We start from the raw sequence: 56179 nt of genomic DNA on the forward strand, positions 1-56179 counted from the left end.
CCGCGAAACACGATCGAAAGGCGGCGCCCGTGCGATTGCGCATCCCCCTCGCCCTGACCGGGGCGGCACTCCTGGTGTTCGTGGGGCCGCCGCTGCTCACCACGGGCAGCGGCTCCGACACCGGCACCCAGATCCCCGGCCTGCGCTTCATGGTCCCCAACACCCCCGGCGGCGGGTACGACATCACCGCGCGCACCGCCGCCAAGAACGCCGAGGAGGCCGCTCTCACCAGCGGCATCGAGGTGTTCAACCTGCCCGGCGCGGGCGGCACCGTCGGCCTCGCCCGGCTCGCCGCCGACCACGGCAACGGCAAGGTCGCCATGTCCATGGGCCTCGGTGTCGTCGGCGCCGTCCACACCAACAAGGCCCCCAAGACCCTCGCCGACACCACCCCCATCGCCCGGCTCACCGAGGAGCAGGACATCGTGGTGGTCGGCAAGGACTCCCCGTACAAGAACATCAACGACCTCGTCGCCGCGTGGAAGGCGAACCCCGCGAAGGTCCCCGTCGGCGGCGGTTCCGCGCCGGGCGGCCCCGACCACCTCGCACCGATGCTGATGGCGCGCGCCGCCGGGATCAAGCCGAAGGACGTCAACTATGTCCCGTTCGACGGCGGCGGCGAACTCCTCGCCTCCATCCTCGGAAACAAGGTCGCCTTCGGCGTCTCCGGAGTCGGCGAGTACCTGGACCAGATCAAGGCCGGCGAGCTCCGGCTCCTCGCCGTCACCGGCCCCGAGCGGGTCCCAGGACTCGACGCCCCCACCCTCCGCGAGTCCGGCCTCGACACCGAGTTCACCAACTGGCGAGGAGTCGTCGCCCCGCCGGGAATCACCGACGCCGAACGCACCAAGCTCGTCCAGCTCTTCGAGAAGCTGCACGCCTCGAAGGAGTGGAAGGACTCGATGAAGAAGAACGGCTGGGACGACGCCTTCCTCACGGGGGAGAAGTTCGGTGACTTCCTCGACCGTGAGGACAAGCGTGTGGACTCCGTCCTGAAGGAGCTCGGGCTTTGAATCCTCCCCCGGCCGGAACAGAGGGATTTCTGGCTCACGCCGCCTGCGGGGTCAGCGACCCGACAGGACTTCCACGATCAACGCCAGCCGGGTTGACACCAGCCCGGTTTGATACAGCAACGCTTGGAGGTGCACGTGCTGTCTTGGCTCTCGACCAGCACGGTGTACGCGCTTGGTTCTCGCGACGCACAGCGGGCAGCCTACTGGTCTCTCGGGGGGTCCGGTGAATAGTCCGGCGGTCCCCGAAAGTAAGTCCGAACGAATGGCCTGGCTGCGCGAGCACTCCGAACTCGGCGTCAGCGTCCTGCTGTTCGTGATCGGCCTCCTCGTCCTCACCGACGCCCTCACCATGCACGTCGAGATCGCCCAGCGCGGCCCGGTCGGCCCGACCACCGTGCCGATCGTCGTCGGCGGCGCGCTGCTGCTCGTCGCCGTACTCCTCGCCGTGGACGTCCTGCGCGGCGGACGCGGCGAGGCCGAGGGCGGTGAGGACGTCGACCTGTCCGAGCCCAGCGACTGGCGCACGGTCCTCCTCCTCGCCGGAGTCTTCCTCGGCAACGCCGTCCTGATCGGTCCGATCGGCTTCCCGGTATCCGGCGCCCTGCTCTTCTGGGGCTCCGCGTACGCACTCGGCAGCCGCCACTACGCCCGGGACCCGCTGATCGCGGCCGGCCTCTCCCTCTTCACCTACTTCGTCTTCAACAACCTGCTGGGCGTCCCGCTCCCCGGCGGCCCCCTGATGGGAGTGCTGTAACCACCATGGACTCCCTGAACTCCTTGATGGACGGTTTCGGAACCGCCCTCACCCCGATCAACCTCCTCTGGGCCGCCATCGGCGTCCTCCTCGGCACCGCCATCGGCGTCCTCCCCGGCATCGGCCCCGCCATGGCCGTCGCGCTGCTGCTGCCCGTGACGTACGGGCTGCAGCCGACCGGCGCGTTCATCATGTTCGCGGGCATCTACTACGGGGCGATGTTCGGCGGCTCGACGACCTCGATCCTGCTCAACACCCCCGGCGAGAGCGCCGCCGTGGTCGCCGCGATGGAAGGCCACCCGATGGCGAAGGCGGGACGCGGTGCGCAGGCACTCGCCGCCGCGGCCATCGGCCACTTCGCGGGCGGCATGATCGGCACGATCCTGCTGGTCGTCCTCGCCCCGGCCGTCGCCGCGCTCGCCGTCGACATCGGCGCACCCGACTACTTCGCCATCATGGTGCTCGCCTTCATCGCGGTCACCTCCGTCCTCGGCTCCTCCCGCATCCGGGGCCTCGCCTCGCTCCTCATCGGCCTCACCATCGGGCTCGTCGGCCTCGACCAGATGACCGGCCAGTCCCGGCTCACCTTCGGCTCGCTCGAACTCGCCGACGGCGTGGACGTCGTGATCGTCGCGGTCGGCCTCTTCGCGATCGGCGAAGCCCTGTGGGTCGCCGCCCACCTCCGCAGGGGCGGTGCGGAGGCCATCCCGGTCGGCCGCCCGTGGCTCGGCAAGGCAGACGTCAGGCGCACCTGGAAGTCCTGGCTGCGTGGCCCGCTCATCGGCTTCCCGTTCGGCGCGATCCCGGCCGGCGGCGCGGAGATCCCCACGTTCCTCTCGTACGTGACGGAGAAGCGGCTCTCGAAGCACAAGGACGAGTTCGGCAAGGGCGCCATCGAGGGCGTCGCGGGCCCGGAGTCCGCCGCCTCCGCCTCGGCCGCCGGAACCCTCGTCTCGATGCTCACCCTCGGACTGCCCACCACTGCCGTCGCCGCCGTCATGCTGGCCGCCTTCCAGCAGTACGGAATCCAGCCGGGCCCGCTCCTGTTCGAGCGCGAACCCGAGCTGGTCTGGGGCCTCATCGCGTCCCTCTTCGTCGGCATGGTGCTGCTCCTCGCGCTCAACCTCCCGCTCGCCCCGCTCTGGGCGAAGCTGCTGCGCATCCCGCGCCCGTACCTCTACGCGGGCATCCTCTTCTTCGCCTCCGTCGGCGCGTACGCGGTCGGCGGCGAGGCACTGGACCTGGTGGTGCTGCTGATCATCGGCCTGCTCGGCTTCGGGATGCGGCGCTACGGTCTGCCCGTGCTGCCCGCGGTGATCGGAGTGATCCTCGGCCCGGCCGCCGAACAGCAGCTGCGGCGCGCCCTGCAGATCAGCGACGGCAGCGTGAGCGGCCTGGTCAACACGCCCTTCTCGATCGCCGTGTACGCGATCGTCGTGCTGCTCCTGACGTGGCCGCTGCTGCGTCCACTGCTGCGGAAGCTGCCCTTTCTGCGGCGCGGAGCGGCGTCGTAACGTACGGGAATGAACGAGACGAACACCATCCGTCCCGCCGCCGCGGACGACGTCCCCGCCGTGAAAGCCGTGACCGACGCGGCGTACCAGCACTACATCGAACGGATCGGCCTCGCGCCCGCCCCGATGCTGGCCGACCACGGGGAGAACGTCGCGGCGGGGCGGGTGTTCGTCGTCGGCGAGCCGGTGCACGGCGTGCTGGTGCTCGTCCCCGAGCCCGACCACCTCTTCCTCGACTCGATCGCGGTCCACCCGGACATGGCGGGGAAGGGGGTCGGCCGGGAACTGCTCGCCTACGTCGACGCGTACGCACGGGAGCTGGGTCTCCCCGAGATCAGGCTCTACACGAACGCGATGATGTGGGAGAACCAGAAGATCTACCCCCGCTACGGCTACGAGCTGGTCGAACGGCGCCTCGACGAGGGAATCTACGACCGCTTCCACTACCGCAAGAGTATTGAACAGGTCGGTCCATAACCTGTGTTACGGTCGTGCGTATGGCGCGACCGAGAATGTTCGACGAGGGGCGGGCCCTGGAAGCGGCGATGCATGCCTTCTGGGCCAAGGGGTACGAGGCGACGTCGACCCAGGACCTGTGCGAGGCCACCGGTCTGGGGCGGAGCAGCATCTACAACACCTTCGCGAGCAAGCGCGACCTCTTCCGGCGGGCGCTCGGACGGTACGCCGCCATGATGACCGACCGGCAGGAAACCCTGCTGGCGGACGCCTCGATGTCGGGGGCCGACCGCATCAGGGCGCTGTTCGCCCTGGTCGTCGACGGAGAGTTCGAGGTCAGGGGGAACGGCCGCAGTATCGGCTGTCTGACCGTCAACACCACGGTGGAGCTGGCGCGTTACGACGAACCCGAGGTGGCCGCACTCCTCGCACGCGACCTCGCCCGCCGGCTGGGCGCCCTGCGGGCCGCCCTGGAGGCGGGGCGCAGGGACGGGTCCATCACCTCCGAACGGGGCGCGGACTCGCTCGCCCGCTTCCTCAACGCCGTCATCGGCGGCATGCGGGTCTCCGCCCAGGGCGGCGCGGACCGGGCGACGCTGGAGGCGGTCGCGGAGACGGCCCTGGATGCGCTGACGCGCTGATTCCTGCGCGGCCGGCAGCGCTCTGCTTACGTCTTCCGTGCCGTGCCGTGCCGTGCCGTGCCGTGTACGGCGCTTTCTTCTGCCTTCATTCTGTACTGATCTATCCAAAACAAGTCCGAGAAGGGCAACCTGCTGTGCCACTCGCCATATACGTCCTCGCCATGGGCATCTTCGCCATGGTGACCAGTGAGTTCGTCGTCGCCGGGCTGATGCCGCAGATGGCGGACGGCCTGGATGTCACCATTCCGCAGATCGGCTATCTCATCACCGCGTTCGCGGTGGCCATGGCGGTCGGCGGGCCCGTCCTGACCATGACCGTCGTCAAACTGCCGCAGAAGAAGGCGCTGATGGTGCTCTTCGCCGTCTTCCTCGTGGGCAACGTCGCCGCCGCCACCGCCGTCGACTACGCCGTCATGCTCGCCGCCCGCCTCGTCACCGGCACCGCGTCCGCCGCCTTCTTCGGCGTCTCCCTCTCGCTGTGCGCACAGCTCGCCCGCCCCGAACTGCGGGCCCGCGCCACCGCCATGGCCCTCAACGGGCTGATGCTCGGCACCCTGCTCGGACTGCCGCTGTCCACGCTGGTCGGCGAGCGGCTGGGCTGGCGGGCGGCCTTCTGGACCATCACCGGCCTGACCGTGCTGGCCGCGGGCGCCACCGCCGTCGGCGTGCCGAAGCTGGGGCGGGCCGAGGACGGCGGCGACATCCGCCAGGAACTCCGGGTGTTCCGGGACCGCCGCTTCTGGCTGGTGCTCTCCACCAGCACCCTCATCATCGGTGCGACGTTCTCCGCCTTCAGCTACTTCAACCCGATCCTCACCGAGGTCACCGGCTTCTCCGCCGGCACGGTCCCGCTGCTGCTCGTCGCGTACGGAGCCGCCACCGTCGTCGGCAACCACATCGTCGGCCGCCTCGCCGACCGGTACGCACTGCCGGTCCTGGCCACCGGCCTCGCCCTGAACCTCCTCTTCCTCACCGGCTTCGCGCTCCTGGCCGAACTGCCGCTCCCCGCCGTGGTGTTCATGCTGGGCATCGGGCTGGTCGGGGTCACCATGAACCCCGCGATGATCACCCGCGTGCAACGCACCGCGAACGCCCGCCCGTTCGTGAACACCGTCCACTCGTCCTTCATCACGCTCGGCATCATCATCGGCTCCTCCGTCGGAGGTCTGACGATCGGCGCCTGGGGACTGCGCTCGCCCTTGTGGCTGGGAGCGGTGCTGGCGGCCCTCGGACTGCTGACGCTCGTTCCTGAACTGGTGGTGTGTAAGAAGCGGCAGGAAATGCCTGGTGAGCGGCCGTTGTCAGTGGCGGATGCCACCATCGGGGCATGAAGCTCGAAAACCGGCATTCCGCGCCCCCGTCCCGGCACACCGAGGTGGTCGACGTCCACCTGATCCTGCGCCGGGGCGCGGACGTGCTGCTCGCCCGCCGCGTCAACACGGGTTATGCGGACGGCCTGTTGAACGGCCCGTCCGGGCACGTGGAGGACGGCGAGGACGTGCGGTCGGCGATGATCCGCGAAGCTGCGGAGGAAATCGGCATCACGCTCAACCCCGAGGACCTGTCCGTGGCCCTGGTCATGCAGCACCGCGGCTCCGGCGGGCAGCCACGCACGGGCTGGTTCTTCGAAGCGCGGTACGACCCGGCCGACCCGCCCGCCAACCGCGAGCCCGACAAGTGCTCAGGACTGTCCTGGCACCCCCTGTCCGCGCTGCCGGACGACATGGTGGCGTACTGCCGGGCGGGCCTGGAGGCATACCGGGCGGGGGAGCGGTTCGTCCTGCACTGGCACGAGGACGGCGATCCGGTCGCGTACGAGGAAGGCGCACGCGACCGGAAGGTGGCGCTCCGCGAGTCCGGGACCTCAGGCTCGGTGCACCACATCGAGCTGTGGGTGCCGGACCTGGTCGCCGCGCAGGGGAGCTGGGGCTGGCTGCTCGGCGCACTGGGGTACGCCCCGTACCAGCACTGGGCCGACGGCAGGAGCTGGCGCCTCGGCCGTACGTACGTGGTGCTGGAGCAGTCCCCCGCCCTGATCGGCGCCGCGCACGAACGCCGGGCTCCCGGCCTCAACCACCTAGCCCTCCGGGCCCGCGACCGGGCGGCCCTGGACGCACTGGTGGAGTCGGCCCCGGAGCACGGCTGGACCCTGCTCTTCGCGGACCGCCATCCGTACGCGGGCGGGAAGGGTCACCCTGCGGCATACCTGGAGGATCGAAACGGATACGAGGTCGAGATCGTGGCGGAAGGGCCCGAGGCGGGGAACGGGGGTGCGGTTGGATGGGCTCCATGAGACATGGGGTGCGGAGGATGTCCGCGGTGCTGCTGCTTCCGCTGCTGCTGGCCGGGTGCGGGACGGAAACGTTCGGCGCGTCCAAGGACATCGACCAGAGCGGGCTGAAGAAGCGCGCGGGGGAGTCCGCGCTGGAGCACGTCTACGTCACCGAGATACCCGGGTTCACGCTGGCCGCGCAGTCGGTGGGCGTCATCGGTGACGACGGCTTCTCCGGTACGTACGTCTCCTCCTCCGGCGGCGGGCAGATCCAGCTCTCCGTGGACCGCGGCACACTGCCCGCCGATGGCTGCGCCGGCTGCACCAAGGAGGGCGACAACTGGTACAGCTCCGCCGGTGGCGAGAGCGCCTACCAGCGCGCCGAGGGCGGGCACGTGGTGCGGCTCACCGGCTCCGGGGGCGCGGACCGGGCGACGGTCAAGGCGGCCGCCGAGAAGGCCCACCACGCGAGCCCGGAGGAGATGGACGCCGTGCTGCCGGAAGCGAGGTCGGAGGGCGGCGCGGTCGTCGAGCGGGGCGATCAGCCTGCCGGCCGGAGCGGCCCGCCCGTCGAGCGGGGCGACCTGCCGCCGGTCGGCGACGGGGCGCCACGCAACGACGTGGGTGCTAGCGGCTGACCAGGAGGTCGGTGAACTCGCCCGTGCGGGCGGCGAGTTCGAGTGCGTCCAGGGTGCGGACGGCCTCGGCCGCCGCCTCGGGGTCGCGGTCCGCGAGGCCGCTCTCGGTGAACTCGTCCTCGTCCAGCCGCAGTACGCTCGCCCCGTCGGCCGACCGCCACAGGTCGAGGTCCAGGTCCTCGACCTCCACGGTCGTCACCGGTCCTTCCGTGCGCACTACGGCGGGGCGGGCCACGTCGCAGTACCAGCCCTTGAGGGTGCCGTCCGCCGAGCGGACCTCCTTGACCGCGTACCACCGGTCCCGCCAGTAGTGCTCGACGAAGACGTCGCCCGGCGCGAACTGCACGAACCCGAAGTCCTTCACCGTCTCCCGCGCCCAGTCGGCCCGCACGGTGAGGTGGGTGCCGTCGTCAAAGAGCAGGGTCGCGGGGTAGCGGATCTTGAGGCTGCCCGCCTTGGTGAGGGTGATTTCCGCGGTCGCGACCGAATCCGCTGTCGCCGCCGCTGTCGCCGCCGTCGCCGCCGGGTTCGGCGTTTCAGCCGAGGGTGCGGACATATTCGACCTCCGTGTTGCCGTGCTCGTAACCGAACCACTTGTTGATGGCCAGCATCGGCGCGTTGACGTCGTCGTTGCTGGTGAACGCCTCGCGGTAGCCCGCCGCGCGGGCCCGGCTCAGCGAGTCGTGCTTGGCGGCCTTCGCCAGGCCGAGACCCCGGAAGTCCCGGCGGGTGCCGGTCATGCCGGAGCTGTAGCGCGTTTCACCGTCCGTCTCGGCGAGGGTGAAGGCGGCGACCGTGCCGTCGTCGGTCACGGCCAGGGTGGTGAGTTCGCGGTCCAGCAGAGGCCTGTTCCAGACGCTCACCAGCCACTCCTCGTACGGCTCCAAGGCCACCGGCACCGAGTTCGGCTCGTCCTGCGTGGCCTCGGCGTCCGCGCCGTACAGCGGGCGCGGGTCGTCCCCGAGCCGGGCGGCGCTGATCAGCGTCAACCCGGCGGGCAGCGGCGGCGGTTGTGGCAGCGCGCGGCCCACGAGGTCGAGGCGCTGATAGTGCATGGAGTGCGCCGGGGCGTAGCCGAGCTTCTCCGCGTAGGCGGCGGACCGGGCGTCCAGCGCCCAGGCGTGCAGGGTGGTCGCTCCGTGCGCGCTCACGTGCTCCTCGCCCGCCCGCCTCAGTGCGGAACCGATGCCCTGTCCGCGGCGGCCGGGGAGGACGACGGGGATGCAGGAGGCGTGGCCGGGCTCGGAGCTCAGGTGGTGCAGCCGGGCCTGCAACGCGCCCACGATCTCGCCGGTCGCGGAGTCCTCCGCCACCAGGAAGCAGTTCTTCGCCTCGGCGGGAGCGGACGCCACGTTGGCCGCGACGCTCGCGGCGGTGGTCAGGTTGTAGGGGAGGGTCGCCCGCCGCAGCTGCACCATGGAAGCGATGTCGGAGGGCTCGGGCCGGAAGTCACGAATGATCACTGTCATCGGTGGCGACGGTACGCAAGGGGGCGGTGTGGGCGCCTCTTCTTTTTCGGCGGTGGGGGACAATCCTTCGCGTGACCGTGACTCTGAAGATCGTCGTGGACTTCGACGACGCCATCGCCCCGTACGAGCAACTCCGCGCACAGGTCTCGGAGCAGGCCCGCTCCGGGGCGTTGCCGGTGGGCTACAAACTGCCGACGGTCCGGGGCCTGGCCGCCGACCTGGGCCTCGCGGCGAACACGGTCGCCAAGGCGTACCGGGCGCTGGAGGCGGACGGAGTGATCGAGACGCGGGGGCGGAACGGGACGTTCGTGGCGGCGGCGGGGGACGCGGCGGAGAGGGAGGCGGCGGTGGCGGCGCGCGACTATGCCGAACGCGCTCGACGGCTTGGGCTGAGCCGGGCGGCGGCGGTGGAGGCGGTGGAAGAGGCGCTCCGGGCTGCGTATGCAGACTGAGCGGGGCGGGTGTGGGGCGCGTGCGGTCGGAGGACGGGGCTCCGCGTGGGGGCCGCCCCCTTGCCCACCCGTCCCGCCCCCGGGGGGCGGCCCCGCTGCCCAAGGAGGCTAGGGGGTAAGGGGCAGGCATTTAGGGGCGCGGGGCTGTGTTGATATGCGGCTCCGCCGCGCGGGCGCGATCAGCCACGACGCACCCGCACGATGCAACCGGCCCCGCCCCGGGGGTCCGCCGCCCAAAGGGGCTGGGGGCCAGGCAGCCGCCCCGCCCGCTCACAGGTACAGGCCCGCGTCCGCGTCTCCCGTTCGGGCCCCCGGTACGGACGTGGGGGAGACTCCCCGGCGCAGGGCGTACAGCTCTGCCAAGGTGGCGCCTTCCCGGCCGACCCCTTCCTCCGTGCCGAGCCACCCCACCGCCTCGCGCCGCGAGAGCGACCCCACCTCGATCCGCGCCAGGCACCGCCCCGGCCGCACCACCGCCGGATGCAACCGCTCCAGGTCCTCGTTCGTGGTGACGCCCACCAGGACGTTCCGCCCCTGCCCGAGCAGGCCGTCGGTCAGGTTCAGCAGCCGGGAGAGCGCCTGGCCCGCCGTGTGCTTCGCCTCGCCGCGGATCAGTTCGTCGCAGTCCTCCAGCAGGAGCAGCCGCCACCGGGACTTGCCGGCGGTCCCCTCGTCCTCGCCGATCGCGATGTCCATCAGATAGCCGACGTCGTTGAAGAGCCGCTCCGGATCGAGTACGCAGTCCACCTGGCACCAGTCCCGCCACGACCTCGCCAGTGTCCGCAGCGCGGACGTCTTCCCCGTCCCCGGCGGCCCGTGCAGCAACAGCAGCCGGCCCGCGATGTCGTCCGGCGTCACCTTCATCAGCCGGTCCATCGCATCCGCCACCGGGGCGGTGTAGTTGCCGCGCACCTCCTCCCACGTCCCGGCCGAGATCTGCCGGGTCGTACGGTGCGGGCCGCGCCTCGGGGACACGTACCAGAAGCCCATCGTGACCGCTTCCGGCTGCGGCTCCGGCTCGTCCTGCGCGCCGTCGGTCGCCTCGCCCAGTACCTTCTCGGCCAGTTCGGGCGAGGTGGCCGTCACGGTCACGTCCGCGCCCCGGTTCCAGCGCGACACCAGCAGCGTCCAGCCGTCGCCCTCGGCGAGCATCGCGCTGCGGTCGTCGTCCCTGGCCGCGCGCAGCACCGTCGCGCCGGGCGGCAGCAGCTCGGCCCCCGACCGCACCCGGTCGATGGACGAGCTGTGCGAGTACGGCTGCTCGCCCGTCGCGAACCGGCCCAGGAACAACGCGTCCACCACGTCCGACGGAGAGTCGGAGTCGTCGACGTTCAGACGAATGGGAAGGGCAGACTCCGGACGCAGGGAGCCCACCGGTTCCGGACGCACGGGGCCCTCCGGTTCCGGGCGTACGGAATCCACGTACACAGACGCAGCACTCGCGGACTCGCGGTTCGCAGACATGCCGCACATGATCCGGCACCCGGCCGCCCCGCGCAGGGATTTCGCCCGCTGTGAGCCAATGCTGGAGACCCCCCTCCCTCCCCGTCCCGGCCAGATCCAGACAAGCCCACCGGAATCCCCACCACCGCCGTTACTCTGAAAAATGATGGGACGTCATGGGTGGGACTCGGGGGCGCGGCGGTGGCGGTTCACCGCGCTGATCGGCGTGGGCATGGCCGCACTCGCGCTCGTACTGACCATGTGCACCGCCTGGCCGGGCGACGACGGCAGAGGCGACAGCGCGGGCACTTCCACGGACGGCGCCAAGGTGCACGGCACCCCGCCGCCCCTCCCCGACAAGCCGAAGCCGGAGCTCGGCTGGGGCTTCACGCACACCCAGTTCAGTGCCGACGCGGGTGACGCGGGCGCCCGTGCCAGGGCCGAGAAGGTCCTCGCCGCCCAGCCGCTTCCGCAGATCCAGCACCTGATGGGCTGGGGCTCCAACAACCCCGAACCCTCCCCGGGCCGCTACCAGTTCGGTGAGATGGACAGCCGCATCGACCTGATCCGCAGGACGGGCGGCACCCCCGTGGTCACCCTGTGCTGCGCCCCCGACTGGATGAAGGGCGGAAAGCCGGGCGCCGCCAACACCAACTGGTCCAAGCAGGCCCTGGAGACCGCGCCCAACGCCGCGCACTACGCCGACTTCGCGAAGCTCGCCGGCGTCGTCGCCCGCCGCTACCCGGACGTCAAGCACTTCATCGTGTGGAACGAGTTCAAGGGCTTCTTCAACGACAGCGCCAGACGCTGGGACTACGAGGGCTACACCAAGCTCTACAACCTGGTGTACGCCGAGCTGAAAAGCGTCAGCAAGGACATCCTCGTCGGCGGCCCCTACCTGGTCATGGACAGCCTCGAACCCCGCGCCACCGAGGACGCCTCCGCCGTCAAGGGCCCCTGGGGCAGCCTCGACCAGCGCTCCCTCGACGCCTTCACGTACTGGAACAAGAACAAGACGGGCGCGGACTTCGCCGTCGTCGACGGCTCCAGCTACACCAAGGACGACGAACTGCTGCCGTCCGACTTCGGCGCCACCGACAAGTTCACCGCCGTCAGCCGCTGGGTGCGGCAGCAGACCGGCGGCAAGCTGCCCCTCTGGTGGGCGGAGTACTACGTGGAGCCCGGCGACGCCGAGGACGAACGCGACGGCTGGAGCGAACCGCGCCGCACCGCCGTCCAGGCCGCCGGCATGATCGCCCTGGTACGCGGCGGCACCGGCACCGCCTTCTACTGGAACCCGCAGAACGAAGGCGCGAAGTGCGCGGGCTGCCTCTGGAAGCCCACGCAACTCGCCAACGGCGGAGCCGGGTTGAGCATGCTGAAGCTGATCTCCCGGTTCGCGAAGGAGTTCCCGCCCGGCACCCGCTACGACGACAAGGTCCCGGTCGCCGCCGACGACGTCCCCAACGTCCGGGTCCTCGCCGACGAGAAGACCGTCCTCGTCGTGAACACCCTCGACCGCCCCATCAAGGCCCAGGTCGACGGCCAGAACTTCGACATGAACCCCTACGAGGTCCGCTGGCTCACCCGCGCCGGCTGAAACGCCGCCCGACAGTCAGCCCCCCACCCCCGACAGCGACACCAGCCGCTCCACCAACGCCCCCAGCAGCACCGCCAGCAGTGGCAGCGAGAACCAGTACGTCGACTGCATCCACCGGAGCTTGCGCACGCTCTCCGGCCCTGCCACCCGCACCACCTCCCGCACCGCCAGCAGCACGATCAGTGCCAGCGCCGCCAGCGCGCCGATCACCGACCACGGCGTCCACGTCACCCGCGGCCCGATCGGCCCCGGTTCCGCCTTCGCGACCGGCCCGTCCGGCTGCTTGGCCAGCGCGAAGAGCGTCACGTCCGGGTTGGTCAGTACCTTCTTCAGCTCGGGCCTGGCGGTCAAATTCTGGACCAGCCGCCGCTCCCAGCTCGCCGCGTAGCCCGAGTCCATCTGGAGGTAGACCGTCTGACTGCGGTTGATCATCAGGTACGAGTTCGGGCCCGCGTCCTTCAGCGACTTGACGAGAGAGGCCACCAGCACCGGGTCGCGCGGCGCCGCCGTCGGTTCGTACTGCACCTTCTCCATGTCCTTGGCGCCCCACGGCATCGCGGGCGTGACGTTTTCGAGGATGTCGCTGCTCATCCACAGCAGCCGCGTCGTCGGCTCGTCGTGCGCGTACACGTACTCCATCGCCGCGACCTCGCCCGCCCGTACCCGCTCGAACGCCTCGTTGCCCCAGCGCGCGACCAGGAAGCCGCCCATCAGGACGAGCCCGGCCAGCAGTGCGGCGAGCGGGGCGAGGCTGGTGCGGTCCGCGTCCCGTTCGGCCCGGGTGGCGCCGGTACGGGGGAAGAAGGCCAGGCCCGCGAGGAGGGCCGCGCCCGGCAGCGCGAACATGAAGACGCGCAGCGCCATCTCGCCGCCGTACGACTGCATGCCGAGCATGACGAACGGCACGAACGCGAGGACAAGCAGCGAGCGTTCGCTGTAGCCCGCGAACCGGCGCCGCGACCATCCCCAGCAGGCCAGCGCCATCACACCGCCGGCCATCGCCACCCGTACGTAAAGCACCAGCTTGTGCGTGGAGCTGCCGCCCTCGATGCGGCCGGCCACCGACGAGGACACGTTGTCGCCCAGCCCGCCGATCCCGCCGAAGAGTTCCTCGAAGTGCCCGGACCAGTACGGCTCGGCGAAGAAGCCGATCCACACCGCGACCAGCACGGTGAGCAGGATCGGCAGTCCGCGCAGCGTGGACCGCCCGGACATCACCAGCAGCGCCAGCACCCCGACCATCACGAACGGGGTCAGCTGGTGCGCCGGGACCGTCCCCGCGAACAGGGCGATCAGCACCACCAACAGCGTCGCCTTCTCGCGCCGCCCGGCAGGCCGCACCTCCGCCTCGCCGGGCCGCCGCTTCGTCCAGATGACGCGCGGCTCGCGGAACCACACCAGCAGGATCGCCACGAAGGCGAGATAGAGGAGGTAGGTGTAGCCCTGCGGCGAGAAGTAGTCCTGGCCGACCCAGCCGCTCAGCACGAAGAACCAGACACCCGCCCACTTCGCCCGCCAGCTCGCCCGCATCGACTTCATCAGAAGGAACAGCGGTGCCAGGTACAGGAGTTGCATGGTCAGCGGCCACCAGCGGATGACCTCCGACATGTCGGAGATTCCGCACGCCTGCGCCACGAACGTCGCCGCCGCGAAGAATCCGGGCCAGCTCCACCGGGCGTCCAGATCCGGTACGGAGGTCCCGGTGCGGTCGATGTAGTCCATGAAGCCCAGGTGCTGCCAGGCCGTCGGGAAGCGCGGCGCCTCCTCCAGGACGGCGGGCAGTGCGTGCAGCGACACCACGGTCGCGATCAGCGCCACGGCGAGGAGAGCGGTCCTCGGCCGCTCCAGCCACAGCATCGACGCGAACGACACCACGAGCAGCACGGCACCGATCAGCGTGGCGAGGGGCAGTACGGTGACCAGCCCGAGCCCGCCGATCTGCTCCAGGTCCGCCTCGTCGATGGACCGCACCGGGATCCAGTACAGCAGTACGGCGGCCAACAGCAGTGCGCCCAGGGCCAGTTCGGGCACACGGCTGCGGAGCACGAGCAGGACGCGGTGCGGCGGGGGAGCGGTGCCCTCGCCCGTCTCGTCACCGCCCGTCCCGTCACCGCCCGTCTCGTTACCGGCTCCGTCCACCGGACGGGCGGGCTCCGCACTCTCCTCGGCGGACGGTAGGGCGAGCGGGGTCGACGAGGTCGACGCGGTCCTCTCGGCGTCCGAAGTACCGTGCGGTGCATGGGACTTGGCGAAGCGCCCGGGAGGCGGTGCGGGCAGCCGCAGCGCCCAGGTCGGCCGATGCTCCCCGCCCTCGTCGGCGCTCTCGTCGGCCCCCGGCTTCCCTTCCTCCGGCTTCTTCATGTCCGGTACGACTCCGGAGGGCCCCCGGGGGATGTACAGCCCGGCCGCCGGAGTCTCCGGGCCGATCCGTACGTCCGGTCTGCGCTCCTGGTGGTCGAAGTCGGCGTGGGTGCCCAGCGGCAGCGTCCGTGCGTCGCCCAGCGCCGTCCGCAACGCCCAGCGCGGGCTCTCGCGGGGCGCCTCCACGGCGGCGGCGACCTCCTCCCGGGGCCCGGCATGTGCCTTCTCCTCCGCCTCCGCCTTCTCCTGCGCCTCGTCCGGTACGTCCTCGGGGCCGGGCTCCGTCCGTGCGGGAGCCTTCTGGGCCGGAGCCGACCTGACCACCCCGTACAGCTTGAAGGCCGCGACCGTCGCGACCACCGCGAGGCTCGACACCTCGGCGACGCCCGCCCCCGTCAGCCCCAGCCGGGGCAGCAGGAGCAGCGTCAGCCCGAGCACCAGGACGCACAACCCGCCCTGGAGATAGGCGAGTCCACCGGTGCGGCTCTGTGCCCGCAGCACCGCGAAGTACACCTCGATGATCACCCGCAGCAGCGCGCCGACCGCGAACCAGCGCAGCAGCGCAGTGGCCGCCTCCGCGTATCCCGCGCCGAAGACATGCAGGATGTACGGCGCCCCGAAGAAGAGGACGGCCGCCACCGGCACCATCAGCTTCGCCATCTTCTTCAGCGACGCCCGGCAGTTGCGGGCCAGCGACGCCGGGTCGTGCGCGCCCTCGACGGTGAGCGAGGCGCCCATGTTGATGGCGAGCAGGTTGACGGTGCCGCCGATGGTGGTGGTGATGTAGAAGTACGCGTTGTCCGACGAGCTGACCTGCGAGGCGACGATCACCGGCACCAGGTAGACCACGGCCAGCGAGAACAGCGAACCGGTGTAGTCACCGGCCAGGAACCGCCCCATCTGCCGCATCGTCGGCGGCTCGGCCAGCCCCTCGGTCGCCTTCACGTGCCGGGGCACCAGCTTGCGGAACACCAGGAAGCCCAGCGGGATCACCGACACCGCGATCGCCGCCACCCACGACACGAAGACGCCCGCGGTTGGGATCGACGTGGCGATCAGCACCAGCAGTACCAGCTTCACCGCCGAGAAGACGGTGTTGCCAACCGGCACCCACAGTGCGCTGCGCAGCCCCGTCAGCACCCCGTCCTGGAGCGTCAGCAGCGACCACATGACCACCGCGAGGATGAAGCCGAGACCGTTGAGCGGCCCGTGCAGGAACTTGTACGAAGGCCCCCAGAAGTCGAGCGTGAGCAGGAAGAACCCGGCCGCCACCGCGACGGCCAGGGAACTCCCCGCGTACGTACGGAACACCAGCCGCCCGGTGCGGCGCCCGGACACCGGGATGAACCGTGCCAGGGCCCCGGTCAGAGTGAGCGCGGCGAGCCCGGCGAGCAGCTTCATCGCGGCGATCGCCGCCGACCCCTGACCGACCGCGGCGGGCGTGTAGTAACGCGCCGCGAGCAGCCAGAAGCTCAGGCCGAGCAGTGCGCTGACACCCGTGTTGAGCATCAGGGCGTAGGCGTTGCGGAAGAGCGGGCTGCCGCCGCCCTTCCCGGGGACCGGCAGCCGCAGTTTCCGGGCGGGCGGGACCGGCGGGCGTCCCCCCGCCACCGCTCTGTTCTCCCCGGTGTCGTTCTCGGCCTGGGCGGTGGTCGTGTCAGACACGGCTGGCGGCTCCCTCTCGGGACTGTGCTGCCTCTCGGGCCCGGTCCGCCTCACGGGCCCGGTCCGTCTCTCGGGTCCGCGCCGCCTCTCGGGACTGCCGGGCGAGGCGGACGGCGGACCGGGATCTGCGCACCACCGCGTATCCCCGGGTGAGTGCCCGCTCCCTGGCGAAGTCGCGGAAGGTCGCCCGGTTCTCCACCATCCGCTCGAACCGCCCGATGTCGGTGCCGCGCTGGACGGTCACCCGGCGCAGGGCGTACGGGCCCTGGCCCCGCGTGGCCAGGGCGTTGTTCACCGCGAGGGCCTGCCCGAACCCGGCGTCCCGCACCGCCGCGCGGACCCGCCGGCTGGAGTAGCCGTACGGGTACGCGAACGAAACGGGAGCGCTCCCGAGCTCGTCGGCGACCAGCTCCCGGCAGCGCAGCACCTCGTGCCGCAGCCGGTCGTCGTCGAGCTGGTCCAGCTGCGGATGGCTGTGACTGTGCCCGCCGATCTCCGCGCCCGCGGCGGCGAGTTCGCGGACCTGGTCCCAGTCGAGCATGGTGTCGAGCGCGCCCCCCTCGTCGTACCGGCCCCGCAGCCAGCCCGTCGAGACGAACAGGCTGGACCGGAAGCCGTGCTTGACGAGCGAGGGCAGCGCGTGCCGGTGCACGCCCTCGTACCCGTCGTCGAAGGTGATCAGGACGGGCTTCGGCGGCAGGACGGTGCGCCCCGACCGCCAGGAACCCCCCAACTCCCCTGTGGTGACAGGGGTGAAGCCGTTTCCGTCGAGCAGTGCCAGCTGCTCGGCGAACGACTCCGGCGACACGGACAGCCCGTACGCCGCCTCGGCCGGCCGGTGCCCGACGGCGTGGTACATCAGGATCGGAACAGCGGTCCCGGCCTGGGCGGTCCCCGTGCTCACAGCGGTGCTTCTCATGCGTGCGCCCCCTTGCGTCCCTCGCTCTCCCCGCCCGCGCCGTGCGTCAGTGGTGCGATCGGGGGAGGCGTGAAAATCCCGCCTCCCCTGCGGGCCCGTACGCTCCCCAGTACGTACCCGCCCGCCGCCGCGGCCACTCCGGTCACGATGGCCCCCGCCCGGCCCGCGCCGCCCCGGCGACCGAGGAGCGCGTCCCGCAGCCCGCGGACGATGCCCCCGGGCAGCACCCGCGTCGTGTACCGGCGTTCGGACTCAAGTCCCTTGCCCGCCCCCACACTTCGCGCCACGAGCGCTTTCGACAAGCCCTCCGCGTACGCCCGGGTGCGGAAATAGCCGAACCTTTCCCGAACCGCGGGGACCTTGTGGTGGATGACCGCCCGGTCGTCGATCAGGAGCACCGCGTCCGGGAGCGCCTTGCCGAGCCTGATGCACAGCTCGGTCTCCTCGCAGCCCAGCGGCCGTTTGTCGCCGTCCCGGCCGATGCCGGTGGCGAAGCCGCCCGCCGCGTCGAAGGCGGACCTGCGGAACGAGGCGTTGCCGCCCAGGACGTTGCGGACTGGCACCTTTCCCTGCGGGATGCCCTTGTACGTACAGCCGACGACCCAGTCGAACTCCTCGGGGAACCAGTCGGGCCGCCCGCCGGACGCCCATGCGGGCATGGTCCGGCCGCCGACGGCCATGACGCGCGGATCGGCGTAACCGGCGGCGAAGTGGTGCAGCCAGTCCCGCTCGGCGACGGCGTCGTCGTCGAGGAAGGCGACGAGCGAGCCGCGGGCCGCGGCGATGCCGGTGTTGCGGCCCGCGGAAAGACCGCGCGGGCCCGCGTTGGCGAGCACCCGCACCGGCCGCGTGCTGTCGCAGTCCTTGTACTCCTTCTCCAGCCGCTCCAGCAGTGCCGGATTGTGGTCCACGACCAGCAGCGTCTCCGCCGCCGGCCGCGACTGCGCGTGCACCGAGGAGACCGCCGCGAGGATGTCCTCCCAGCGGTCCTCGGTGTACACGCAGACCACCACGGAGAACTCCTCGGTGGGCTGTGCTCTCAAGACGCCTCTCCCCGGCCGATGATCCGGCGGGGCGCCACGACGGGCAGTGCCGCGTGGCGCCTGCCGTGCCGCTTGCCGTGCTCCTTGAGGATCACCCTGAGCACCCGCAGCCCGTCGCGCACGGCGCTGAGGTTGCTCACGCCGTGGATGCGCTCGAACTCGTGGCTGGGTATCTCCTGGACGCGCAGGCCCGCCTTGACGACCCGGATGTTCATCAGGGTCTCCACCTCGAAGCCGGTGCAGTCGAGGTCGATCTTGTCGAGGCAGTGCCGCCAGAAGGCGTTGTAGCCGTAGCACAGGTCGGTGTAGCGGGCGCCGAACTTGGCGTTGACCACCGTGCACAGCACCCAGTTGCCCAGCTTGCGGATGGGCGTCATGTCGTCGGTACCGCCGCCGTTCGCGAAGCGCGAGCCCTTCGCGAAGTCGGCGCCCGAGACCAGCGCGGAGACATAGCTGACGATCTCGTGGCCGTCGGCCGAGCCGTCCGCGTCGACCATCACGATGATGTCGCCCGTGCACGCGGCGAATCCCGTGATCAGCGCGTCGCCCTTGCCCTTTCCTGTCTGCCGGACGACCTTCACGTCCGGCCACAGGTCACGGGCCACCTGCACCGTGTCGTCGGTGGAATTCCCGTCGACGAGAACGACTTCGTGAATCCATTCGGGCAGGGTCTTGAAGACGTACGGAAGATTTTCCGCCTCGTTCATGGCGGGGATCACGACGCTCACAGGCACGGTGATCGCGAGATGCGAAGAGATGGGCCGGTACTTCAGGCTTTTCTTGATCGCGCTGCTGCGGCTGTTGCCATTCGTGGACGGATCGCCGAGCGGATCCTGTCCGGGTACCGCGGGTCGGAGAAATGAGCTCATGAGTCTTTTCCCTCTCCACCGGTGGACCGCCCGCCCCCGGGCGGTCCGGATGAGTTTCCGGTTCGAAAGGGGGGTTTCACCCCGGCCATGACGGAATCGTGCTCCGTGCTGGTTCGGCCGTACTGGTTGGGTGATCTGGCAATTGATCCGCGCGGAACGTGCCCCGGCAAAAATCTTCCCTCGCCGAGCACGGCACCCCCCTACCGCGCTCCCGCTCCGGCCTCCATCGCGACGCTTGAGCCCTCCCCTAGAGCCGCTTTGCTTGATGGGCCTTTGCGGGTGGATGTATGACGGTATTGATGATTGGGACCCTATGGCAAGACCTGGAACGTAGCCTCGCTTTTTTGTGACTTTGGCCGTACTTCGACGGTCACATCCGGAACCGCCCCGATCGGATTTCCCCGATCCGTTTGAGGAGCCTGTCCGCAGGCTCGAACAGTTCCGGCCGTTCCACCACCGTATTGCGCAGCGCACGCACCGGAGCACGGTGTGCCCGGTGGCCGAATGCCACCGGGTGACGGCGCATTACCCATCCCTCCGAGACCATGATCTCCCTGGTCTTGAGGGAATCCTTGTACTCTTTCTGGCCGCGCCCCAGATCGATGTAGGCGATCCCCTCCGAGGCCGCCGATTCCGCGATCTTGAGCTGCATCAGCAAACCCGGCGAATATTTTGCGAACTCCGGGTCGTAGGCCGGGAACCAATTGGAGATGATCCGTTCCGAGCGCGGCCCGAAGTGCGCCGCGATCGGCCGGCCGCCCGCATACAGCACCGACAGCAGCCCCGTGAAGGAGTCTGTGCGGGTGTGGAAGAGCTGCTCCACCAGCCGGATGATCCACTCCTGCGAGAAGCGGTCGCTGCGCCCGGTCCTGCGGTACTGCGCGGACTTCCACCGCATCAGCGCCCGCAGCGCCGCCGGGTCGCGCTCGTCGTGCACGTACCGCACCTCGCCGACCTGCCGGCCGAGCCTGCGCTCCTTGGCCTGCGTCGTCTTGAGGAACTTCGGCGAGTGGACCCGCAGATGGGCCAGGTACGCGTCGTAGCCGTCCAGGGTGTCGATCACCGGTGAGGCGAACGTGCCGGTCGCCCCGGCCTCGAACGCGCCCTGTCCCTGCGCGAGATGGTCGAATTCCCACACCGCGAGCCCGCACGCCCGCAGCATCGCGCGGGCGTCCCACTCGAAGCCTGGTCTGTGCACGAGGCCCTGGCTGTCGGAGACGCCCAGTCCCAGTGCCCGGCCCACGCCGGTGGTGGATCTCTGGTACGCGAAGAACGCGGCCGGCTCGCCCCCTTCCCGTACGACCCCGATCCGCACCCCGCGCCGGCACCGGCCGAGCGCCAGCGCGAACTCGGGGGACAGGAAGGGGTTCGCCAGCTCGGGCGAGCCGTGCAGATGCGCCTTGGCCTGCATGGCCGTCCAGGACGCCCGGTCGGCGGCGCTGAGCTCGCCGGGGCGGTGGACGGTGAGGTCGGGCCGCGAGCCGGCGGCGCGAGAGCTTCCACGGGAGCGTGCGCGAGGGTTGTCCACGTCAGGATGCCTGCCTTCTCGCCGTACGGCCGCCTCGGCGCCGTACCAGTGTGAGCAGGAAGAGGAGGGCGCTGATCCCGGCGACCGCCGCGATCCCGCCCCTGAACGACCAGAGGTGCATGGCCAGCATGGCCTGTGCCACGAGCAGGTTGAGTGCCAGGGCCGCCGCCGCGGACGCCACCGTGCGGCCCAGCGGATCCAGAGCGCGCAGCCACATCGCCACGGCCGCACCCGGAGCCACCACCATGAAGACGACGGTGAACGGTGCCCGCAGCGGCGACGACATGTCGGTGAACGCGAGGAACGCCCCCGCCGCGGCAACGGCGAGTGCCGCCCCGGCGGCCAGGAGGAGAACTTCACGTCCCGCTCCGCCGCTGCCTGACGGCTTGTCACTGATGTTCTGCATGGTCTGCATTGGCGACTTTGCCCCCCGACGCGCCGGATGCCGGGCTTCAATGTCGCGCAGGCTGCGGAGTGCCGTCAAGGATGCGGAAAAAGTGTAAAGAAGATCCGAGCCGAATGTTCTTGGCATGAACACTACCGGTGAGTCACTGGGGCTGGTACGAAACGAGTGGCGGAAAACCTGCTAAGGGAGGTTCCATGAAACTGTCCCGATTCGCGGCATTCTCATCCTCGTTCGTGCTCTTCGGAGCCCTCGCCCTCACCGGCGCGGGCGTCGCCAGTGCGGACCAGAAGGCACAGGGCGTCGACTACGTGGCCCTCGGCGACTCGTACTCCTCGGGAGTCGGCGCCGGAAGCTACGACGGTTCCAGCGGCAACTGCAAGCGCAGCACCAAGGCCTACCCGGTCCTCTGGGCGGCCAAGTCCTCACCCACAAGCTTCGCCTTCGCCGCGTGCAGCGGTGCTCGTACGGGTGACGTCACCGGAAGTCAGTTGACGGCGCTCAGCGCCGCCACCGACCTCGTCAGCATCACCGTGGGCGGCAACGACGCGGGCTTCGCCGACGTCATGACGACCTGCGTCCTGCAGGGCGAGTCCGCCTGCATCAACCGGGTCAACCAGGCCCGCGCCTACGTCGACTCGACACTGCCCGGAAAGCTCGACGCCGTCTACGACGGCATCAGAGCCAAATCCCCGTCCGCCCGCGTCGTCGTCCTCGGCTACCCCCGCTTCTACAAGATCGGAGGCACCTGTTCGGTCGGTCTCAGCGAGAAGTCCCGTACGGCCATCAACAGCGCGGCCGACTACCTCAACGACGCGACCGCCAAGCGCGCCGCCGACCACGGCTACACCTTCGCCGGGGTCGCCTCCACCTTCAGCGGCCACGAGATCTGCACCTCGTCGCCGTGGCTGCACAGCCTCAACTGGGGCAACATCGGCGAGTCCTACCACCCGACCGCGGCCGGACAGTCCGGCGGCTACCTCCCGGTGATGACCGCTACGGCCTGATCCCGTACGGCGTCGAAGCCGGTGGCGAGGGGAGCCCGCCCGTCGGGGTCGGGGTCCCCTCGTCACAAGTGACCGTGAAGGACACGGAGTTGGATACCGCGTGGAGCGGGCTCCGCACCTCCACCCGGATCGAGTCGTTCCAGGTCGCCCCGGCCTTGAACGCCAGTTCCACGTGCTGCACCTCCTGCGACGTCGTTCCGGCGGGGAGGCTCAGCGTGTTCCAGCCGGAGTCGGACGAGTCCCCGCTGCCGGTCTTCCAGCGGTACTCGACCTTGGCGGGCGCCCGCCCGACCGTGATCGTCGCACCGAAGACGGGCGCCGCCGACTCGGGCGCCGGGCACTTCCCGGAGTAACTGCCGCGCACGGCGTGCGCGGTCACCTTGACCGTCTGCCGGGGCGGCGCGGTCGTCGTGCCGCCGTTGGTGGAGGTGTTGCTGCCGGTCGAGTTGCTGTTGTTCCCGTTGCCCGTAGTGCCGGTGCTGTTGCCCAAGGTGTCGGTGGGGGAGGGCTTGCCGCCATTGGCGGCCCCCGAACTCCCGTCGGAGCCACCGGAGTTGGTGTTTGCGCCGGTCGTGCCCGCGCTGGTCCCGGTGCCCGGGTCATCCTTCCTGGTCAGTGCGTAGACCAGCCCGGCGACGGCGAGCAGCAGCACCGCGACGCCGAGCGCGAGCAGCGCGACCGACCGGCGGGGCTGCTCCTGCGTGGCCGTGGTCCGGCCCGTCTGCCCGTACTGCTCGCCCTGCCCCGTCCGCCCGCCCACCGGCCCGTACGATCCGCTGCCGGGCCCCGGCGAGGGCAACGGCACCGGCACGGGCCGCCGGGGCGTCGAGGCCGTGACCGTCGGGCTGCTGTGCGCCGCCCCGCCCCCGGTGCCCCGCACCGTGCCCCCGGACGCCACCAGCCGCAGTTGCCGCTCGGCCTCCGCGGCCGACATCCGCTCGGCCGGATCCTTGCGCAGCAGCCCCTCGATCACCGGGCGCAGCGCCCCCGCCCTGGTCGGCGGCGGCAGTTCCTCGTCCACCACCGCACGCAGTGTGGAGAGCGGCGTGTCCATCCGGAACGGAGTGCTCCCCTCGACCGCCGCGTACAGCATCACGCCCAGCGCCCACAGGTCCGACTCGGGACCGGGTGTGCGCCCCAGCGCCCGCTCGGGCGCCAGGAACTCCGGCGAGCCGATCAGCTCGCCCGTCATCGTCAGCGCGGAGGTGCCCTCGACCATGGCGATCCCGAAGTCGGTGAGGACCACCCGCCCGTCGTTCCCGATCAGTACGTTGCCGGGCTTGACGTCCCGGTGCAGCACCCCGGCGTCGTGCGCCGCCCGCAGCGCGGCGACGACCTCGGCGCCGATGTGCGCGGCCCGCTGCGGGGCGAGCGCGCCGTCCGCCTCCAGGACGTCCGACAGGCTCAGCCCCCGTACAAGCTCCATGACGATCCACGGGCGGCCGTCCTCGGTCGCCACGTCGTACACCGTCACCACGTTGCGGTGCGAGATCCGGGCCGCCGCCCACGCCTCCCGCTCCAGCCGGGCGTACAGCCGCGTCTGGTCGGTGCCGCCGAGCCCGGCCGGCGCCCGGACCTCCTTCACGGCGACCTCGCGGCCCAGCACCTCGTCGCGGGCCCGCCAGACGATGCCCATCCCGCCCTGCCCCAAGGGGGCCAGAAGGCGGTATCGGCCCGTCACCACCCGTTCTTCGCCCGGCACTTCGCTCACAGGACAGATCCCCCGATCCGCAGCATGGCGGCATCATGGTCGAAACCATTCCAAGTTAGCTCAACTGCGCCTTCCTGCAGCCCCCTTGAACAATTACGGTCCGTCAACACTGATACCCCTGTGATGAATCCCGTGGGCGGGATACACGGGTGTCACGACGGGGGGATAGGGTTAACCTGCCCGGTGACGGGTGCCCTCGTACGGGTGGGGAGTGACATGGAACAGATAACGGTGCGCAGCAGGCCCCGGGTGCCTGCCATCACATGCGGGAGCAGTGCGACCAGCTCGCGGCTCGACCGCCATCTCTCGGTGCTGGGCGGCCCTGCCGTCCCGCAGCGCGAGACGGCCGAGGCCACGATGCTGATGCGTGAACTGACCTCGCGTGAGGTGCCGCGTACACGCAACACCAGCAGGGGCACGCGGATCTCGCGCGTCTCGCTGTTCGCGCCGCTCAGGCGGCTGCGCCGGTCGTTGTTCGGCAGCCACCGAGGCTGACGGCGGCGGCCGACCCCGCGCGCACATTGCAGAGGCCGCTCGACTGCCCAATCCATCCGTCATTCCCGGGGCAGTGGGGCGGCTTTTGGCTGCCCCGGCACAGTTTCGGACCGGAGCAGCTTTCAGGCCGGAGCAGCTTCGGACCGGAGCAGCTTCGGACCGGAACGGCTTCAGAGAAGTGCGAACTGGCCTCCCGGACCCTCCTCGTGATGGTCGAGGACCGACGCCGGCCGCCGAGCCGCCCCCGGTACGGGCAGAACGCCCGCCGCGCCGAGCTCCGCCCGGGTGAGCCGATCACCCTCGTCCAACTCCGGCTTCTCGCCCGCAAGTTCCGCGTGCAGCGCCAGCACCGTCACCAGCTCCAGCAGCTCCGACGCCCACTCCTGCGGCCACGCCCCCGGCCGGATCGCCTCCAGCGTGCCCGCAGGTGCGGCCGCGGTCCGCTCCTCGAACCACCGCTCCAGGATCCGCACCCCGCCCACCTCGTACGTCCACGCCGCCTCGGGCACCGGCGAGATCCGACCCGTGGAGCCGAGCAGCAGGGCCGATTCCGCACGGTCGTACGCGATCGAGTCGGGCCGCGGCGGGAGCGTCGCCCGCACATAGGGGCGCCGCCCGCCCGGCAGGCGCGGGCGCTCGGCGCCGTGCGCGCCCCGCAGCTGGAGTGTGCGCAGCCGGTGGCCCCGCTCCACCCCGGCCGACCACACCGCGGCGTCCCGGGGCAGCGGCACCACCGCGCCCCGCGCGGACGGCCGTGCGGCGGCCAGGGCCCAGTCGAGTACGTCCTCGGGGGCGACCGCGCGGCCGTAGAGCCCGCTCAGGAAGCGGGTCAGGCCCGGCGTCAGATTGGGCTCCCGGCCGCCCGGCCTGCGGTACAGGGGGCGGATGCGCCCCGGCCGGCCCGCGGGGGAGCGGCCGTCGGGCAGCAGTGCGGTGGCGAGCAGGGCGGGGCCGGGCGCCCCGGGAACGTACCCCTGCTCGACGGCGAAGACCTGGTGGGTGGAGTCGAGAACCCGCCACAGTTCGGGGCGGGCCGCGTCGATCAGACGGTGGTCGGGAATCAGCCACTGCTCGTCGAACGGGCCGTGCAGGACGCGCACCGGCTCTGGGCAGCGCCCCGACTCGGCGGCGAAGCGGGTCGTGGCGGTCCGCTGGCCGGGCAGTGCGGCGACCGAGGTGCCGGGCGTACGGAGGCGGGTCGGGCCGAAGAGTGCGTCGCGGTCCGCGGCCGCAGCCCGTATCACCGCGTCCCAGCGCGCCCGCAGAGAGGCGGGATCCGGGCCCTTCACCCACCCGCGCCCCAGGCGCAGCGGCGGCACGGACCACGGCATCAGGTCGTCGAGCAGCAGGGGAAGCAGAGTCTGCGGCGTTTCGGCAACATCGCTCACGCCCCGCATCGTAGGCGGTGCGGGGGACGGCGGCCGATCCGTCGGCCGCCCCGGGGTCAGTTCGCCTCGACCGTCACGGTGAAGGAGAACCGGTCGCCCCGGTAGCGGATCCGCGCCACGTCCACGACCCGGCCGTCCACGTCGTACGTCACACCCGTGTAGTGCAGGATCGGCGACAGCAGCGGGACGTTCAGCAGGCCGGCCGTCTCCGGGTCGGCCAGAGTGGCCTCGATGGTGTCGGTGATGCGGCTGATGCGTACGCCGACGAGGTCGCGCAGTACCTTCGTCATGGGCCAGCGCTCCAGGTCGTCGGCCTTGAGCCGGTCGGCGATCTCCGGCCGTACCGCGTTCTCGGCCCAGTTGGTGGGCTCGCCGCTCTCCGCGTCGTGCCGCAGCCGCCGGTACGTCATCACCTCGGCCACGTCCGGGAAGTACTCGGTCAGCTCGCCGGGCACCGGGACCGGGCCGTGGCCGAGCAGCGTGGTCGGCTCGCCCGACTGCTGGGCCACGATCGCGTCGATCGAGCCGAGGAGACGGCGCGGGGCGCTCCGCCTGGCCCCCGGCTCGATGAACGTGCCCCGCCGCCGGTGCCTGCTGATCAGGCCCTCCGCCTCCAGCTCCTTGAGCGCCTGGCGCATGGTCAGGACGCTGACCCCGTAGTGCGCGGCGAGCTGCTCCTCGGTGGGCAGCCGCAGCGAGGCGTCGGGGGTACGGCCCAGTATCGAGGCACGCAGAGACTGGGAGACCTGATACCAGAGCGGGAGCTTCCGGTTCAGGACGAGGGAGTCGGGGGCGAAGGCGGTCACGGCGGGTCTCCGTCGGTCCTGCGTGCGGCTACGGGCGGAAGTGTCGCTGAAGACCCTGCCACACGTCGTCGTACGCGGACTGAAGGTGATCGGCCTCCGCGGCCTGCCCGGTCGCCGTCACCGGCCAGCGCGTCTCGAACATGAACGCCAGACCGTCGTCGATCTTCTGCGGCTTCAGCTCGGCGGCGCTCGCCCGGTCGAAGGTCTCCCGGTCGGGACCGTGCGCCGACATCATGTTGTGCAGCGAGCCGCCGCCGGGTACGAAGCCTTCCGCCTTGGCGTCGTACGCGCCCTCGATGAGGCCCATGTACTCGCTCATCACGTTCCGGTGGAAGTACGGCGGCCGGAACGTGTCCTCGCCGACCAGCCAGCGCGGTGCGAAGACGACGAAGTCGACGCCCGCCAGGCCCGGGGTGTCGCTCGGCGAGGTCAGGACCGTGAAGATCGACGGGTCCGGGTGGTCGTACGAGATCGAGCCGATGACGTTGAAGCGGTGCAGGTCGTAGACGTACGGAACGTGATTGCCGTGCCAGGCGACGACGTCGAGCGGAGAGTGGTCGTAGACGGCCGACCAGAGGTTGCCGCAGAACTTGTTGACCACCTCGACCGGGCCCTCGACCTCCTCGTACGCGGCGACCGGCGCGCGGAAGTCCCGTGCGTTGGCAAGGCCGTTGGCGCCGATCGGGCCGAGGTCGGGGAGCTGGAAGGGGGCGCCGTAGTTCTCGCAGACGTAGCCCCGGGCGGTGGCGTCGAGCAGCTCCACGCGAAAGCGGATGCCGCGCGGGATCAGGGCGACCTCGCCGGGCTCGGCGCGCAGCAGGCCGAACTCGGTGCGCAGCAGCAGAGCGCCGTGCTCGGGCACGATCAGCAGCTCACCGTCCGAGTCGCTGAACACCCGGTCCTGCATGGGGGAGTTGGCGTGGTAGAGGTGGATCGCCATGCCGGTGCGCTGGGTGGCGTCGCCGTTGCCGCCGAGCGTCCAGAGACCGGCCAGGAAGTCGGTGCCGGGGGCGGGGTCGGGGAGCGGGTTCCAGCGCAGCCGGTTGGGATCCGGGACGCTCTCGGTGAAGGGGGCGCTCCGGATGCTGCCGTTGTCGACGCGGGAGAACGGCGGGTGGGCGGCGGAGGGGCGGATCCGGTACAGCCAGGAGCGGTGGTTGTGCGCGCGGGGCTCGGTGAAGGCGCTGCCGCTCAGCTGCTCCGCGTACAGCCCCAGCGGGGCGCGCTGCGGCGAGTTCCGGCCATCGGGGAGCGCGCCGGGAACAGCCTCCGAACTGTGTGCGTTGCCGAAGCCCGAGGAGTACGCCAGGCCCTCCGCGGCCTTCCGTGCCGCTTCGACGTGTTGGTCCGTGCCGTTGCCGCTCATCGTCCACTCCCGGTTCCCGGTGAAATAAGGCTCGTGAATAAGGGCTCGTGAATAGGCTCGCAAGGGAATCCTATGCGTGACAGTAGGATTGTGCGCCCGGAACGTCAACGGCGGGCAAAGGGCCGGGCCGAAACGCGTGGGCGGCATGATGAGCGGGTGACCCACGGATACGAGAGCGACGTCCCGCCGCCCGGCTCCCGGCGGCCCGGCGTCCCGTCGGTGGCCGATGTCGATCCCCTCGGTGTTCCGCCGGTGGCCGCCGCCCTGCGCCGCGCCCCCGTGCAGCAGCGCAGCGCGGAGCGGCTCACCCGGATACTCGACGCGTGTGCCGCCCTCCTCGACGAGGTGGGGTACGAGGAACTGAGCACCCGCGCGGTCGCCGCACGCGCCGGAGTGCCGATCGGGTCCGTCTACCGCTTCTTCGGCAACAAACGCGCCCTGGCCGACGCCCTGGCCCTGCGCAACCTCGACCACTATGCGGAGCGGGTCGGCGCGGGCGTCGCCGCGCTCGCGGGCGCCGACTGGCGGGGCGCGATCGACGTCGTCCTCGACGAGTACCTGGCGATGCGCCGCAGCGTGCCCGGCTTCACGCTCGTCGACTTCGGCATGCAGATACCGCTGGGCCGCCCGGCCGACGAATCCAACCACCGGGTCGCCGACCGGCTCACCACCCTGCTCTCCGCACACATCGGCCGCACCCCGGACGAGGAGCTGCGCCGCACCTTCCTGGTCGCGGTGGAAGCGGCGGACGCGGTCCTCCAGCTCGCCTTCCGCAGCGCCCCGTCGGGCGACCCCGAGGTGGTGCAGGAGGCGCGGGAGCTGCTGCGGGCCTATCTGGCGCGCGTGCTGGACTGAGGCGGCGTACGGGCGGCGTACAGGCGGCGTACGTGCGGGAGTGAAGGCCGAGGGGCGGGGGGGGGATGGACTGCTCCGTCGGGACCGTTCCCGTTGGCCGTACCGGTCGGTATGCTCGCGGGGTCCGCACGCCGCCGCGCCCCGGAGAGCCCCGTGTCCCGAACCGCCCTGCGCATCTGCCCGCTCTGCGAAGCCACCTGCGGACTCACCCTCACCATCGAGGGAACCCGCGTCACCGGTGCGCGCGGCGACGCCGAGGACGTCTTCAGCCGGGGCTTCATCTGCCCCAAGGGGGCCGCCTTCGGCGAGCTGGACGGCGACCCCGACCGGCTGACCGGCCCCCTCGTCCGTACCAACGGGGAGCTGCGGGAGGCGAGTTGGGGCGAGGCCTTCGACCTGATCGCCGCCCGGGTGCCCGCCCTCGTCGAGAGGTACGGGGGCAACGCGGTCGGCGTCGTCCTCGGCAACCCCAACGTGCACACCATGGCGGGCGCCCTCTACCCGCCGGTACTGCTGTCGACCCTGAAGACCCGCAGCCTGTTCACCGCCAGCACGGTCGACCAGATGCCCAAGCACGTCTCCAGCGGGCTGCTCTTCGGCGACCCGTTCGCCATCCCCGTCCCCGACCTGGACCGCACCGACCACCTCCTGCTGCTCGGCGCCAACCCCCTGGATTCCAACGGGAGCCTGTGCACCGCACCCGACTTCCCCGGCAAGCTCAAGGCGCTGAAGGCGCGCGGCGGCACGCTCACCGTCGTCGACCCGCGCCGCACCCGCACCGCGAAGCTCGCCGACCGGCACCTCGCGATCCGCCCCGGTGCGGACGCCGCGTTCCTCGCCGCTCTCGCCCACGTCCTCTTCGAGGAGAAGCTGGTCGACCTGGGAGAGCAGGCGCAGCAGCTGGAGGGGGTGGACGAAGTCGCCGTCGCCGTCGCCGAGTTCACGCCCGAGGCGGTCGCCGCGATGAGCGACGTACCCGCCGAGGAGATCCGGCAGGTGGCGCGCGAGCTGGCCGCCGCGCCCACGGCGGCGGTGTATGGGCGGGTGGGCAGCTCCACCGTGGAGTTCGGGACGCTGGCCAACTGGCTCGTCGACGTACTCAACGTACTCACCGGGAACCTGGACCGGCCCGGCGGCGCCCTCTTCCCGCTCTCCGCGACCGCCCAGAAGCCCCGGACTCCCGGCCCCGGCAGGGGATTCGACCTCGGCAGGTGGCGGAGCCGGGTGGGCGGCCACCCCGAGGCCAAGGGTGAACTGCCGCTCGCCGCACTCGCCGAGGAGATCGCCACACCCGGGGACGGCCGGATCCGCGCCCTGATCACCATCGCGGCCAACCCGGTGCTCTCGGCCCCGGACGGGGACCGGCTCGACCGGGCGCTCGCCGACGGACTCGACTTCATGGTCGCCGTGGACCCCTACCTCAACGAGACGTCCCGGCATGCGGACGTGATTCTTCCGCCGCCCCCGCCCTCCCGCAGCGCCCACTTCGACTTCGCGTTCAACGGCTTCGCGGTCCACGACCAGGTCCGCTACACGCCGGCCGCGGTGCCGCTCGCACCGGACTCCGGACTGTTGGACGAGTGCGAGATCCACGCCCGGCTCGTCCTCGCCGTCGGTGGCATGCACGGCGCCGACCCGGCGGCCGTCGACGACCTGGTCATCGACCGTACGCTCGCGAAGACGGGCCTGGCGGAGGAACAGGCGGCGCGGCTCAAGGCGGAACTCACCGGTAGTACGGGACCCGAACGCCGCCTCGATCTGATGCTGCGCCTGGGCCCCTACGAAGGCCTGACCCTGGACAAGGTCGCCGCGGCCCCGCACGGCATCGACCTCGGCCCGCTGAAACCCCGCCTCGGCCAGGTCCTCAAGACCCGCAGCGGACGCGTGGAACTGTTCCCCGCCCCGATCGCCGCCGACCTGCCCCGGCTGCGCGAGGCCCTGGGCAAACGGCGCGAGGAGGGCACGCTGGTCCTGGTCGGACGCCGGCACCTGCGCTCCAACAACAGCTGGATGCACAACGTGCCCGCCCTGAACCGCGGCTCCAACCGCTGCACCCTCCAGCTCCACCCGCTGGACGCACAGCGGCTGGGAGTGACCGACGGTGCGACGGTACGGATCCGGGGCGCGGGCGGCGAGGTGGAGGCCCCGGCGGAAATCACGGACGCGGTACGCACCGGAGTGGTGAGCCTCCCGCACGGCTGGGGCCACGACCGCCCCGGAACCCGCATGTCGGTGGCGGCATCCCGCCCGGGTACCAACGTCAACCAACTGCTGGACGGCTCGCTGCTCGACCCGCTGTCGGGGACGTCGGTGCTGAACGGGTTCGAGGTGACCCTGGCGCCGAAAAACTAACACCGCTAGTTTGGGCGCGTAGGAACGCGTAAGAAGTGACGGACCGGACCGGTGGAGGAACTTCGATGACGGTGCAGGCGCAGCGGGGCATGTACATCGGCGGCGCATGGCGGCCCGCCGAAGGCCAGGACACGATTGCCGTCGTGAACCCGGCGGACGAGCAGGTCATCGGGTACGTCCCGGCCGGTACGGCGGCCGACGTGGACGCCGCGGTGCGCGCCGCCCGAGACGCGTTCCCCGGCTGGGCGGCCACCCCGCAGGCCGAACGGGCCGCGCTGATCGGTGCGTTGCGGGACGGCCTGGCCGCCCGCAAGGACGAGATGGCGCAGACCGTCACGGCCGAGCTGGGCGCACCGCCCGCCCTCGCCCAGACGGTCCACGCGGGGCTGCCGGTCCTGGTCGCCGGCTCGTACGCCGAACTGGCCGCGACGTACGCCTTCGAGGAGAAGCTCGGCAACTCGACCGTCTACTTTGAACCTGTCGGCGTCGTCGGGGCGATCACGCCCTGGAACTACCCGCTGCACCAGATCGTTGCCAAAGTAGCCCCCGCCCTGGCGGCGGGCTGCACGGTCGTCCTCAAGCCCGCCGAGGACACCCCGCTGACCGCGCAGCTCTTCGCCCAGGTGGTGCACGAAGCCGGCCTGCCCGCCGGTGTGTTCAACCTGGTCACGGGCCTGGGACCGGTCGCGGGCCAGGCGCTCGCCGAGCACCCGGGCGTCGACCTGGTGTCCTTCACCGGCTCGACCGCCGTCGGCCGGCAGATCGGCGCGGTCGCGGGCGCGGCGATCAAGCGGGTCGCCCTGGAGCTGGGCGGCAAGTCGGCGAACGTCATCCTGCCGGGCGCGGATCTCGCGAAGGCGGTGAACGTGGGCGTCGCCAATGTCATGTCCAACTCCGGTCAGACGTGCAGCGCCTGGACCCGCATGCTGGTCCACCGGGACAGCAACGACGAGGCGGTGTCGCTGGCCGTGGACGCGGTCGCCAAGTACGCGCCGGGGGAGCGGGTCGGCCCGCTCGTCAACGCCAAGCAGCAGGCGCGCGTGCGGGGCTACATCGAGAAGGGCGTCGAGGAGGGCGCCCGGATCGTCGCGGGCGGCCCCGAATCCCCCCTCGGCAAGGGGTACTACGTCTCACCGACCGTCTTCGCCGACGTCACCCCGGACATGACCATCGCCCAGGAGGAGATCTTCGGCCCGGTCCTCTCGATCCTCCGGTACGAGGACGAGGCGGACGCCCTGCGCATCGCCAACGGCACGGTCTACGGGCTCGCGGGCGCGGTCTGGGCGGCGGACCAGGAGACGGCGACGGCCTTCGCGCGGGGGATGGACGCGGGTCAGGTCGACATCAACGGCGGACGCTTCAATCCGCTGGCGCCTTTTGGTGGCTACAAGCAGTCGGGTGTGGGGCGCGAGCTGGGCCCTCACGGGCTGGCGGAGTACCTCCACACGAAGTCCCTCCAGCACTGAGCGCTGGCGGCCGCTTGGACGGGGGGGGTGGGGGTGGGGGGCGGGCCGGTGGTCGCCGTGCGGGTACGTCGTGGCTGATCGCGCAGTTCCCCGCGCCCCTAACTGCCTGCCCCTTAGCCCGCTAGCTCTGTTTGGCGGCGGGGCCGCCCCTCCACCCCACCCCTAGCCTCCTTGGGCAGCGGGGCCGCCCCCCGGGGGCGGGACGGGTGGGCAAGGGGGCGGCCCCCACGCGGAGCCCCGCCCCCGCGACCGCACGCCTCCGACACCGCCCCCATCCCCCGAACCCCCCCAACCCCGAGGAGCGCCCCCGCATGACCCGCGCCGCCATACTCCGTACCCCCCGCTCCCCCCTCGAAGTCACCGACATCGACCTCCCCGCCCCCGCCCCCGGCCAAGTTCGTGTCCGGCTCGCCGCCGCCGGCGTCTGCCACTCCGACCTCTCCCTCACGAACGGCACTATGCGCGTGCCCGTCCCGGCCGTCCTCGGCCACGAGGGAGCAGGCACCATCACCGCCGTCGGCGAAGGCATCACCCACCTTGCCCCCGGCGACGACGTCGTCCTCAACTGGGCGCCTTCCTGCGGCAGTTGCCACGCCTGTGAGCTCGGCGAAGTATGGCTGTGCGCCGAAGCCCTCACCGGTGCCGGCGACGTCTACGCCCGTACGACGGCCGACGGCACCGACCTTCACCCCGGCCTCAACGTCGCCGCCTTCGCCGAAGAGACCGTCGTCGCCGCGAAGTGCGTGATCCCCGCCCCGCCCGGCATCCCGCTCACCGACGCGGCCCTCCTCGGCTGCGCCGTCCTCACCGGATACGGCGCCGTCCACTACAGCGCCCGCGTCCGCGAGGGCGAGACCGTCGTCGTGTACGGCGTCGGCGGCGTCGGACTCGCGGCCCTCCAGTCCGCCCGGATCGCCGGAGCGGCCCAGATCATCGCCGTCGACGTCTCCCCGGCCAAGGAGGAACTGGCCCGCGCGGCCGGAGCCACCGACTACCTCGTCTCCTGCGACACCACCGCGAAGGACGTCCGGGGACTCACCGGGGGCCACGGCGCCGACGTCGCCGTCGAGTGCGTGGGCCGCGCCGCCACCATCCGTACCGCCTGGGAATCCACCCGCCGCGGCGGCCGCACCACCGTCGTCGGTATCGGCGGCAAGGACCAGCAGGTCACCTTCAACGCCCTGGAGATCTTCCACTGGGGCCGTACCCTCACCGGCTGCGTGTACGGCAACAGCGACCCGGCCCGCGACCTTCCGGTCCTCGCCGAACACATCCGGGCGGGCCGCCTCGATCTGGCCTCCATGGTCACCGAACGCATCACCCTGGACGGCATCCCGGCCGCCTTCGACAACATGCTCGCGGGTAAGGGTGGCCGGGCCCTGGTGGTCTTCTAGACCTTCTCGGCGTCGGTAGGGGTGGGGGTTGTGGCGGATCCCGCCACCACCCCCGCAGCCGTCGCACGCCGCGCCCGCGACCGCGAGACCGCCACCCCCGCCAGGCACACCACGCCGCCGAGCAGCGTCACCCACCCCGGCACCTCGTCCAGCACCAGCCACGACATCAGGACCACGATCGCGGGCACCGCGTAGGTGGTCGCACCCATCTTCCCGGCCGTCGTGCGCTTCAGCGCGTACGCCCAGGTGGTGAAGGCCAGGGCGGTCGGGAAGACGCCCAGGTAGACCATGTTCAGGGTGGCGGAGAGCGGGGCGTGGGACACGTCCCTGACCAGCTGTCCGGCGAACGGCAGGCATGCCGCCGCGCCGATCAGGCAGCCGTACGCGGTCGCCTGGAGCGGCGTCGCGTGCCCCAGCGCGGGCTTCTGCGCGACCACACCGATCGCGTACGTCACGGCCGCGACCAGGCACAGGCCCACGCCGAGCAGAGACGTTCCGCCGCCGCCCGACATCGAGATGCCCACGATCGCCGCACCGGCGAACGAGACCACCATCCCCGCGAGCAGCCGGGGCGGCAGGCCCTCGCCGAGGAAGCGGCTGGCGAGCAGCGCCATCAGGATCGGCGCCACGTTCACCACCAGGGACGCCGTGCCCGCGTCGACGAGCTGCTCGCCCCAGTTGAGCGCGACCGCGTACGCCCCGAACCACAGCAGCCCGGAGGCGATGATGCCCGGCCAGGCGGCGCGCGGCGGCAGGCCCTCGCGGCGTATCAGCAGGAGCGCCACCAGGACGAGCGAGCCGGACAGCAGCCGGCCCAGGGCCAGCGCGCCCGGCGCGTACGACTCGCCCGCGCTGCGGATCGACACGAAGGCCGAGGCCCACAGGACGACGGTGACACCGGCGGCGGCCAGTGCGAGGGGCTCGGAACGGCCCGTGGGGGAGGAGGGGTTGCTCATGCCGCGATGCTAGGTCATCGATGCTTCGGCTGTCACCGAAGTATTGATGCATCGATGCCGAGCAGATCGCTGAGTGCCCGTTCGCCCGCCGCCGTCACCTTCACCGCGCGCTCGCTCCCGATCCGTACGCACCACTTCTCCTCCAGGGCGAGGCGGCACAGTTCCGCGCCCGCGATGCCCGCCAGGTGGCGCTTGCGCTCGGTCCAGTCCAGGCACGAACTCACCATCGGGCGGCGGCCCTTGGCCTTGAGCAGGTAGATGCCGAGGCTGCCGAACCAGTCCAGGCCCTCGTCGGTGAGCGCGAATCCGCTGCCCATCAGCAGCAGAGCGCGCCGCTCCATCGCATCCGTGATCGCGATGCCGAGGCGTCCCGCCAGGTGGTCGTAGCAGGTCCGGCCCCGAGCCATCGCGGAGCCGGCACTGGCGGCGCGCAGCGTGTGCGGGTTGTCGCGGCCGGGGAGCGCGTACGCGGCGACGGATTCGACGAACTGTGCGGCGGAGGCGTCCGTCAGGCGTACGTAACGGTGCCTGCCCTGCCGTTCCTCGGCGAGCAGCCCGGCCGAGACGAGCCTGCTCAGGTGCTCGCTGGCGGTGGACGCGGCGACACCCGCCTGCCGGGCGAGCTCGCTCGCGGTCCAGGCGCGGCCATCGAGGAGGGAGAGGAGGAAGACGGCCCTGGTCTCGTCGGCGAGCAGGGACGCGAGGGCGGCGAGCCGGGTGCCGGGGCTTTCGACTCCGGCGGTGGCTCTGGTGGCAGCTCTGGCGGTGGCACCCACGGGAGCTCTGGCGGTGGCACCGACGGCAGCTCTGGCGGTGGCACCGACGGCAGCTCTGGCGGCGGCTTTGGCGGCGGGATTCGGCATCCCCTCAGAGTGCCCTAAGAATGGTTCGGCGCGGACCGAACTGTCCGGAAATCTTCCGCCTCGTACTGGCAGCCCAGCCCGTCCACCAGCGCCCGCAGCCCCGTCTCGAACGCCCCCTCGTCCACCTTCTCCCGGTGGTCCGCGAGCAGGTGCGCCTGCCCGAGGTGCGGATAGTCCGCCGGGTCGTACGCCGCCTCGTCGTCCACGAAGCCGCGTGCGAAGGAACCGAGCGCCGAGCCGGTGATGAAGTACCGCATGAGCGCACCGATGTACGTCGCCTGGGCGGGCGGCCACCCGGCCCGCACCATCGAGCCGAACACCGCGTCCGCGACCTTCAGCCCGGCCGGCCGCCGCCCCGGGCCGCGCGCCAGCACCGGGACGATGTGCGGGTGCTCGGTGAGGGCCGCACGGTACGAGAGTGCCCAGTCGTGCAGCGCCACCCGCCAGTCCCGCGGATCGTCCTCGTCGAACATCGACAGGTCGACCTTGGCCGACACCGCGTCCGCGATCGCCTCCAGGATCTCGTCCTTGTTGCGGAAGTGGTTGTAGAGGGAGGGGCCGCTGACCCCGAGTTCGGCCGCGAGCCGCCGCGTGGAGACCGCTTCGAGGCCCTCGGCGTCCACGAGCGCGCTCGCCGTCTCGACAATGCGGTCTCTGCTCAACAGGGGCTTGCGCGGTCGGGCCATGCGGCACATAGTAGGCCCGTCAACAAGAAACTAGCAGTGCTAATTAAGCGTGCGGAAATCAGCGCTGGGCAAGCACTGAGAAGGCGGGGTGGGTGTCCGTGAACCTGGAACTCAGCGAGGAGCAGCGCGCCGTCCGGCAGCTCGCCGTGGACTTCGTCGCCCGCGAGATCGCCCCGCACGTCGTCGAGTGGGACCGCGCCGAGAACGTCGACCGGTCGATAGTGAAGAAGCTGGGCGCGCTCGGCTTCCTGGGCCTCACGATCCCCGAGGAGTACGGCGGCTCCGGCGGCGACCATCTCGCGTACTGCCTCGTCACCGAGGAACTCGGCCGCGGCGACTCCTCGGTCCGCGGCATCGTCTCCGTATCGCTGGGCCTGGTCGCCAAGACCATCGCCGCCTGGGGCGACGAGGAGCAGAAGCGGCAGTGGCTGCCCCGCCTCACCTCGGGTGAGGCGATCGGCTGCTTCGGCCTGACCGAGCCCGGCACCGGATCCGACGCCGGAAACCTCATCAGCCGGGCGGTCAGGGACGGCGACGACTACGTCATCAACGGCACCAAGATGTTCATCACCAACGGCACCTGGGCCGACGTCGTCCTCCTCTTCGCCCGCTCCACCGACGCCCCCGGCCACAAGGGCGTCTCCGCCTTCCTCGTCCCCACGGACACCCCCGGCCTCACCCGCCGCACCCTCCACGGCAAGCTCGGCCTGCGCGGCCAGGCCACCGCGGAGCTCGTCCTCGAAGACGTCCGCGTCCCCGCCTCCGCGATGCTGGCCCCCGAGGGCAAGGGCTTCTCCGTCGCCATGTCCGCCCTCGCCAAGGGCCGCATGTCGGTCGCCGCGGGCTGCGTCGGCATCGCCCAGGCCGCGCTCGACGCGGCCCTCTCGTACGCGGGGGAGCGCGAGCAGTTCGGCAAGACGATCGCCCACCACCAGCTCGTACAGGAACTGATCACCGACATCGCGGTCGATGTCGACGCCGCCCGCCTCCTCACCTGGCGCGTCGCCGACCTGATCGACCGCGGCGAGCCCTTCGTGACCGAGGCCTCCAAGGCCAAGCTCTTCGCCTCCGAGGCCGCCGTCCGCGCCGCGAACAACGCCCTCCAGGTGTACGGCGGGTACGGCTACATCGACGAGTACCCGGCGGGGAAGCTGCTGCGCGACGCCCGCGTGATGACCCTCTACGAGGGCACCAGCCAGATCCAGAAGCTGGTCATCGGCCGTGCGCTGACCGGGGTTTCGGCCTTCTGAGTGCGTTCCTGAGTACCCTCCTGAGTACGAGAGCGGATGTCTCGCCCCCGTGATGCGAGTCACTCTGGGCCCATGAGCGATACACAGGTCAAGCAGCAGAACACCGGGGCCTACTACGGCCAGGCCATCGCCTCTTTCGGCGTCGCGCTGTCCGCGACCGCCATCGGCATCTTCTACCTCGACGCCAGCGGCTGGGTGCGAGCCTTTCTGGCCATCGGCGTCCTCTACCTCGTCACCTCCTGCTTCACCCTCGCCAAGGTGATCCGCGACAAGCAGGAGGCCGGGCAGATCGTCAGCCGGGTCGACCAGGCCCGCCTGGAGAAGATCCTCGCCGAGCACGACCCCTTCCAGAAGCTCTGACCCGCCAGAAGCACTGACCCCGCGAGTTCGCGCTAAGCGCTTGCTCAGAGGTGCGCGGTATGGTGTTCGTCCTGCTGGACGGACAAAGGGGCGAACGATGAGCACGGCGCAGGACACGGAGGGAGCGCCCGGCGGCGAGCCCGGTTCCAACGAGGCGTCCGCCTGGGGCGAGGTCGCCCCGGAAGCGGCCAGGAGGCTGCTGGTCGCCGCCGTCGGAGCCTTCGCCGAGCGCGGCTACCACGCCACCACCACCCGCGACATCGCGGGCCGTGCGGGCATGAGTCCGGCTGCGCTCTACATCCACTACAAGACCAAGGAAGAGCTGCTCCACCGGATCAGCCGCATCGGCCACGACAAGGCCCTGCGCATCCTGGAGAGCGCCGCCGACGGCGACGGCAGCGCCGCCGAGCGACTCACGGACGCCGTCGTCACCTTCGTACGGTGGCACGCGGCGCACCACACCACGGCGCGCGTCGTCCAGTACGAGCTGGACGCGCTCGGCGACGAGCACCGCGCGGAGATCGTGGAGCTGCGCCGCAGGAGCGACGCGGCGGTGCGGCGCATCATCAACGACGGTGTGGAGGCGGGGGAGTTCGACGTCCCCGACATCCCCGGCACCACGCTCGCCGTGCTGTCGCTCTGCATCGACGTGGCCCGCTGGTTCAACGTGGAGGGCAGGCGCACGCCCGACGAGGTCGGCGCACTGTACGCCGACCTCGTACTGCGGATGGTCGCGGCCGACTCGTAGCGTTCAGAAGGAGTTGCGGCTTCAGAAGGAGTTGCGGCGTTCAGAAGTGGAAGCGGTGTTCAGAAGTAGTAGCGGGAGATCGACTCCGCCACGCACACCGGCTTCTCGCCGCCCTCGATCTCCACCGTCACCTTCGCCGTGACCTGCACGCCGCCGCCCGCCTCGGCGACGTCCGTCAGTACGGCCGTGGCGCGCAGCCGCGAGCCCACTGGCACAGGGGCGGGGAAACGGACCTTGTCCGTCCCGTAGTTGACGCCCATCTTCATGCCCTCGACCCGCAGCACCTGCGGTACGAACACCGGTAGCAGTGACAGCGTCAGATAGCCGTGCGCGATCGTCTTCCCGAACGGGCCCTCGGCCGCCCGCACAGGGTCGACGTGAATCCACTGGTGGTCACCGGTCGCGTCGGCGAACAGGTCGATCCGCTTCTGGTTGACCTCCAGCCACTCGCTGTGCCCCAGCTGCTCGCCGATCCCGGCACGCAGCTCCTCGGCGGACGCGAAGATCCTCGGCTCAGCCATTCCTCTGCTCCCTCTGCTCAAACCTGCTCAGATACAGCCAAAAGCACTACTCGCATCATTGTCTAAGCGCTTGCTCAGCATGGTTGGGCCCAGGTGTTCCTGTCAACGGACGCCCACTAGGCTTCACGGGGTGCCGCAGATTCCAGAGAAGATCCACGAGCTCACCGTCGGTCAGCTGTCCGCGCGCAGCGGTGCCGCCGTCTCCGCCCTGCACTTCTACGAGACCAAGGGCCTGATCAGCAGCACCCGCACCTCCGGCAACCAGCGCCGGTACGGGCGCGACGCGCTGCGCAGGGTCGCCTTCGTCCGTGCCGCACAGCGCGTCGGCATCCCGCTCGCCACCATCCGCGACGCACTGTCAGGACTGCCGGAGGAGCGCACCCCGACCCGCGAGGACTGGGCCCGGCTCTCCGAGAACTGGCGCTCCGAACTCGACGCCCGCATCCAACAGCTGGGGCGCCTGCGCGACCACCTCACCGACTGCATCGGCTGCGGTTGCCTGTCCCTGGAGACCTGCGTGCTGTCCAACCCGGACGACGTGATCGGCGACATGATCAGCGGCTCCCGTCTGATGGGCGAGAAGAAGAAGGCCTGACACGAGTGAGGGGCGAGAAGAAGAAGGGCTGACACGAGCCCGAGCGGGACCGGCCTTCCGTCCCTCGCCGAGGAGTACGACGCCCGGTGGCCGGCCGGACGACCGGCTCTGAAGGCGCGCTACTCGAACTCGGTGCCGCCCTTGCGCGTCAGGTACGCCGGGCTGACCGCCTTCGCGACGGCCCGGCCGCCCACCACATGGCTGTGCCGCTCGACGGCCGGACGTATCACCACGCCCTCCCGCAGATGCAGGTCCCGGCCGGACACGGTCTCCCGCCCCGAGGCCAGTTCCAGCACCTTCGTCACGTCGTAGGGGCCCTCGTACAGCCTTGGAACCAGCGGCAGTTCACCGTCGAGCAGCGCCACGAACTCGGCCGCGTCCAGCCACCGCACCTGCCCGTCCACGTCCACCGACACGTCGAACGCGGCGTAACCCAGCTGCAGGGAGCGGCCGTCGGCGCCGTACGACAGGTCCTGCACGCCCGCGCCGTACACCTCGCCGAAGATGCCGACGCGGCGGGCGCCCAGCTTCGCGGCGAGGCGGGCGGCGACGGCCGGCACGCCGTGCCCGGTGACCGCCCGCCAGTACAGGTTGCGCGGGTCCTCCTTGAGTGCGAGGCTCCGCGCACCGAAGCCCTTCGAGGACACGAACACCCGCTCCTGGTCGGCGACATACGTCACCAGGCAGGCCGTGCCGTGCAGCTTCTCGGTGAGTACGACGCTCTCGCCGGGCTCGAACAGCTGCGGGTACCGGTGCAGGTTCTCGATGTCGACCCAGGGCAGCAGGTCGGGTGCGCGCTCCACCTCGCCGTTCATCGTCGGCGGGATCGGCGGCACCCACTTCGTGATGCCGAGCAGCTCCGCGAAGTCGGTGCCCTCGGCGGCGGCCCGCGCCAGATCCGTACCCTCCAGGGCGCCGGGCCTGCACACGATGCCCTGCGACACCTCGCCGCGCAGCCGAACCGCCTTGACCCGGTCGGAGTCCTTGCCCGCCAGCCTGCCGGTGAGCCCCAGCTCCTCGATCAGCGCGGCGGGGAGGACGGACTGCTCCGGGATGTAGAGCGCGGCGTCCTTGGTGCGGTACGCGCCCTTGGCGACGACGGCACGGTAGAGCCCGACCTGCGCGAGTTCGAGCGCGTCCGCGTTCGGGTGGTCGTGGATGGTCAGAAATTCGGCGGTCACTCGCAGCGTCGACATGTCGGCGCCCCCCTTGTCGTCGGCTCCTGGGCCGGTCGTACGTCTCGTACATCTCGCACGTCTTGCACTTCTCGTACGGTGATGGTCTCCGCCCCCACTGTGCGGTTACGCCACCTCCACCGGCCACCGAATATCCCGGGCAGCACACACCAGTTGGGCATTCGACCCGGCAGGCCGGCCGTCCGGGAGCAGCAGGGTGTCCTCCAGGCCTATCCGGGTGGCCAGACCGAGACGGCGGGCCAGCGCGAGCACCGGCCAGGCGCCGCCGTCCTCGCCGTGCAGCAGCATCGGGGCCCCGCGCACGTCCCCCTGGGACCCCACTGCGCCCCGGCGTGCGAGGTCCGCCAGGAACTGGAGGGCCGAGTCCTCGGCGGTGAGCGGATCGGGGTCGGTCACCTCCACCAGCACCCGCAGGGATCTGGACGCCAGTGGGGAGCTGAGAAAACGGTCCGCCCCCTGCGTGCCGGACCACAGGCCGGACTCCACGGCGACACCGCGCGCGAGCAGCGCCGCCGCGACCTCCTCCGCGCCCGGCTCGTGCCAGTTCACCGAGGCGTGGTCGGGCAGCACCGTCCAGGACGCGATGCGCTCGATGCGCCGCTGCGGTTCGGGTTCGGTCCAGGCACCGGTCGTCACCCCGACGGGCACGTCCACCGCGCCCCGTATCGCTATGAGGGTCGCCGCGAGCACACTCGCCGACAACGTGTCGTCCCCACAAGGGGACTTGGGGTGCACATGCACCTCCGCGGCACCGGCCGCGACCGCGGCTGCGGCCGACTCGGCCATCGCACCGGGCGACACCGGAACGGCGGCACCGTCACCGGGACAGCGCTGACCATTCACACAGACCTGCATCAAGGGCTCGACCATGCATTCGATGGTGACACCCGCCACTGACAATCAGCCATGCACCGAGCATTCGCACGGTTGTTGCGGGGAAACCTCCGAGCGGCCCTCGTGACGAGACGGGCACATCCGGTGGGCACCTCCGACGGGCACGGGGACGCAGCGCCACGGGGAATTCCGCCGCGCCCCACGCTCTCACGCCACGGACGCCAGCTCCCGGCGCCGTACCCTCTTGGCCTCCGCGAGCGCCCCGGGCGTCAGGACGGGCTGCGGCACCAGGATTCCGCATCCCGTGCAGACCGGCCCGAACCACGGCTCGTGGAGCATGTCCTGCTTCCAGACGATCCGCCCCGACGCACACACCGGGCAGTGCGTGCCGGGTTCCGACTCCAGGGCGGAGATCAGCCCGCGCAGCACGTCGGCCATCGGCGCCGACGGGTGGACCGCCGGATCGTCGCACCACGCGACCCCGAAACCGCCCCAGGTCCGCCGGTGCCAGTCGTCGAAGGAGCCCGGCCGCCGCAGCCCGTCGTGCTTCTCGCGCTTGCGGCGCTGTGCGAACTCCACTTCGTACGCGAGCCAGACGGCCCGCGCCTCCTCCAGTTCCTCCAGCGCGGCCACCAGCCGCACCGGTTCGGGCGCCCGGTCCTCCTGACCGAACCCGTGCCGGGCGCACAGATGGTCCCAGGTCGCCCTGTGCCCGTAAGGGGCGAACCGCTCCAGACACTTGCGCAGCGAATACCGCCTCAGCGCAAGATCACACCTCGGATCACGTACCTGTCTCGCGAGACTCCGAAAACCGGCCATCGCACTGCCACCTCCGTCGCTGGTACTTCGGCGTCGATGAATGGACGTACGAGTGCCCGTTTCGGCTCCATCGAAAATCCGATGGGCCCCATCAGGGATCAATTGGTCCGGATTCGCATGGAACGCTCCCGACTCTCCACGTCACTCCGCGGCTCGAACGACTCACTCGAACGTGTGGAGAAAGCCCGTCCGTGTGGAGAAGGCCCGTCACCGAACGGTCCCGGGTTCCCCCGTGTCCCGGCGGCTCAGCCCAGCTCCCGCTCCCGCGTCTCCGGCAGCGCCAGCACGCACAGCAGCGACACGACCGCCATCGCGCTCACGTACCAGCCGACCGACGCCGAACCGAAGCCCGCCTGGAGCCGCGTCGCCACCAGCGGCGCCACCGCGCCGCCGAGCACCCCGCCCAGGTTGTACGCCAGGGACGCGCCCGAGTAGCGCACCCGCGCCCCGAACAGCTCCGGCAGGTACGCGCCCATCGGCCCGTACACGACCCCCATGCAGAACAGTGCCCCGCCGAGTGCCACCGCGATCAGCACCGGCTGCTTGGTGTCGAGCAGCGGGAAGAGGACGAGACCCCACACCACCGCCAGCCCGCAACCGGCCAGGATCAGCTTGCGCCGGCCGCCCGCGTCGGAGCGTGTCGCCGCGAGCCAGGTCCCCGCCGCCAGGAACAGACAGGCCACCATGGACAGTCCGAGCATGGTGCCCCGCGCCACCCCGAGCGTCTTCGTCGCGTACGACAGGCAGTACGTCGTCGCCGTGTAGAACAGCCCGTACGCGACGATCATGCCGCCCGCACCGAGCAGCAGTTCGCGCGGGAACTTCCGGAAGACCTCAAGCGTGGGGACCTTGCTGGCCTCCTGCTTCTCCATCACCCGCTGGAACACCGGGGTTTCGCTGATCTTCAGCCGTACGAAAAGCCCCACCGCGACCAGCAGGAACGACAGCAGGAACGGAATCCGCCACCCCCAGCTCTTGAACGCCGCGTCGTCCAGCACCGCCGACAGCAACCAGAAGATGCCCGTCGCCGCGAAGAAGCCGATGGACGGGCCGAGTTGCGGGAACGCCGCATAGAGGCCGCGCCGGCCGCGCGGGGCGTGCTCCACCGCGAGCAGCGCCGCCCCGCCCCACTCGCCGCCGAGCCCGATGCCCTGCAGGAAACGCAGCAGGACCAGCAGCAGCGGCGCCCAGATGCCCCAACTGCCGTAGCCGGGCAGCAGCCCCACCAGCGCCGTCGACAGCCCCATCAGCAGGAGCGAGACGACGAGAACCGACTTGCGGCCGACCCGGTCGCCGAAGTGCCCGAAGACCACGGAGCCGAGAGGGCGGGCGGCGAAGGCGACGGCGTACGTCGAGAAGGATGCGAGCGTCGCGTTGAGCGGTGTGAGGTTCGGGAAGAACGCCTCATTGAGGACGAGCGCCGCCGCCGTCCCGTAGATGTAGAAGTCGTAGAACTCGATGGCGGTGCCGATGAAACTGGCCACCGCCACCCGGCGCAGACTCTCCGGGCTCCCGGCGGGCGCGTCGGTGGAGGGTGCGTCGGCGTCGGCGGCGATGGCCGGTGTCGCTGTCTTCGTGGTGCGTGATTCGTCGTTCACGACCGGCAGGTTCTCGGTCGATGTATGGGGCAGTCAATAGGTGGGACGGTCGGTCCCATCATGTGGGACGCCGATGGCCGGATATCCGTGCTCAGCGGTACAGCAGGTGCTCCCGCCGCACCCGGCGGAACGCCGCCAGGTCCGCCTGCCAGGCGCCCACCACCTCGGCCGTTCCCGCCCCCGCGTCGATCATCGTCCGTACCCGGGTGTTCCCGGTGAGCTTGTCGATCCAGTTGTCGCCACGCCACGCGAAGCCGCTCCAGCTCTTCTTTGCCGTCACCAGGAGCGCGATCCCGGTGCGCACCGGGTCGTACGACTCCCGGTCGTGGACGTGCAGTTGGACGCCGCCGATCGTCTTCCCCTGGAACTTGGAGAACGTCGGCGCGAAGTACGCCTCCCGGAACCGCACCCCGGGCAGCCGCTCCGCGTTCGCCGCCTCCGCCCACCGCCGGTCGATGCCCTCCGCGCCCAGCAGCTCGAACGGGCGGGTGGTGCCGCGCCCCTCCGAGAGGTTCGTGCCCTCGAAGAGGCAGGTGCCGGAGTACACCAACGCCGTGTCCGCGGTGGGCATGTTGGGGCTCGGCGGCACCCAGGGCAGCCCCGTCGCGTCGAAGAAGTCCCCGCGCCGCCACCCCGTCGTCCGCACCACCTCAAGAGGCACCGGTTTCGCCAGGAACTCCGCGTTGAACAGCAGCGCCAGCTCCGCCACCGTCATCCCGTGCGCCTGCGCGATCGGCTCCCGCCCCACGAACGTCGCGAACGCCCGGTCGAGCACAGGCCCCAGCGCCGCCCGCCCGGTCACCGGATTCGGCCGGTCCAGGACCACGAACCGCTTGCCCGCGAGCGCAGCCGCCACCATGCAGTCGTACAGCGTCCAGATGTACGTGTAGAAGCGGGCGCCCACGTCCTGGATGTCGAAGACGACGGTGTCCACGGCGGACGCGGTGAAGATGTCGGCGAGCGGCTGCCCGCTCTTCAAGTACGTGTCGTAGACCGGGAGGCCCGTCGCGGGGTCGTCGTAGCGCCCCTCGGAGCCGCCCGCCTGTGCGGTCCCCCGGAAGCCGTGCTCGGGGCCGAAGACGGCGGTGAGGTTCACCCGCTCGTCGGCGTGCATCACGTCGACGATGTGCCGGACGTCGGCGGTGACGCCGGTCGGGTTGGTGACGACGCCGACCTTCCGGCCGCCCAGCAGCCGGTACCCGTCGGCCGCGAGCCGGTCGAATCCGGTACGGACCCGGGGGGCGTCCCCGTGCTCCGGCTGTGCCGCCGCGGGGCCGCTGCCGGCGGCAAGCACCCCCACCGTGCCGCCGCCCGCCGCCAGCAGCCCTCTTCTGGACAAGCTCATGTGCGCAACCTCCGTGATCGGACGGTCTGTCATGTCCGCGCACGCTAGCCCGTGTCCTTCCCGTAGGGAACGGAACGCGCCCCGGAGCGGACGGAACGCTCCCGGGACCGGCGGGAACGAGCCCCGGATCACCTGCGTCCACCCCTTTCGCCACTCCATACCGACTGGTTAGTCTGCGGAGGAACTCGGCATGGAGAGGCGGACCCCAGATGGATGCGGTGCAGGACGCGGGAGTCGTGGTCACGGGTGCGGGAGGCGGCATCGGAGCCGCACTGGCCCGGAGATTCGCGGCCGGCGGAGCACGGGTCGTGGTCAACGACCTGGATGCGGGGAAGGCCAAGGCGGTCGCCGACGAGATCGGCGCGACGGCCGTGCCCGGAGACGCCTCGGAGATCGTGGCCGAGGCGCGCGACGCCCTCGGCGGTGCGATCGACGTGTACTGCGCCAACGCCGGGGTCGGCTGCGGCGGCGACCCGTTCGCCGAGGAGCTCTGGGAGAGAGCCTGGGACGTCAATGTGATGGCCCACGTACGGGCGGCCCGTGCGCTGCTGCCCGAGTGGCTGGAACGGGGGAGCGGCCGGTTCGTCTCCACCGTGTCGGCGGCCGGCCTCCTGACGATGATCGGCGCCGCCCCGTACAGCGTCACCAAGCACGGTGCGCTCGCCTTCGCCGAGTGGCTGTCGCTGACCTACCGCCACAAGGGTGTGAAGGTCCACGCGATCTGCCCCCAGGGCGTACGTACGGACATGCTGACCTCCGCCGGATCGGCGGGCGACCTGGTCCTCGCGCCGACCGCGATCGAGCCGGAGGACGTCGCCGACGCCCTCTTTGAGGGCATGGCGGCCGACCGCTTCCTGATCCTGCCGCATCCCGAGGTGGGGGAGTACTACAAGGCGCGGGCGGCGGAACCCGACCGCTGGCTGACCGGTATGAACCACCTCCAGCAGAAGTGGGAAGGGGCGGGCAGGTGACCGGTTCCGCCGGTGAAAGGACCGGCTCCCTCTACGCGGCCCAGCCGTGGCTCGCCCAGCTCACCGAGGCCCAGCGGGCTCCCGTGGACCCGGCGCCGACCCTGGTGCACGCTTTCCGCCGGAGCGTGGAGCGCGCCCCCGAGCGCACCGCCCTCGCCTACTTCGACGGGCGGCTGAGCTACCGCGAGACGGACGCCCTGTCCGACTCGGTGGCCGGCCACCTCGTGGCGAAGGGGCTGCGGCGCGGCGACCGGGTGGCGATCATGCTGCAGAACTCGCCGCACTTCGTGCTCGCCCTGCTCGGCGCCTGGAAGGCCGGCGCCACGGTCGTCCCGCTCAACCCGATGTACAAGTCCGCGGAGGTCGGTCACGTCCTCAAAGATGCCGAGGTCACCGCGCTGATCTGCTCGGACAGGGCCTGGCAGGGGTATCTGCGGGAGACGGCCGCGGACGCCCCCTCCGTACGGATCGTGCTGACCGGCTGCGAGCTGGACCTGCAGAGCACGAACGACGCGCGGGTGCTCGACTTCGAGCGGCTGCCGCAGGCCGCCGATGCCGACGACCTGATCGAGGCCGCGCGGGCCGGTCTGAAGCCGCCCCTTCCCGATTCACCCCCGGAGCGGGAACCCGGCCCCGCCGACACGGCGTTGATCAGTTACACGTCCGGCACCAGCGGCACACCGAAGGGGGCGATGAATTCCCACGGAAACATCATGATCAACGCGGAGCGGCAGCGCACCGGGCACCCCGTCGCCGAGGGGTCGTCCTACTTCGCCCTCGCCCCGCTCTTCCACATCACCGGCATGGTCGCCCAGCTGGCCACCTGTCTCGCCCACGCGGGCACCCTCGTCCTCGCCTACCGCTTCCACCCCCAGGTGGTCCTGGACGCCTTCGCCGAGCACCGGCCCGCGTACACCGTCGGCCCTGCCACGGCGTTCATGGCGCTGGCGGCCGCCCCGGGCGCCACGCGCGAGCACTTCGCCTCCTTCCAGGTGATCTACTCGGGCGGCGCCCCGCTGCCGCCCGCGCTGGTGGAGAAGTTCCGGGCGGGCTTCGGCCCGTACATCCGCAACGGCTACGGGCTCACCGAGTGCACGGCGCCCTGCGCGTCCGTACCGCCGGAGAAGGAGGCACCCGTCGACCCGGTGTCGGGGACGCTGTCGGTCGGCGTGCCAGGACCCGACACCGTCGTCCGCATCGTCGACGAGACGGGCGCGGACGTGCCCTTCGGCGAGCAGGGCGAGATAGCGGTGCGCGGTCCGCAGGTCGTCACCGGTTACTGGCGGCTGCCCGAGGCCACCGCCGAGACCTTCCCTGACGGCGAACTGCGCACCGGCGACATCGGGTTCATGGACTCCGACGGCTGGCTGTACGTCGTCGACCGCAAGAAGGACATGATCAACGCGTCCGGCTTCAAGGTCTGGCCGCGCGAGGTCGAGGACGTCCTCTACGGCCACCCCGCGGTCCGGGAGGCGGCCGTGGTCGGCGTCCCCGACACCTACCGGGGCGAGAGCGTCAAGGCGTACGTCAGCCTGCGCCCCGGCGCGGGGACCGGGCCCGACGAGCTGATCGCGTACTGCAAGGAACGGCTCGCCGCGTACAAGTATCCGCGTCAGGTGGAGGTCCTGCCGGAGCTGCCCAAGACGACAAGTGGGAAGATCCTCCGGCGGGAACTGCGTTCCCCGCGCTAGCGCAGCGGCACGACAGCTTTCGACTCCACGCACATTCGCACGTACAGCAAGGCAGGTGGCGGCAATGGCCAGAACGACGGACCCGAGCGGCACCCCCGTTCCCCAGCGGCTGCTGGCCGCCGCCACCCGGCTCTTCGCCGAGCGCGGCTACGACCGCACCTCGGTCCAGGAGATCGTCGAGGCGGCGGGCGTCACCAAGGGCGCCCTCTACCACTACTTCGGCTCCAAGGACGACCTGCTGCACGAGGTGTACGCACGGGTGCTGCGAGTCCAGCAGGAGCGCCTGGACGCGTTCGCCGACGCGGACGCCCCTGTCGAGCAGCGGCTGCGGGACGCGGCGGCGGACGTCGTGGTCACCACCATCGAGAACCTCGACGACGCGTCGATCTTCTTCCGCTCCATGCACCACCTGAGCCCGGAGAAGGACAAGCAGGTAAGGGCGGAGCGGCGGCGCTACCACGAGCGGTTCCGCGCCCTGGTCGAGGAGGGCCAGAAGTCGGGCGTCTTCTCGTCGGCCACCCCCGCGGACCTGGTGGTCGACTACCACTTCGGCTCGGTCCACCACCTGTCGACCTGGTACCGCCCGGACGGCCCACTGGCCCCGCAGCAGGTGGCGGACCACCTGGCGGACCTGCTGCTGCGGGCGCTGAGGCCGTAGCGGCTGGCCCGGCCCGCCGCCCACGTCTGCCGGCGCCCGCAGCCGCCGAACCCTACAGGTACCTCTTCACGCCCGCAGGCCGCCGAGCCCTACAGGTACTTCTTCAGCTCCCGCCGCGCCAGCGACCTCTGGTGCACCTCGTCGGGCCCGTCCGCCAGCCGCAGCGTCCGCGCCCCCGCCCACAGTTCGGCCAGCGGGAAGTCCTGGCTGACACCGCCCGCGCCGTACAGCTGCACCGCGTTGTCGATGATGTCGAGCACCGCACGCGGCGTCGCGATCTTGATCGCCTGGATCTCGGTGTGCGCACCCCGGTTGCCGACCGTGTCCATCATCCAGGCCGTCTTCAGCACCAGCAGCCGCAGCTGCTCGACGGTCACCCGGGCGTCCGCGATCCAGTTCTGCACGACGCCCTGCTGGGCGAGCGGCTTGCCGAACGCACTGCGCCCCACCGCCCGCCGGCACATCAGCTCGATGGCCCGCTCGGCCATGCCGATCAGCCGCATGCAGTGGTGGATGCGCCCGGGACCGAGCCGCGCCTGCGCGATCGCGAACCCGCCGCCCTCCTCGCCGACCAGGTTCGCGGCAGGCACCCGTACGCCGTGGAAGACGACCTCCGCGTGCCCCCCGTGGTAGTGGTCCTCGTACCCGTACACCTGCATCGCGCGGCGGATCTCGACGCCCGGTGCGTCGCGCGGCACCAGGATCATCGACTGCTGGCGGCGCACGTCGTCACCGTCCGGGTCGGTCTTGCCCATCACGATGAAGACCTTGCAGTCGGGGTTCATCGCCCCAGAGATGTACCATTTCCGCCCGGTGATGACGTATTCGTCCCCCTGGTGCTCGATCCGCGTCTCGATGTTCGTCGCGTCCGAGGACGCCACCTCGGGCTCGGTCATCGCGAACGCCGACCGGATGTCGCCGGACAGCAGCGGCTCCAGCCACTGCTTCTTCTGCTGCTCGGTGGCGAACTGGAACAGCAGCTCCATGTTCCCGGTGTCCGGCGCCGCACAGTTCAGCGCGGTCGGCGCCAACTGCGGGGAGCGGCCGGTGATTTCGGCCAGCGGTGCGTACTGGAGATTGGTCAGCCCCGCCCCGTACGTCTCGTCTGGAAGGAAGAGATTCCAGAGCCCCTGCCGCCGCGCCTCCGCCTTCAACTCCTCCACCACCGCCGGGGTGTCCCACGGCGAGGCCAGCTGCTCCCGCTGCTCGTGCGCGACCGTCTCCGCCGGGTACACGTGACTGTCCATGAAGGCGAGCAGCCTGCCGCGCAGCTCTTCGGTCCGTGCGTCGTATGCGAAGTTCATGAGTCTTCAGCCCTTCTGAGGGGTCGTCAGGGTTGCCAGAGTCGTCAGGCCGTGCTGGATGAAGACGGGCACCAGCTCGCCGATCCGGTCGAAGCCGGCGCCGACGGTCTGCCCGAGCGTGTAGCGGTAGTGGATGCCTTCGAGGATCACGGCGAGCTTGAACCAGGCGAACGCCGTGTACCAGTTCACCGCCGACACGTCCCGCCCGGACGCGGCCGCGTAGCGTGCGACGATCTCGTCCGCCGTGGGATGGCCCGCCGCGGAGGCCGTCGTGGAGATGGGGGAGCCGGGCAGATCCAGCTTCGTCCCGTACATCACCAGGAGGCCGAGGTCGGTCAACGGGTCGCCGAGCGTGGACATCTCCCAGTCGAGGACGGCGCGGATGGTGTCGTCCGGGCCGCCGATCAGGACGTTGTCGAGCCGGTAGTCGCCGTGTACGACCGTGGGCGCGGGGGAGTCGGGCAGCGCCCGCCCCAGTGCGGCGTGCAGCTCGTCGATCCCGGCCAGCTCACGGTTGCGGGAGGCGTCCAACTGCTTCCCCCAGCGCCGCAGCTGACGGTCCAGGAAGCCGTCGGGCCGGCCGAAGTCGCCGAGCCCCACCGACTCGGGTTCCACCGCGTGCAGTTCGACGAGCGTGTCGACAAGTCCCAGCACGGCGGCGCGGGTCCGCCCGGGACCCAGCGGAGCCAGCTCCTCCGCCGTCCGGTACGGCGTCCCCGCCACGAACTCCATGACGTAGAACGGCGATCCGAGCACCGACTCGTCCTCGCACAGCAGGACCGGTGCGGGCACCGGCACCTTCGTCGGATGCAGCCCGCTGATCACCCGGAACTCACGCTTCATGTCGTGCGCCGTCGCCAGTACGTGACCGAGCGGCGGGCGGCGCACCACCCACCGCGAGCTCCCGTCCGTGACGTCGTACGTCAGATTGGAGCGCCCTCCCTCGATCAGCCGGGCGGACAGCGGCCCGGCCACCAGGCCAGGCCGCTCGCGGTCCAGATACGCGCGCAGCGCTTCAGGATCGAGACCGGGCGGCGGCGCGGCGGCGGGCTGGGGCCCTGGCGGGGGGACGGTGCTCATGTGCGGTACCTCCGGGCGCGTACGTACGTGTGAGATGGTGCGCCCCATCATGCCGACCAGTCGGTATGCCGTCCAGAGCTCCCCCGACTCTGTGTCCCTGCCCACTCGGAGCAGCTCGCGCTCCTGCCCGTGCTCCGGCTGGGGCTCCTGCCCGCCCCTCACCACACCACCGCCACCCCGAACCCCGCCAGCGCCACCACACAGCACACCGCTGCCAGCGCCCGCCGCGCCCCCAGCGCCTCCGGCCGCGCCCGGTCCAGCTCCCGCAGCCTGCGATGCGCGACGACCAGGAACCCCACCCACACCAGTGCGCTCAGCGCGGCGGCCAGCACTCCCACCGGCGTGATCCCGTCATGGATCGACTGCTTCCCCGCGAGCACCGCAACCACCGTGCAGGACAAGGTCGTACGCCGCCAGGCCAGCCGCGTCCGCTCGGGCTGCAGACCGGGATCACGCTGCCCCGGGTCACGATCCCCCGGGTCACGATCCCCAGGATCACGATCCCCAGGACCGCGATCCCCCGGATCACGATCCCCAGGACCACGTACCGCAGCGGGCCGACTCACCCCGCCCACCCGAACAGCACGACCACCACCATCGCCACCGCGACCACCCCCACCAGCAGACTCAGCACCGTCGGGAAGCGCGTCACCGGCAGGTCCTCGCCACGCCGCATCGCCCGCTCGCACCGCACCCAGTGGTTGACCGCGCGCAGCGCGCACAGCGCTCCGGCCGCCAGCAGCGCGAGGGCCATCCCGACCCGTACGCCCCAGCGCAGGTCCGGCAGGAACTGGTCGACCGCGAAACCGGCCCCGACCAGCGCCAGCGCGGTCCGCACCCAGGCCAGGAAGGTGCGCTCGTTGGCCAGCGAGAACCGGTAGTCGGGCGTGTCGCCCTCCTCGCGAATGCGCTGCGGCGCCCACCACAGCCGCAGCCCCTCCCACAGGGCGTTCACCGGCGCACCAGCAGCTCGTACGCGGCCCGTCCGTCCGGCACCCACTCCCAGGCGTCCGGCCCGTCGCCGAGCCGCCGCGCCAGCTGCTCGTCGGTCAGGAAGGTGTGCCAGGCGACCTCCTCGACCTGCGGGTCCACCGGCAGCTCGCAGCGCACCTCATAGAGGTGGCTCCACCAGCTCTTCCCCGCGCCCTCATAGAGGAACTTGAAGAGCGGCACCGGCTGCGGCAGCCCCGACACCCCCAGCTCCTCCTCCGCCTCGCGCAGCGCCGCCGCGTCGTACGTTTCGCCCGCGCCGACGACGCCGCCCACGAACATGTCGTACAGCGAGGGGAAGACCAGCTTGGTCGCGGTCCTCCGGTGCACGAAGGTCCGGCCCTGCGCGTCCCGTACGCGGATGAACGTGCAGCGATGGCGCAGGCCCCGCGCGTACACCTCACCGCGCGGGGCCTGCCCGACGACCTCGTCGTTCTCGTCGACGACGTCCAGGATCTCTTCAGCGGGGTTCATGGCCCCATCCAACATCAACTGCCGATCACTGACCCATCACGTACTTCACCGTCGGGCCGGTCGTCCAGCCGCCGTCCACGGCCAGCTCGGCGCCCGTGACGTACGACGCGGAGTCCGACAGCAGGAAGACGACCGCACCGGCGATCTCGTGCGCCTCGCCGACCCGGCCCATCGGGGTGTTCGGGTAGTTGCCCTCGCCCTGCTGGATGCCGACGGCGGCCGTCATCGGGGTGTACGTCATGCCCGGGTGGACGGAGTTGACGCGGATCTTCGCCGTGCCCAGCTCGACCGCACCGATCTTCGTCAGACCGCGCACGCCCCACTTGGACGCGCCGTAGCCGGCGGTCAGCGCGAGGCCCATCAGACCCGCGGCGGAGGAGATGTTGACGATCGAACCGCCGCCCGTCTCCTTCATCGCGGGGATGACGGACTTCATGCCGATGAAGACACCGGTCAGGTTGATGTCGAGGACCTTGCGGAAGTGCTCGACCGACTCGTCCGCGAGGAACTGGCCGGCGGATATCCCGGCGTTGTTCACCAGACCGTCGATGCCGCCGAACTCGGCGACCGCGAAGGCCGCCACCCGCGCCCAGTCCTCCTCCGACGTCACGTCGTGGTGCTGGAAGCGGGCCCGCTCGCCGAGCTCGGCCGCGGTGGCCGCGCCCTCCTCGTCGAGGACGTCGGTGAGGACGACATTGGCGCCGGCGGCGACCGCCTGCCGGGCTGCCTCCGCGCCGAGACCCCGGGCGCTGCCGGTGATGAGGACGGTCTTGCCGGTGAGGTCGTTGTTGCTCATGGTGCTGACTTCTTTCAGGAGCGTTCGGGTACGTGGGTGTGGGGCGCGCCGAGCAGGGCCGTGGTCGTCTCCACGAGGTCGGCGAGGAACACGTTCTGGCCGGTCAGCGGGGCGACGCCGGCCAGATACTGGCGGGCCCGGTCCGCCATGGCGGCGCCGACCAGCGTCAGCGCGAGGTCGATCCGCTCCAGCAGCAGCGGCTCGGGCAGCCCGCCCCGTACGAGGGCGGCCTCGACGCGCTCGATCAGCTGCCAGTACGAGGTGCCCGCCAGCGTCGGGTGCGGAGTCCGGGAGCGGACGCCGCTCTCGTGACTGAGCTGCGCCGAGACGCGCAGACAGCGGCGGCCCCGGTCGGTGGCCAGTTCGGTCGCCTCCGCCGCGACCAGCGCGGTGATCAGCTCCCGTACGGAAACCCCGCATGCGGTCAGCAGTGGCGCGAGCACCTGCTCGGTGCGCTCCTGGCGTCCCGCCATCACGGCGTCGAGCAGCCCGGCGCGCGAACCGAAGTGGTACTGGACGGCCGACGGATTGCTCTGCCCGGCCAGTCTCACCACGTCCCGCAGCTGTGCCCCGTCGACGCCCTGCGCGGCGAAGACCTCCTCGGCCGCGCGGATCAGCTTGTCCCGGGTCTCGGGTCCTGAGGTCCTTGCCATGCACGCAGTCTAATGCTGGCCATTATTAATGGCGAAAGTGCCAGCTCAGAGGGGCGGTCAGCCAGGGGTGTTCAGGGGTGCGCTCAGGAACGTGGCTCAGCTGTGCACGAGGACCTTCTCGCGGACCTGGGCCACCCCGCTCGGCATCGCCGGATGACGGCTCAGCAGCACGATTCCCGCCACGATCGCCACCAGCCCGGCCGCCTCCCCGGCCAGCGCCCACGGCCCCGTCTGCAGCCGGTCACCCAGGAACCCGACCCCGCACGCCACCCCGGCCAGGGGCTGCGCCGCCGTCAGCGCGGGCAGCGACATGCGCAGCGTCCCCGTCTCGAACGCGCTCTGCACGAGGACCAGCCCCGCGAGGCCGAGCACCAGCACCCCGTACACCTGCCAGCTCCCGAGCAGCGCCGGCCAGCCGCCCTCGCCGAACCGCTGCCCGCTCACCCGGGTCAGCGCGTCCTGCAGCCCGTACAGCAGCCCGGCCGCCAGTGCGAGCAGTGCGGGCCCCGAGCCCATCCGGGACCGCTTCGCGTGCGCGGTCAGCAGCACCGCCAGCCCCACCACGACCCCGATGACCAGCCAGTGCCGCAGCGGACCGACCTCGGCCCGGCCGCCGTGCGGCTGCCCCGCCACGAGGAAGCAGGCGACCCCGCCCGCGAGCAGCCACAGCCCGGCCCAGCCCTGCCGGCCGAGCCGGCATCCGGTCCGCCACCGCGACAGCGCCATCGCGAACAGCAGGTTCGTCGCGAGCAGCGGTTCGACCAGCGACACCTCGCCGTACGAAAGGGCCAGCGCGCCGAGCACCATGCCCGCCACCATGCAGCCGATCCCGGCCAGCCAGCGGGGCACCCGTACGAGGTCGAGCAGCAGCCGCAGCGAGAGGAAGTCGCCGAGCGGAGCCCGCCGGGCGGCGTCCTGCTGGAGTACGAACCCGAAACCAAGGCAGCACGCAGCGCTCAGAGCCAGCAACAGAACAGTCAGCGACACCGTGTAAACCCTCAAAATGCGGTGGGGATGCGGGGACTTTCGCCGACCATAGCGGCACAAGGGCGGTGATCGCAGCGGCGGCGAGCAGGGAGCGCTCCCGCTGCGGGTACCCCCGGACGGCCCAAGGAAGGAGTCGTCGAACGGTTGACTGGCTACTTCCGAGTACCGAAGATCGGGCCATGAACGCCAAGGGGAACGACGCCAAGGGCCTGGACACGGGCGCCAAGGGCCACGACGCGGGCGCCAAAGGCCACGACGCGGGCGCCAAGGGCTATGACGCGGACGTCATCGTCGTCGGAGCGGGCCTCGCGGGCCTCGTCGCCACCGCCGAGCTGGTCGACGCCGGCCGGAAGGTGATCCTCCTCGACCAGGAGCCCGCGCAGTCCCTGGGCGGCCAGGCGCACTGGTCCTTCGGCGGCCTCTTCCTCGTCGACTCGCCCGAGCAGCGCAGGATGCGCGTCAAGGACAGCCCGGAACTCGCCCTCCAGGACTGGCTGGGCACGGCCGGCTTCGACCGCGACGAGGACGCCTGGCCCCGGAAGTGGGCCGAGGCGTACGTCGACTTCGCGGCGGGGGAGAAGCGCCACTGGCTGCACCAGCAGGGCGTCCGGTTCTTCCCGGTCGTCGGATGGGCGGAGCGCGGAGGCTACGACGGATGCGGCCCTGGCAACTCCGTACCCCGCTTCCACATCACCTGGGGTACGGGCCCGGGGCTGCTCGCTCCCTTCGTACGCCGGGTCCGCGAGGGCGTTGCGCGCGGCCTGGTCACCTTCAGGTTCCGCCACCGTGTGACGGGTCTCTCCCGTACCGCAGGATCCGTCGACACCGTCTCCGGCGAGATCCTGGAGCCGTCCGGAGCCGAACGCGGCACCGCCAGCACCCGCACCGTGACCGGGGACTTCTCGCTCCGCGCCCAGGCGGTGA

The 56179-nt window shown here is 71.1% G+C and carries 53 protein-coding genes and 1 pseudogene (1 of these 54 cut by a window edge); 24 read left to right on the forward strand and 30 right to left on the reverse strand.

Annotated features, from left to right (window positions below; translation table 11 throughout):
- The first annotated feature begins 29 nt into the window (after window positions 1-29).
- The 8 genes and pseudogenes from AB0D18_RS28460 (at window position 30) to AB0D18_RS28495 (ending at window position 7288) form a co-directional block, all read left to right on the forward strand.
- Complete coding sequence (locus tag AB0D18_RS28460) at window positions 30-1013, forward strand: tripartite tricarboxylate transporter substrate binding protein (RefSeq protein ID WP_362424482.1); 984 nt, start codon at window positions 30-32, stop codon at window positions 1011-1013.
- A 262-nt stretch (window positions 1014-1275) separates the two neighbouring features.
- A complete protein-coding gene (locus AB0D18_RS28465; protein WP_362424485.1) occupies window positions 1276-1767 on the forward strand; it encodes a tripartite tricarboxylate transporter TctB family protein in 492 nt (163 codons plus the stop codon).
- Window positions 1768-1772: 5 nt separating this feature from the next.
- Window positions 1773-3281 (forward strand): tripartite tricarboxylate transporter permease, encoded by a 1509-nt coding sequence (locus tag AB0D18_RS28470; protein WP_362424488.1) that lies wholly within the window; start codon window positions 1773-1775, stop codon window positions 3279-3281.
- A 9-nt stretch (window positions 3282-3290) separates the two neighbouring features.
- A complete protein-coding gene (locus AB0D18_RS28475) occupies window positions 3291-3758 on the forward strand; it encodes a GNAT family N-acetyltransferase (protein WP_362424491.1) in 468 nt (155 codons plus the stop codon).
- 20 nt (window positions 3759-3778) lie between these two features.
- The gene (locus AB0D18_RS28480) at window positions 3779-4378 is read left to right on the forward strand and encodes a helix-turn-helix domain-containing protein (RefSeq protein WP_362424494.1); all 600 of its coding nucleotides are present in this window, start codon (window positions 3779-3781) and stop codon (window positions 4376-4378) included.
- A 134-nt stretch (window positions 4379-4512) separates the two neighbouring features.
- The gene (locus tag AB0D18_RS28485) at window positions 4513-5709 is read left to right on the forward strand and encodes an MFS transporter (RefSeq protein WP_362424497.1); all 1197 of its coding nucleotides are present in this window, start codon (window positions 4513-4515) and stop codon (window positions 5707-5709) included.
- A gap of 23 nt (window positions 5710-5732) precedes the next feature.
- A pseudogene (locus tag AB0D18_RS28490) lies at window positions 5733-6671 on the forward strand (VOC family protein); the annotation flags it as partial.
- Between the two features lie 17 nt (window positions 6672-6688).
- Window positions 6689-7288, forward strand: coding sequence for a hypothetical protein (locus tag AB0D18_RS28495; protein WP_362424500.1), 600 nt, complete (start codon window positions 6689-6691; stop codon window positions 7286-7288).
- Here AB0D18_RS28495 and AB0D18_RS28500 read toward each other — a convergent pair.
- Entirely contained in the window at window positions 7278-7844 is a 567-nt protein-coding gene (locus tag AB0D18_RS28500) for a DUF402 domain-containing protein (protein ID WP_362424503.1), read from the reverse strand. The genes AB0D18_RS28495 and AB0D18_RS28500 overlap by 11 nt on opposite strands.
- Entirely contained in the window at window positions 7825-8757 is a 933-nt protein-coding gene (locus AB0D18_RS28505; protein ID WP_362424506.1) for a GNAT family N-acetyltransferase, read from the reverse strand. The genes AB0D18_RS28500 and AB0D18_RS28505 overlap by 20 nt, the downstream gene beginning before the upstream one ends.
- A gap of 77 nt (window positions 8758-8834) precedes the next feature.
- Here AB0D18_RS28505 and AB0D18_RS28510 point away from each other — a divergent pair, with 77 nt between their 5' ends.
- Window positions 8835-9209, forward strand: a complete 375-nt coding sequence (locus AB0D18_RS28510; RefSeq protein WP_362424708.1) for a GntR family transcriptional regulator — start codon at window positions 8835-8837, stop codon at window positions 9207-9209.
- A 270-nt stretch (window positions 9210-9479) separates the two neighbouring features.
- Here AB0D18_RS28510 and AB0D18_RS28515 read toward each other — a convergent pair whose 3' ends face one another.
- On the reverse strand, window positions 9480-10574 hold the full coding sequence (locus AB0D18_RS28515) for a DUF5925 domain-containing protein (protein WP_362424711.1): 1095 nt from the start codon (window positions 10572-10574) through the stop codon (window positions 9480-9482).
- Window positions 10575-10818: 244 nt separating this feature from the next.
- Here AB0D18_RS28515 and AB0D18_RS28520 point away from each other — a divergent pair, with 244 nt between their 5' ends.
- Window positions 10819-12252, forward strand: a complete 1434-nt coding sequence (locus AB0D18_RS28520; protein WP_362424714.1) for a xylan 1,4-beta-xylosidase — start codon at window positions 10819-10821, stop codon at window positions 12250-12252.
- Window positions 12253-12267: 15 nt separating this feature from the next.
- On the opposite strand, the gene AB0D18_RS28525 is transcribed toward AB0D18_RS28520, so the two are convergent.
- The 6 genes from AB0D18_RS28525 to AB0D18_RS28550 all read right to left on the reverse strand — a co-directional run bounded on the left by AB0D18_RS28525 (window position 12268) and on the right by AB0D18_RS28550 (window position 21043).
- Window positions 12268-16122, reverse strand: a complete 3855-nt coding sequence (locus tag AB0D18_RS28525) for a lipopolysaccharide biosynthesis protein (protein WP_362424717.1) — start codon at window positions 16120-16122, stop codon at window positions 12268-12270.
- 148 nt (window positions 16123-16270) lie between these two features.
- Window positions 16271-17197 carry a polysaccharide deacetylase family protein gene (locus AB0D18_RS28530; protein ID WP_362424509.1) on the reverse strand — a complete coding sequence of 309 codons (927 nt, stop codon included), beginning with the start codon at window positions 17195-17197 and terminating at the stop codon, window positions 16271-16273.
- Window positions 17194-18240, reverse strand: coding sequence for a glycosyltransferase family 2 protein (locus AB0D18_RS28535; protein ID WP_362424512.1), 1047 nt, complete (start codon window positions 18238-18240; stop codon window positions 17194-17196). Before AB0D18_RS28535 ends, AB0D18_RS28530 begins: the two co-directional genes overlap by 4 nt.
- The gene (locus AB0D18_RS28540; protein WP_362424514.1) at window positions 18237-19109 is read right to left on the reverse strand and encodes a glycosyltransferase family 2 protein; all 873 of its coding nucleotides are present in this window, start codon (window positions 19107-19109) and stop codon (window positions 18237-18239) included. Before AB0D18_RS28540 ends, AB0D18_RS28535 begins: the two co-directional genes overlap by 4 nt.
- Window positions 19110-19479: 370 nt before the next feature.
- Entirely contained in the window at window positions 19480-20520 is a 1041-nt protein-coding gene (locus tag AB0D18_RS28545) for a GNAT family N-acetyltransferase (RefSeq protein WP_362424720.1), read from the reverse strand.
- Window positions 20521-20638: 118 nt separating this feature from the next.
- Window positions 20639-21043 (reverse strand): hypothetical protein, encoded by a 405-nt coding sequence (locus tag AB0D18_RS28550; RefSeq protein ID WP_362424516.1) that lies wholly within the window; start codon window positions 21041-21043, stop codon window positions 20639-20641.
- A gap of 194 nt (window positions 21044-21237) precedes the next feature.
- On the opposite strand from AB0D18_RS28550, the gene AB0D18_RS28555 reads away from it, so the two are divergent.
- Entirely contained in the window at window positions 21238-22047 is an 810-nt protein-coding gene (locus AB0D18_RS28555) for an SGNH/GDSL hydrolase family protein (RefSeq protein ID WP_362424519.1), read from the forward strand.
- On the opposite strand, the gene AB0D18_RS28560 is transcribed toward AB0D18_RS28555, so the two are convergent.
- A complete protein-coding gene (locus AB0D18_RS28560; RefSeq protein WP_362424521.1) occupies window positions 22037-23758 on the reverse strand; it encodes a serine/threonine-protein kinase in 1722 nt (573 codons plus the stop codon). The two genes, AB0D18_RS28555 and AB0D18_RS28560, sit on opposite strands and share 11 nt — an antisense overlap.
- A 216-nt stretch (window positions 23759-23974) precedes the next feature.
- On the opposite strand from AB0D18_RS28560, the gene AB0D18_RS28565 reads away from it, so the two are divergent.
- Window positions 23975-24253: a hypothetical protein gene (locus tag AB0D18_RS28565; RefSeq protein WP_362424524.1), complete on the forward strand. Its 279-nt coding sequence runs from the start codon at window positions 23975-23977 to the stop codon at window positions 24251-24253.
- Between the two features lie 170 nt (window positions 24254-24423).
- Here the strand turns inward: AB0D18_RS28565 and AB0D18_RS28570 are convergent, their stop codons facing one another.
- From AB0D18_RS28570 to hmgA, 3 genes are read right to left on the reverse strand one after another with little or no spacing between them, the layout of a single operon-like run.
- Window positions 24424-25650: a type ISP restriction/modification enzyme gene (locus AB0D18_RS28570; protein WP_362424527.1), complete on the reverse strand. Its 1227-nt coding sequence runs from the start codon at window positions 25648-25650 to the stop codon at window positions 24424-24426.
- A gap of 47 nt (window positions 25651-25697) precedes the next feature.
- Complete coding sequence (locus AB0D18_RS28575) at window positions 25698-26447, reverse strand: GntR family transcriptional regulator (protein ID WP_362424530.1); 750 nt, start codon at window positions 26445-26447, stop codon at window positions 25698-25700.
- A 28-nt stretch (window positions 26448-26475) separates the two neighbouring features.
- Window positions 26476-27813 (reverse strand): homogentisate 1,2-dioxygenase, encoded by a 1338-nt coding sequence (gene hmgA, locus AB0D18_RS28580; protein WP_362424533.1) that lies wholly within the window; start codon window positions 27811-27813, stop codon window positions 26476-26478.
- A gap of 219 nt (window positions 27814-28032) precedes the next feature.
- Between hmgA and AB0D18_RS28585 the strand changes: the two genes are divergently transcribed.
- From AB0D18_RS28585 to AB0D18_RS28600, 4 genes are all read left to right on the forward strand, one after another.
- Window positions 28033-28668, forward strand: a complete 636-nt coding sequence (locus AB0D18_RS28585; protein ID WP_362424723.1) for a TetR/AcrR family transcriptional regulator — start codon at window positions 28033-28035, stop codon at window positions 28666-28668.
- 153 nt (window positions 28669-28821) lie between these two features.
- Window positions 28822-31020: a molybdopterin oxidoreductase family protein gene (locus tag AB0D18_RS28590; RefSeq protein ID WP_362424535.1), complete on the forward strand. Its 2199-nt coding sequence runs from the start codon at window positions 28822-28824 to the stop codon at window positions 31018-31020.
- Between the two features lie 71 nt (window positions 31021-31091).
- A complete protein-coding gene (locus tag AB0D18_RS28595; RefSeq protein ID WP_362424726.1) occupies window positions 31092-32486 on the forward strand; it encodes an aldehyde dehydrogenase family protein in 1395 nt (464 codons plus the stop codon).
- Window positions 32487-32797: 311 nt separating this feature from the next.
- Window positions 32798-33880: a Zn-dependent alcohol dehydrogenase gene (locus AB0D18_RS28600; protein WP_362424538.1), complete on the forward strand. Its 1083-nt coding sequence runs from the start codon at window positions 32798-32800 to the stop codon at window positions 33878-33880.
- Here AB0D18_RS28600 and AB0D18_RS28605 read toward each other — a convergent pair.
- Genes AB0D18_RS28605 through AB0D18_RS28615 form a run of 3 tightly spaced genes read right to left on the reverse strand, consistent with a single transcriptional unit; the run spans window position 33877 to window position 36385 of the window.
- On the reverse strand, window positions 33877-34836 hold the full coding sequence (locus AB0D18_RS28605) for a DMT family transporter (RefSeq protein WP_362424541.1): 960 nt from the start codon (window positions 34834-34836) through the stop codon (window positions 33877-33879). The genes AB0D18_RS28600 and AB0D18_RS28605 overlap by 4 nt on opposite strands.
- 32 nt (window positions 34837-34868) lie before the next feature.
- Window positions 34869-35699, reverse strand: a complete 831-nt coding sequence (locus AB0D18_RS28610) for a winged helix-turn-helix domain-containing protein (RefSeq protein ID WP_362424544.1) — start codon at window positions 35697-35699, stop codon at window positions 34869-34871.
- A 14-nt stretch (window positions 35700-35713) separates the two neighbouring features.
- Window positions 35714-36385, reverse strand: a complete 672-nt coding sequence (locus AB0D18_RS28615; protein ID WP_362424547.1) for a TetR family transcriptional regulator — start codon at window positions 36383-36385, stop codon at window positions 35714-35716.
- Window positions 36386-36483: 98 nt separating this feature from the next.
- Here AB0D18_RS28615 and AB0D18_RS28620 point away from each other — a divergent pair, with 98 nt between their 5' ends.
- The 3 genes from AB0D18_RS28620 (at window position 36484) to AB0D18_RS28630 (ending at window position 38743) form a co-directional block, all read left to right on the forward strand.
- Window positions 36484-37635 (forward strand): acyl-CoA dehydrogenase family protein, encoded by a 1152-nt coding sequence (locus tag AB0D18_RS28620; protein ID WP_362424729.1) that lies wholly within the window; start codon window positions 36484-36486, stop codon window positions 37633-37635.
- Between the two features lie 72 nt (window positions 37636-37707).
- Window positions 37708-37995: a YiaA/YiaB family inner membrane protein gene (locus tag AB0D18_RS28625; protein WP_362424550.1), complete on the forward strand. Its 288-nt coding sequence runs from the start codon at window positions 37708-37710 to the stop codon at window positions 37993-37995.
- 97 nt (window positions 37996-38092) lie between these two features.
- Window positions 38093-38743: a TetR/AcrR family transcriptional regulator gene (locus tag AB0D18_RS28630; protein ID WP_362424553.1), complete on the forward strand. Its 651-nt coding sequence runs from the start codon at window positions 38093-38095 to the stop codon at window positions 38741-38743.
- Between the two features lie 59 nt (window positions 38744-38802).
- On the opposite strand, the gene AB0D18_RS28635 is transcribed toward AB0D18_RS28630, so the two are convergent.
- Window positions 38803-39264: a MaoC family dehydratase gene (locus tag AB0D18_RS28635; protein WP_362424556.1), complete on the reverse strand. Its 462-nt coding sequence runs from the start codon at window positions 39262-39264 to the stop codon at window positions 38803-38805.
- Between the two features lie 130 nt (window positions 39265-39394).
- Between AB0D18_RS28635 and soxR the strand changes: the two genes are divergently transcribed.
- Window positions 39395-39859, forward strand: a complete 465-nt coding sequence (gene soxR, locus AB0D18_RS28640; protein ID WP_362424559.1) for a redox-sensitive transcriptional activator SoxR — start codon at window positions 39395-39397, stop codon at window positions 39857-39859.
- 119 nt (window positions 39860-39978) lie between these two features.
- On the opposite strand, the gene AB0D18_RS28645 is transcribed toward soxR, so the two are convergent.
- From AB0D18_RS28645 to AB0D18_RS28665, 5 genes are all read right to left on the reverse strand, one after another.
- Complete coding sequence (locus tag AB0D18_RS28645) at window positions 39979-41055, reverse strand: RNA ligase (ATP) (RefSeq protein ID WP_362424561.1); 1077 nt, start codon at window positions 41053-41055, stop codon at window positions 39979-39981.
- Between the two features lie 105 nt (window positions 41056-41160).
- Complete coding sequence (locus AB0D18_RS28650) at window positions 41161-41913, reverse strand: 3-keto-5-aminohexanoate cleavage protein (RefSeq protein WP_362424731.1); 753 nt, start codon at window positions 41911-41913, stop codon at window positions 41161-41163.
- 183 nt (window positions 41914-42096) lie between these two features.
- Entirely contained in the window at window positions 42097-42708 is a 612-nt protein-coding gene (locus tag AB0D18_RS28655; RefSeq protein ID WP_362424564.1) for a hypothetical protein, read from the reverse strand.
- A gap of 245 nt (window positions 42709-42953) precedes the next feature.
- Window positions 42954-44264: an MFS transporter gene (locus AB0D18_RS28660; protein ID WP_362424734.1), complete on the reverse strand. Its 1311-nt coding sequence runs from the start codon at window positions 44262-44264 to the stop codon at window positions 42954-42956.
- A 133-nt stretch (window positions 44265-44397) separates the two neighbouring features.
- Window positions 44398-45651 (reverse strand): DUF1343 domain-containing protein, encoded by a 1254-nt coding sequence (locus tag AB0D18_RS28665; RefSeq protein ID WP_362424567.1) that lies wholly within the window; start codon window positions 45649-45651, stop codon window positions 44398-44400.
- A gap of 209 nt (window positions 45652-45860) precedes the next feature.
- Between AB0D18_RS28665 and AB0D18_RS28670 the strand changes: the two genes are divergently transcribed.
- From AB0D18_RS28670 to AB0D18_RS28680, 3 genes are all read left to right on the forward strand, one after another.
- The gene (locus AB0D18_RS28670) at window positions 45861-46622 is read left to right on the forward strand and encodes an SDR family oxidoreductase (protein ID WP_362424570.1); all 762 of its coding nucleotides are present in this window, start codon (window positions 45861-45863) and stop codon (window positions 46620-46622) included.
- Window positions 46619-48313 carry an AMP-binding protein gene (locus AB0D18_RS28675; protein WP_362424573.1) on the forward strand — a complete coding sequence of 565 codons (1695 nt, stop codon included), beginning with the start codon at window positions 46619-46621 and terminating at the stop codon, window positions 48311-48313. The genes AB0D18_RS28670 and AB0D18_RS28675 overlap by 4 nt, the downstream gene beginning before the upstream one ends.
- Before the next feature lie 64 nt (window positions 48314-48377).
- Window positions 48378-48971: a TetR/AcrR family transcriptional regulator gene (locus AB0D18_RS28680; RefSeq protein WP_362424576.1), complete on the forward strand. Its 594-nt coding sequence runs from the start codon at window positions 48378-48380 to the stop codon at window positions 48969-48971.
- A gap of 89 nt (window positions 48972-49060) precedes the next feature.
- On the opposite strand, the gene AB0D18_RS28685 is transcribed toward AB0D18_RS28680, so the two are convergent.
- The 8 genes from AB0D18_RS28685 to AB0D18_RS28720 all read right to left on the reverse strand — a co-directional run bounded on the left by AB0D18_RS28685 (window position 49061) and on the right by AB0D18_RS28720 (window position 55255).
- Entirely contained in the window at window positions 49061-50275 is a 1215-nt protein-coding gene (locus AB0D18_RS28685; protein WP_362424579.1) for an acyl-CoA dehydrogenase family protein, read from the reverse strand.
- 6 nt (window positions 50276-50281) lie between these two features.
- Complete coding sequence (locus AB0D18_RS28690) at window positions 50282-51355, reverse strand: phosphotransferase family protein (RefSeq protein WP_362424582.1); 1074 nt, start codon at window positions 51353-51355, stop codon at window positions 50282-50284.
- Between the two features lie 158 nt (window positions 51356-51513).
- Complete coding sequence (locus tag AB0D18_RS28695; protein ID WP_362424737.1) at window positions 51514-51798, reverse strand: DUF202 domain-containing protein; 285 nt, start codon at window positions 51796-51798, stop codon at window positions 51514-51516.
- 119 nt (window positions 51799-51917) lie between these two features.
- Window positions 51918-52310 (reverse strand): DUF202 domain-containing protein, encoded by a 393-nt coding sequence (locus tag AB0D18_RS28700; protein WP_362424585.1) that lies wholly within the window; start codon window positions 52308-52310, stop codon window positions 51918-51920.
- A complete protein-coding gene (locus AB0D18_RS28705; protein ID WP_362424588.1) occupies window positions 52307-52819 on the reverse strand; it encodes an NUDIX domain-containing protein in 513 nt (170 codons plus the stop codon). The genes AB0D18_RS28700 and AB0D18_RS28705 overlap by 4 nt, the downstream gene beginning before the upstream one ends.
- Before the next feature lie 25 nt (window positions 52820-52844).
- Complete coding sequence (locus AB0D18_RS28710) at window positions 52845-53615, reverse strand: glucose 1-dehydrogenase (protein ID WP_362424591.1); 771 nt, start codon at window positions 53613-53615, stop codon at window positions 52845-52847.
- Between the two features lie 14 nt (window positions 53616-53629).
- A complete protein-coding gene (locus tag AB0D18_RS28715) occupies window positions 53630-54268 on the reverse strand; it encodes a TetR family transcriptional regulator (RefSeq protein ID WP_362424594.1) in 639 nt (212 codons plus the stop codon).
- 96 nt (window positions 54269-54364) lie between these two features.
- On the reverse strand, window positions 54365-55255 hold the full coding sequence (locus AB0D18_RS28720) for a DMT family transporter (protein ID WP_362424597.1): 891 nt from the start codon (window positions 55253-55255) through the stop codon (window positions 54365-54367).
- Between the two features lie 179 nt (window positions 55256-55434).
- Here AB0D18_RS28720 and AB0D18_RS28725 point away from each other — a divergent pair, with 179 nt between their 5' ends.
- Window positions 55435-56179 carry the start of an FAD-binding dehydrogenase gene (locus AB0D18_RS28725; protein WP_362424600.1) on the forward strand. Its footprint extends 998 nt past the window's final position, so only the first 745 of its 1743 coding nucleotides appear in the window; the start codon lies at window positions 55435-55437; its stop codon lies off the right edge, out of view.

The organism is Streptomyces sp. NPDC048442, assembly GCF_040651475.1.
Taxonomy (GTDB): Bacteria; Actinomycetota; Actinomycetes; order Streptomycetales; family Streptomycetaceae; genus Streptomyces.

What these genes read in the sequence shown, in the direction of transcription:
- AB0D18_RS28465 (WP_362424485.1), top strand. Translation starts at nt 1,276, where the DNA reads ATGGCCTGGCTGCGCGAGCACTCCGAACTCGGCGTCAGCGTCCTGCTG.
- AB0D18_RS28470 (WP_362424488.1), top strand. Translation starts at nt 1,773, where the DNA reads ATGGACTCCCTGAACTCCTTGATGGACGGTTTCGGAACCGCCCTCACC.
- AB0D18_RS28475 (WP_362424491.1), top strand. Translation starts at nt 3,291, where the DNA reads ATGAACGAGACGAACACCATCCGTCCCGCCGCCGCGGACGACGTCCCC.
- AB0D18_RS28480 (WP_362424494.1), top strand. Translation starts at nt 3,779, where the DNA reads ATGGCGCGACCGAGAATGTTCGACGAGGGGCGGGCCCTGGAAGCGGCG.
- AB0D18_RS28495 (WP_362424500.1), top strand. Translation starts at nt 6,689, where the DNA reads ATGTCCGCGGTGCTGCTGCTTCCGCTGCTGCTGGCCGGGTGCGGGACG.
- AB0D18_RS28500 (WP_362424503.1), bottom strand. Translation starts at nt 7,844, where the DNA reads ATGTCCGCACCCTCGGCTGAAACGCCGAACCCGGCGGCGACGGCGGCG.
- AB0D18_RS28505 (WP_362424506.1), bottom strand. Translation starts at nt 8,757, where the DNA reads ATGACAGTGATCATTCGTGACTTCCGGCCCGAGCCCTCCGACATCGCT.
- AB0D18_RS28520 (WP_362424714.1), top strand. Translation starts at nt 10,819, where the DNA reads ATGGGACGTCATGGGTGGGACTCGGGGGCGCGGCGGTGGCGGTTCACC.
- AB0D18_RS28525 (WP_362424717.1), bottom strand. Translation starts at nt 16,122, where the DNA reads ATGCTCAACACGGGTGTCAGCGCACTGCTCGGCCTGAGCTTCTGGCTG.
- AB0D18_RS28530 (WP_362424509.1), bottom strand. Translation starts at nt 17,197, where the DNA reads ATGAGAAGCACCGCTGTGAGCACGGGGACCGCCCAGGCCGGGACCGCT.
- AB0D18_RS28540 (WP_362424514.1), bottom strand. Translation starts at nt 19,109, where the DNA reads ATGAGCTCATTTCTCCGACCCGCGGTACCCGGACAGGATCCGCTCGGC.
- AB0D18_RS28545 (WP_362424720.1), bottom strand. Translation starts at nt 20,520, where the DNA reads ATGCAGGCCAAGGCGCATCTGCACGGCTCGCCCGAGCTGGCGAACCCC.
- AB0D18_RS28550 (WP_362424516.1), bottom strand. Translation starts at nt 21,043, where the DNA reads ATGCAGAACATCAGTGACAAGCCGTCAGGCAGCGGCGGAGCGGGACGT.
- AB0D18_RS28555 (WP_362424519.1), top strand. Translation starts at nt 21,238, where the DNA reads ATGAAACTGTCCCGATTCGCGGCATTCTCATCCTCGTTCGTGCTCTTC.
- AB0D18_RS28565 (WP_362424524.1), top strand. Translation starts at nt 23,975, where the DNA reads ATGGAACAGATAACGGTGCGCAGCAGGCCCCGGGTGCCTGCCATCACA.
- AB0D18_RS28570 (WP_362424527.1), bottom strand. Translation starts at nt 25,650, where the DNA reads ATGCGGGGCGTGAGCGATGTTGCCGAAACGCCGCAGACTCTGCTTCCC.
- hmgA (WP_362424533.1), bottom strand. Translation starts at nt 27,813, where the DNA reads ATGAGCGGCAACGGCACGGACCAACACGTCGAAGCGGCACGGAAGGCC.
- AB0D18_RS28600 (WP_362424538.1), top strand. Translation starts at nt 32,798, where the DNA reads ATGACCCGCGCCGCCATACTCCGTACCCCCCGCTCCCCCCTCGAAGTC.
- AB0D18_RS28605 (WP_362424541.1), bottom strand. Translation starts at nt 34,836, where the DNA reads ATGAGCAACCCCTCCTCCCCCACGGGCCGTTCCGAGCCCCTCGCACTG.
- AB0D18_RS28610 (WP_362424544.1), bottom strand. Translation starts at nt 35,699, where the DNA reads ATGCCGAATCCCGCCGCCAAAGCCGCCGCCAGAGCTGCCGTCGGTGCC.
- AB0D18_RS28615 (WP_362424547.1), bottom strand. Translation starts at nt 36,385, where the DNA reads ATGGCCCGACCGCGCAAGCCCCTGTTGAGCAGAGACCGCATTGTCGAG.
- AB0D18_RS28625 (WP_362424550.1), top strand. Translation starts at nt 37,708, where the DNA reads ATGAGCGATACACAGGTCAAGCAGCAGAACACCGGGGCCTACTACGGC.
- AB0D18_RS28630 (WP_362424553.1), top strand. Translation starts at nt 38,093, where the DNA reads ATGAGCACGGCGCAGGACACGGAGGGAGCGCCCGGCGGCGAGCCCGGT.
- AB0D18_RS28635 (WP_362424556.1), bottom strand. Translation starts at nt 39,264, where the DNA reads ATGGCTGAGCCGAGGATCTTCGCGTCCGCCGAGGAGCTGCGTGCCGGG.
- AB0D18_RS28645 (WP_362424561.1), bottom strand. Translation starts at nt 41,055, where the DNA reads ATGTCGACGCTGCGAGTGACCGCCGAATTTCTGACCATCCACGACCAC.
- AB0D18_RS28655 (WP_362424564.1), bottom strand. Translation starts at nt 42,708, where the DNA reads ATGGCCGGTTTTCGGAGTCTCGCGAGACAGGTACGTGATCCGAGGTGT.
- AB0D18_RS28665 (WP_362424567.1), bottom strand. Translation starts at nt 45,651, where the DNA reads ATGAGCTTGTCCAGAAGAGGGCTGCTGGCGGCGGGCGGCGGCACGGTG.
- AB0D18_RS28670 (WP_362424570.1), top strand. Translation starts at nt 45,861, where the DNA reads ATGGATGCGGTGCAGGACGCGGGAGTCGTGGTCACGGGTGCGGGAGGC.
- AB0D18_RS28680 (WP_362424576.1), top strand. Translation starts at nt 48,378, where the DNA reads ATGGCCAGAACGACGGACCCGAGCGGCACCCCCGTTCCCCAGCGGCTG.
- AB0D18_RS28685 (WP_362424579.1), bottom strand. Translation starts at nt 50,275, where the DNA reads ATGAACTTCGCATACGACGCACGGACCGAAGAGCTGCGCGGCAGGCTG.
- AB0D18_RS28690 (WP_362424582.1), bottom strand. Translation starts at nt 51,355, where the DNA reads ATGAGCACCGTCCCCCCGCCAGGGCCCCAGCCCGCCGCCGCGCCGCCG.
- AB0D18_RS28705 (WP_362424588.1), bottom strand. Translation starts at nt 52,819, where the DNA reads ATGAACCCCGCTGAAGAGATCCTGGACGTCGTCGACGAGAACGACGAG.
- AB0D18_RS28710 (WP_362424591.1), bottom strand. Translation starts at nt 53,615, where the DNA reads ATGAGCAACAACGACCTCACCGGCAAGACCGTCCTCATCACCGGCAGC.
- AB0D18_RS28715 (WP_362424594.1), bottom strand. Translation starts at nt 54,268, where the DNA reads ATGGCAAGGACCTCAGGACCCGAGACCCGGGACAAGCTGATCCGCGCG.